General features: G+C 29.7%; 46 protein-coding genes. 5 read left to right on the forward strand and 41 right to left on the reverse strand.

Annotated elements, in window-relative coordinates; genetic code table 11:
- Positions 1-191: 191 nt before the first annotated feature.
- The 32 genes from ychF to K324_RS0111580 form a co-directional block, all read right to left on the reverse strand.
- Positions 192-1,295 carry a redox-regulated ATPase YchF gene (gene ychF, locus K324_RS0111405; RefSeq protein WP_026749241.1) on the reverse strand — a complete coding sequence of 368 codons (1,104 nt, stop codon included), beginning with the start codon at positions 1,293-1,295 and terminating at the stop codon, positions 192-194.
- A 24-nt stretch (positions 1,296-1,319) separates the two neighbouring features.
- On the reverse strand, positions 1,320-1,853 hold the full coding sequence (locus tag K324_RS0111410) for a uracil-DNA glycosylase (RefSeq protein ID WP_026749242.1): 534 nt from the start codon (positions 1,851-1,853) through the stop codon (positions 1,320-1,322).
- A gap of 30 nt (positions 1,854-1,883) precedes the next feature.
- Entirely contained in the window at positions 1,884-2,708 is an 825-nt protein-coding gene (locus K324_RS0111415) for an MBL fold metallo-hydrolase (protein ID WP_248615398.1), read from the reverse strand.
- A 17-nt stretch (positions 2,709-2,725) separates the two neighbouring features.
- Positions 2,726-3,163 carry a hypothetical protein gene (locus K324_RS0111420; RefSeq protein ID WP_026749244.1) on the reverse strand — a complete coding sequence of 146 codons (438 nt, stop codon included), beginning with the start codon at positions 3,161-3,163 and terminating at the stop codon, positions 2,726-2,728.
- Positions 3,164-3,330: 167 nt separating this feature from the next.
- Positions 3,331-4,452, reverse strand: a complete 1,122-nt coding sequence (yqeH, locus tag K324_RS0111425) for a ribosome biogenesis GTPase YqeH (RefSeq protein WP_036095726.1) — start codon at positions 4,450-4,452, stop codon at positions 3,331-3,333.
- Positions 4,453-4,508: 56 nt separating this feature from the next.
- Complete coding sequence (locus K324_RS0111430) at positions 4,509-5,621, reverse strand: tyrosine-type recombinase/integrase (protein WP_026749246.1); 1,113 nt, start codon at positions 5,619-5,621, stop codon at positions 4,509-4,511.
- Positions 5,622-5,810: 189 nt separating this feature from the next.
- Entirely contained in the window at positions 5,811-8,204 is a 2,394-nt protein-coding gene (gene topA, locus K324_RS0111435; RefSeq protein ID WP_026749247.1) for a type I DNA topoisomerase, read from the reverse strand.
- Between the two features lie 492 nt (positions 8,205-8,696).
- Complete coding sequence (gene dprA / locus K324_RS0111440) at positions 8,697-9,788, reverse strand: DNA-processing protein DprA (RefSeq protein WP_026749248.1); 1,092 nt, start codon at positions 9,786-9,788, stop codon at positions 8,697-8,699.
- Between the two features lie 18 nt (positions 9,789-9,806).
- Complete coding sequence (locus K324_RS0111445; protein WP_026749249.1) at positions 9,807-10,496, reverse strand: tetratricopeptide repeat protein; 690 nt, start codon at positions 10,494-10,496, stop codon at positions 9,807-9,809.
- 198 nt (positions 10,497-10,694) lie between these two features.
- Positions 10,695-12,083, reverse strand: a complete 1,389-nt coding sequence (gene asnS, locus K324_RS0111450; protein WP_026749250.1) for an asparagine--tRNA ligase — start codon at positions 12,081-12,083, stop codon at positions 10,695-10,697.
- A gap of 425 nt (positions 12,084-12,508) precedes the next feature.
- Positions 12,509-13,132, reverse strand: a complete 624-nt coding sequence (locus tag K324_RS0111455; protein ID WP_026749251.1) for a Dna2/Cas4 domain-containing protein — start codon at positions 13,130-13,132, stop codon at positions 12,509-12,511.
- Positions 13,133-13,146: 14 nt separating this feature from the next.
- Entirely contained in the window at positions 13,147-13,437 is a 291-nt protein-coding gene (cas2, locus tag K324_RS0111460) for a CRISPR-associated endonuclease Cas2 (protein WP_026749252.1), read from the reverse strand.
- A 57-nt stretch (positions 13,438-13,494) separates the two neighbouring features.
- Positions 13,495-14,466: a CRISPR-associated endonuclease Cas1 gene (gene cas1, locus K324_RS0111465; protein ID WP_026749253.1), complete on the reverse strand. Its 972-nt coding sequence runs from the start codon at positions 14,464-14,466 to the stop codon at positions 13,495-13,497.
- 123 nt (positions 14,467-14,589) lie between these two features.
- Positions 14,590-15,198, reverse strand: coding sequence for an EcsC family protein (locus K324_RS0111470; protein WP_036095730.1), 609 nt, complete (start codon positions 15,196-15,198; stop codon positions 14,590-14,592).
- Positions 15,199-15,754: 556 nt separating this feature from the next.
- Entirely contained in the window at positions 15,755-16,138 is a 384-nt protein-coding gene (csx20, locus tag K324_RS0111475; RefSeq protein WP_026749255.1) for a CRISPR-associated protein Csx20, read from the reverse strand.
- A gap of 20 nt (positions 16,139-16,158) precedes the next feature.
- Positions 16,159-18,060, reverse strand: a complete 1,902-nt coding sequence (locus tag K324_RS0111480) for a hypothetical protein (RefSeq protein WP_169720585.1) — start codon at positions 18,058-18,060, stop codon at positions 16,159-16,161.
- Between the two features lie 192 nt (positions 18,061-18,252).
- Positions 18,253-19,602 (reverse strand): TIGR02221 family CRISPR-associated protein, encoded by a 1,350-nt coding sequence (gene csx2, locus K324_RS0111485; RefSeq protein ID WP_026749257.1) that lies wholly within the window; start codon positions 19,600-19,602, stop codon positions 18,253-18,255.
- 227 nt (positions 19,603-19,829) lie between these two features.
- Entirely contained in the window at positions 19,830-19,997 is a 168-nt protein-coding gene (locus tag K324_RS15875) for a hypothetical protein (protein ID WP_156906999.1), read from the reverse strand.
- A 169-nt stretch (positions 19,998-20,166) separates the two neighbouring features.
- Positions 20,167-20,424 (reverse strand): hypothetical protein, encoded by a 258-nt coding sequence (locus tag K324_RS0111500; RefSeq protein ID WP_146998720.1) that lies wholly within the window; start codon positions 20,422-20,424, stop codon positions 20,167-20,169.
- Between the two features lie 247 nt (positions 20,425-20,671).
- Positions 20,672-21,364 carry a GTPase family protein gene (locus tag K324_RS0111510; RefSeq protein WP_026749259.1) on the reverse strand — a complete coding sequence of 231 codons (693 nt, stop codon included), beginning with the start codon at positions 21,362-21,364 and terminating at the stop codon, positions 20,672-20,674.
- Between the two features lie 155 nt (positions 21,365-21,519).
- Complete coding sequence (locus tag K324_RS14900) at positions 21,520-21,816, reverse strand: 4Fe-4S cluster-binding domain-containing protein (RefSeq protein ID WP_036095739.1); 297 nt, start codon at positions 21,814-21,816, stop codon at positions 21,520-21,522.
- A 1-nt stretch (position 21,817) separates the two neighbouring features.
- Positions 21,818-22,660, reverse strand: coding sequence for a GTPase family protein (locus tag K324_RS14905; RefSeq protein ID WP_051354461.1), 843 nt, complete (start codon positions 22,658-22,660; stop codon positions 21,818-21,820).
- 203 nt (positions 22,661-22,863) lie between these two features.
- A complete protein-coding gene (locus K324_RS0111525; protein WP_155282859.1) occupies positions 22,864-23,025 on the reverse strand; it encodes a hypothetical protein in 162 nt (53 codons plus the stop codon).
- 113 nt (positions 23,026-23,138) lie between these two features.
- Positions 23,139-23,423, reverse strand: a complete 285-nt coding sequence (locus K324_RS0111530) for a hypothetical protein (protein ID WP_026749261.1) — start codon at positions 23,421-23,423, stop codon at positions 23,139-23,141.
- 1,078 nt (positions 23,424-24,501) lie between these two features.
- Positions 24,502-25,509, reverse strand: coding sequence for a class 1b ribonucleoside-diphosphate reductase subunit beta (nrdF, locus tag K324_RS0111545; RefSeq protein WP_036095732.1), 1,008 nt, complete (start codon positions 25,507-25,509; stop codon positions 24,502-24,504).
- 78 nt (positions 25,510-25,587) lie between these two features.
- Positions 25,588-25,884 (reverse strand): type II toxin-antitoxin system YafQ family toxin, encoded by a 297-nt coding sequence (locus K324_RS0111550; RefSeq protein WP_021770172.1) that lies wholly within the window; start codon positions 25,882-25,884, stop codon positions 25,588-25,590.
- Entirely contained in the window at positions 25,874-26,164 is a 291-nt protein-coding gene (locus K324_RS0111555; protein ID WP_026749263.1) for a type II toxin-antitoxin system RelB/DinJ family antitoxin, read from the reverse strand. Before K324_RS0111555 ends, K324_RS0111550 begins: the two co-directional genes overlap by 11 nt.
- A gap of 74 nt (positions 26,165-26,238) precedes the next feature.
- On the reverse strand, positions 26,239-27,180 hold the full coding sequence (locus K324_RS0111560) for an Abi family protein (RefSeq protein WP_026749264.1): 942 nt from the start codon (positions 27,178-27,180) through the stop codon (positions 26,239-26,241).
- Positions 27,181-27,373: 193 nt separating this feature from the next.
- On the reverse strand, positions 27,374-29,086 hold the full coding sequence (locus tag K324_RS0111565; protein WP_026749265.1) for a hypothetical protein: 1,713 nt from the start codon (positions 29,084-29,086) through the stop codon (positions 27,374-27,376).
- Entirely contained in the window at positions 29,074-31,173 is a 2,100-nt protein-coding gene (gene nrdE / locus K324_RS0111570; protein WP_026749266.1) for a class 1b ribonucleoside-diphosphate reductase subunit alpha, read from the reverse strand. Before nrdE ends, K324_RS0111565 begins: the two co-directional genes overlap by 13 nt.
- Positions 31,174-31,867: 694 nt before the next feature.
- A complete protein-coding gene (nrdI, locus tag K324_RS0111575; RefSeq protein ID WP_026749267.1) occupies positions 31,868-32,239 on the reverse strand; it encodes a class Ib ribonucleoside-diphosphate reductase assembly flavoprotein NrdI in 372 nt (123 codons plus the stop codon).
- A 176-nt stretch (positions 32,240-32,415) separates the two neighbouring features.
- Positions 32,416-32,655, reverse strand: coding sequence for a thioredoxin domain-containing protein (locus K324_RS0111580; RefSeq protein ID WP_026749268.1), 240 nt, complete (start codon positions 32,653-32,655; stop codon positions 32,416-32,418).
- A 366-nt stretch (positions 32,656-33,021) separates the two neighbouring features.
- Between K324_RS0111580 and metH the strand changes: the two genes are divergently transcribed.
- Together metH and K324_RS0111590 are read left to right on the forward strand one after the other, a co-directional pair.
- Positions 33,022-36,531 carry a methionine synthase gene (gene metH, locus K324_RS0111585; protein WP_051354466.1) on the forward strand — a complete coding sequence of 1,170 codons (3,510 nt, stop codon included), beginning with the start codon at positions 33,022-33,024 and terminating at the stop codon, positions 36,529-36,531.
- A 52-nt stretch (positions 36,532-36,583) separates the two neighbouring features.
- On the forward strand, positions 36,584-37,123 hold the full coding sequence (locus K324_RS0111590) for a hypothetical protein (RefSeq protein WP_026749270.1): 540 nt from the start codon (positions 36,584-36,586) through the stop codon (positions 37,121-37,123).
- 705 nt (positions 37,124-37,828) lie between these two features.
- On the opposite strand, the gene K324_RS0111595 is transcribed toward K324_RS0111590, so the two are convergent.
- Complete coding sequence (locus K324_RS0111595; RefSeq protein WP_026749271.1) at positions 37,829-45,133, reverse strand: autotransporter-associated N-terminal domain-containing protein; 7,305 nt, start codon at positions 45,131-45,133, stop codon at positions 37,829-37,831.
- Positions 45,134-45,828: 695 nt separating this feature from the next.
- Here K324_RS0111595 and K324_RS0111600 point away from each other — a divergent pair.
- Complete coding sequence (locus K324_RS0111600; protein WP_026749272.1) at positions 45,829-46,977, forward strand: AAA family ATPase; 1,149 nt, start codon at positions 45,829-45,831, stop codon at positions 46,975-46,977.
- Entirely contained in the window at positions 46,974-47,468 is a 495-nt protein-coding gene (locus tag K324_RS0111605; protein WP_026749273.1) for a hypothetical protein, read from the forward strand. Before K324_RS0111600 ends, K324_RS0111605 begins: the two co-directional genes overlap by 4 nt.
- Before the next feature lie 77 nt (positions 47,469-47,545).
- Here K324_RS0111605 and K324_RS0111610 read toward each other — a convergent pair whose 3' ends face one another.
- The 7 genes from K324_RS0111610 to K324_RS0111640 all read right to left on the reverse strand — a co-directional run bounded on the left by K324_RS0111610 (position 47,546) and on the right by K324_RS0111640 (position 54,052).
- Complete coding sequence (locus K324_RS0111610; RefSeq protein WP_026749274.1) at positions 47,546-48,367, reverse strand: hypothetical protein; 822 nt, start codon at positions 48,365-48,367, stop codon at positions 47,546-47,548.
- 126 nt (positions 48,368-48,493) lie between these two features.
- A complete protein-coding gene (locus tag K324_RS0111615; protein WP_026749275.1) occupies positions 48,494-48,850 on the reverse strand; it encodes a cupin domain-containing protein in 357 nt (118 codons plus the stop codon).
- A gap of 133 nt (positions 48,851-48,983) precedes the next feature.
- Positions 48,984-49,667: a DUF1003 domain-containing protein gene (locus K324_RS0111620; protein ID WP_026749276.1), complete on the reverse strand. Its 684-nt coding sequence runs from the start codon at positions 49,665-49,667 to the stop codon at positions 48,984-48,986.
- 175 nt (positions 49,668-49,842) lie between these two features.
- On the reverse strand, positions 49,843-50,310 hold the full coding sequence (locus tag K324_RS0111625; protein ID WP_026749277.1) for a hypothetical protein: 468 nt from the start codon (positions 50,308-50,310) through the stop codon (positions 49,843-49,845).
- Between the two features lie 21 nt (positions 50,311-50,331).
- Complete coding sequence (locus K324_RS0111630) at positions 50,332-50,793, reverse strand: hypothetical protein (protein ID WP_026749278.1); 462 nt, start codon at positions 50,791-50,793, stop codon at positions 50,332-50,334.
- A 161-nt stretch (positions 50,794-50,954) separates the two neighbouring features.
- Positions 50,955-52,499, reverse strand: coding sequence for a hypothetical protein (locus K324_RS0111635; RefSeq protein ID WP_026749279.1), 1,545 nt, complete (start codon positions 52,497-52,499; stop codon positions 50,955-50,957).
- Between the two features lie 176 nt (positions 52,500-52,675).
- Entirely contained in the window at positions 52,676-54,052 is a 1,377-nt protein-coding gene (locus K324_RS0111640) for a tetratricopeptide repeat protein (protein WP_026749280.1), read from the reverse strand.
- A 178-nt stretch (positions 54,053-54,230) separates the two neighbouring features.
- On the opposite strand from K324_RS0111640, the gene thrC reads away from it, so the two are divergent.
- Positions 54,231-55,724: a threonine synthase gene (thrC, locus tag K324_RS0111645; protein WP_026749281.1), complete on the forward strand. Its 1,494-nt coding sequence runs from the start codon at positions 54,231-54,233 to the stop codon at positions 55,722-55,724.
- A 108-nt stretch (positions 55,725-55,832) separates the two neighbouring features.
- On the opposite strand, the gene K324_RS0111650 is transcribed toward thrC, so the two are convergent.
- A complete protein-coding gene (locus K324_RS0111650; RefSeq protein WP_026749282.1) occupies positions 55,833-57,521 on the reverse strand; it encodes an AAA family ATPase in 1,689 nt (562 codons plus the stop codon).
- Positions 57,522-57,671: the final 150 nt, after the last annotated feature.

The raw sequence follows: 57,671 nt of genomic DNA on the forward strand, positions 1-57,671 counted from the left end.
AAGGGCTATTTAAGGGAAAAAATCAAAAAAAGAATTTTTGAAAGTTAATTTTACTGCTTTTTCTTAAACAAGTATTATATTTTACAAAAATATTACAGTGCAAAAAAGAGAATTTTTAAAACAAAAAAATGCTCAAAAATTTAATCTAATTTTAGATAACCTATTTCTGAACACTTTCTCTATTTCAATTTTTATACATTAAATCTAAAGAACATTACATCCCCATCCTGCACAATGTACTCTTTCCCTTCCAGTCTCATTGCACCTTTCTCTTTTGAACCATTCCATCCATTTAGTTCGATAAATTTGTCAAAAGATACAACTTCAGCTCTGATAAATCCTTTTTCAATGTCTGTGTGAATTTCACTGGCTGATTTTTGGGCGTTTGTTCCTTGTTTTATTGTCCAAGCTCTTACTTCTTTTACTCCAGCGGTAAAGTATGTGATTAGTCCTAATAATTTGAATCCTGCCCTAATTAGTCTGTTTAGGCTTGGTTCTTTTATCCCTAATTCGTCAATGAACATTTGTCTTTCTTCTTCATCTTCGATTTCAATTAGTTCCGCTTCCACTTTTGCTGAAAAAGTTACTACTTCGCTATCGTATTGTTTTGCAAATTCACGCACTTTTTTTACATAGTCATTTTCAATTCCAGCTGTCAAGTCCTCTTCTGAAATGTTTGCAGCAAACATCATCGGTTTTACTGTCAAGAATTGATAAACTTTTATTAATTCCTCTTCCCTTTGAGTAAATTCCAATGTTTTTAACAATTTAAATTCTTCCAGATGAACTTTACATCTTTCAAGAACTGCCACTAATTCTTTCCCTTCTGCGTTTCCTCCACGAGCCAGCTTCTGATTCTTCTGAATTGCCCTTTCAACTGTGTCTAAGTCAGCAAAAATCAATTCTGCATTAATCGTTTCAATATCTCTTATAGGATCAACGCTTCCTTCCACGTGAATAATATTGTCATCGTCAAAACATCTTACGACTTGACAAATTGCAGCTGTATTTCTGATATTGGATAAAAACTGGTTTCCTAGCCCTTCTCCTTTTGACGCACCTTTTACAAGCCCTGCGATGTCTACGAACTCAACTGTTGCTCCAACTGTTCTTTCTGGATTAACAACTTTCTCCAAGTCCTTTAGTCTTGGATCAGGAACACTTACAAGTCCTACATTTGGCTCAATTGTTGCAAATGGGTAATTTGCAGCCTCTGCATTTTGTGTTTTTGTTATTGCGTTAAACAATGTTGATTTTCCTACGTTTGGTAATCCTACAATTCCTATTCCTATCATTCTTTTTTTATTTCCTTTCTTCTTTTATAATTTTTCCAAAATTTTTATCAATTTCCATTTTTCCTTATCTGTCGCTTTAAACAAATAGGAAATATCGTAAATCGGTACAACCTTAATTTCTCCATAAAAATCGAACACTTTCCCAACCAAATCCTTTATATCCTCTTTTTCTACATCCTCCAAAAGTGATTTAGTTGCCCTTTCACCTACTGTTACAATGTACTTTGGATTAATTAAGGCAATTTGTGCGACAAGAAACTCGTGGCATTTTGAAATACTATCCTTTTCAATTAAATTACTATGTGAGCTGCATTTTGTAAGAGTCGTAAAATAACACTTCTTCAAATCCAGTTTTGAATATTCCAAAAATTTTTTAAAATATTTTCCATTTCTGTTGATCAAAAGTTTCTGCTTTACATCCTCTTCCTCGCTTATGTTATCCAGCACAAACAAAATTTCCGCCTTTTTATTCCCTTCCCCGACAATTGGATTAATCCGAGTTTTTTCCAAAATACATCTAGCACAAATGTCGATTTCCAATTTCAAGTCATTCCACATAACTTTTTCCTTATTCTTTATTCTAATATTCTATATTTTATAAATTTCCGTTCCTTCTTCATTAATAATTTCGATTTCCAGATGGCTTTTATTTTCCCGCTCCAAAATTTGATACAGCGAATTATAAGCCAATTCTGGAGTATTGTTATCCTTGCTTATGTGCATTAGATAAATTTTTTTCAATTTTTCATTAAGCACCTGCCCAATTAACTTTGATGCTTCTGAATTTGACAAATGTCCATTTCTTCCCTTTACACGATTTTTCAATTCCCAGTGATAAGGGCCTGTCATCAGCATATTATAGTCGTAATTGCTTTCCAATACAATTACATCGCTATTTTTCAAATTTTCCTTAATAATATTGTTCACACAGCCAACATCACTAGCATATGACAATTTTTTCCCTTCATATTCAAATGTATAACCCAAACATTTTTCAGCATCGTGCATTACTTCAAAATTATTTATCACACAGTTATCAATTACAGTTTTTTCATCCCTTATAAAATTCAAATTCTTTTTCTCAATTTTTCCAATTTTGTCTTTAATTACATTATAAGTTACTTCGTGAAGATAAATCGGAATATCGTATTTTCGCGAAACAACACCCAGCCCCTGAATATGATCAGAATGCTCATGTGTCACAAATATTCCCATTATATCCTCAATTCTTTTTTCAATATTATTCAATTTTTCTACAATTTTTTTGCCACTAAATCCTGCATCTATAAGAAATTTCTTATTTCCCATCTCAATATAGCTTGAATTTCCGCTACTTCCACTTCCCAAACTTGAAAATTTCATTTTTTTTACTAATCTTCTTTCTAATCGAGTTTCTTTGTTTAACTCCCCCATTTTTTTACTTCATAATTTTAAATATTTGGTGAAATTGTCCCCTTTAACTGATCGTAAACCCATCCACCCTTTTTATCCTTTTTCGTTACAATTCTGTTGCTTCTCTCCCTCGAATCCTTTATACTTTCAGGAATTTCATAGATTTTATCACTTCCATAAAAAGTCCCAAAATTATATACTCCATCCGAACTTTTTACATTTTGCAAACTATCTTCAAATCCTGCCAAATTTGGATTAGTGCCTGTCTTTTCACTAAATCTTTTCACTGCGTTCTGCAATTTTACTGTTTCTACCTGAATATCAGCAGTTATAAGTTTATCCACTTTTCTTGAAAATAAAATCATAACATTAAATATTGCAATAAATACAATCACAAGAAAAGTTATAACACGAAGAGCAATTTTTCTAGTCATTCTTGCCCCGTTATTTCCATAATAATCGTTATCAAAAGCCATTTCCTCGCATGAAATTTACAAAATTCTTAATTTTATAATTATAATAATGTAAAAAATCACGCTCTCCTTCCTTCAGATTCTTTTTATTTCAAATTTTATATTTTTTCTATTTTACTTTTTCAAAATCAAACTTTCAATAAATTCAAGTTTCCAATAACTTCTTAAATCTATTTTTTATTTCTAAAAATTGACGGCCTAACAATTACTTTCACATTTTTAGGAACTTCCAACTGTACCTTTAACGGCCCTCTTTTAACATTTATCCATCCCAGCCCTGCAATTACAAGTTCCTCATTTTCTTCAATTTCCACTTCGTGAGTTACAAATTCATTTTGAAAATATTTTTCTTTTTCATCTTCTTGTAAAATTTCAAAGTAATCTCCACTTAACAGGGCTTCCACTCTTTCCTCACGAGCCACGTGAAACTTCACACTTTTTGAAGCATACGCAGAAAAAATAGGCTTGCTTCCACTTTCTAAAAGTTCATTTCCAAGTATTTTAAATCTGCAGAAAACATCAAACATAAATACCTGATTTTCTTCAAGTTTAAAAGTTTTTCGGGAAATTTCTCCAGCTGGCACTAGCTTTAATCCATTTTCTACACTAATTAAATCAGAAATTCTCCCATCTGGAATAAGTCCAGGTGTGTCAATTATCGTAATTTCACTATTTGGAATTTTATTGTTAATTGATTTTAAAGTAGTTCCAGAATATTTAGAAGTTGTTATTTTGTTGTTTCCAAGAAGTAAATTTATAACTGATGATTTTCCAACATTTGAAACTCCAAGCACAGTTGCCTTTACTTTTTTGTTATGAAAAATATTTTTAATTTTTCTGATTATTCCATTTACTCCGTATTTATTTTTAGCACTAATAAAGGCAATATCATCAGGTACAATGTCCTCTTCTGCAAGCCTGTCCTTTACCCAGTTGGAAATTTCAGTTGGATGTATGAAGTCAGGCAGCAAATCTATTTTGTTAATTAAAATTATAGATCTGTAATCTCTTAGATAATCCAAGATTTCCTCAGTAAATGAACCTTCAAAGTCAATAATATCAAAAATTGGAAGTATTATATCAGATTTTTTTACACATTCATTTACTTCCTTCAAATAATCTTCCCTGCTAAAATTATTTACAAGATTTTCCCCATAATTTTTAATTTTAAAACATCTCTGACAAAGTAAATTATCCTCTGTTATAAATTTCTCTTCAGGAACATATCCTTCCTTATTTTTATCTTCAAACTGCAGTTCAATTCCGCAACCGCTACATTTTTTTATAATCAAAATTTCCTCCTATTTTCTCATTCCTTTTACATTAAAATTCAATCCAATCAAATCCATTATTCCTTAGCCAACGGGTGAGTGTTCATATAAATATCCCGCAAGAACGCCTTGCTCACGTGTGTGTAAACCTGTGTTGTAGCAATACTGCTATGCCCAAGCAATTCCTGTAAATATCGGATATCCACGCCGTTATTCAAAAGTTCCGTTGCAAATGAATGCCTAAATACATGCGGTGTTATTTCCTTTTGTATCCCAGCTTCGTGTGCATGTGCCGAAATAAGCCTTCTTAGCGAACGTGTCGTCAATTTTTTCCCTTTACTGTTTACAATCAGCACTTCCCTGGTGTAATTCTCATATTGCCTTTTCTTTTCCTCAATGTACTTTATCAGCCATTTCTTAGCATTTTCACTAAAAAAAGTTATCCGCTCCTTATCCCCTTTTCCAATAACCCTAATTTCCCGCTCTTCAATATCAATCATAAATTCACTCAAATTAATGAGTTCCATTGAACGAAGTCCACTAGAATAAAGCAGTTCAATAATCAACCTATCTCTAATCCCAGTAATTTTCTCCGTACTTATAACATGCCTCAAACTATTCAAATCATCCCTGTTCAATACATTCGGCAATTCCTTCTCAAATTTTGGAACATTTATATAAGCCGCCTTGTTCGTTTCAATTACCTTTATTTCCTGAAGATATTTGAAAAATGTCCTAAGTGCTGAAATTTTCCTGTTTATAGTTCTTTTAGACACAGGCTTAACACTTATTTTTTTATTTATTTCTTCCATATCTTCAATGCTTTTTATATTGTCAATCTTTGATTCTGTATCATCAATTTCGGTATTTTCAAGGTTTTTCCGTGAATCCTTTTTTTTCTTATCTTCCTCTTTAGCTAGTCTTTGCGGAGAATTTAAATACGCAATAAAGGATCTGAATGTCATCATTTCAATTTCTTCAAAATTATGAATTTCTTCATATTCATCCAGATATTCCATAAACTGCAGTAAATCCCGCCGATAACTTCTAATCGTATTAAAGCTCTTCCCAAGAATAACCTCTTCGTAATACAAGAATTTATCCACATACATCACAAGATTTTCATTTCTTATATTGTCTTTATTTCCAATGTCCTTTTCTTTCTCAACGTCTTTGTCACTATTATTCATTAAAACTTCTCCATTTATTATAACACATATCATTCACAGCAATACAAATTAATTCACTTTTTTATTTAAAAAAATATCTAAAATCATACTTAAAATCTATGACAATCTGTATTATTCAATTTATTAGTCCGATAATAAAAAATGAAATAACTTTAAACTTATATTTTAATAAATTAATTATTTTTTCTGCTATTTAGATTTCTTCACTGTAGATTTTTTAGTTGTCGTTGTCTTTTTAGCCTTTCTAGATGTAGATTTTGCTTTAGTTGCTGTTTTTGCTGTTTTTTTAGTCGCTTTTTTTGTAGTTTTCTTAGTTTTTTCCTCTTTTTCAGTCACTCTTGTAACTTTCCCGGTTTTTATATTTTTTATCGTTTTACACTCTGGATAGCCTGTACAAGCCAAAAATTTTCCAAATCTTCCAGTTTTTATTTCATACGGTTTTCCGCAAAATTCACATGTTCCTGCTTCTTCTATTATTTTTCTGTCAATTTCGTAAAGCCGCTTCATTTCATCGCTTATTTGCAATACTCCATCCAGCTCTATTACAGCACCTTTTTTATATTTTTGCTTCAATTCAACTGGCAACGACATTCTTTTTTCATCTTTTTCGTAATTTTCACTTTCAAGATATTCTCCAAATCGCCCAACTTTCAGTACATATCTATTTCCAGCTTCATCAAAATAATCAGTCAAAATTCCTTTTTTATTATTTTGAAGTTTCTCAACTTCCTCTTTTACAAAAATTTCTCCCTTTTTAATAGCCTCAGGCGATACTGCGATTCCCTTTAACGAAATTTTTTCCTTCTCATTTGATTCACTAATCAAGTATTTTCCATAAAGTCCAGTTTTTAAAACCATAGGATTGCCCTCAGAATCCAGTACATCCGACACAATTCTACGATTTTTTATTTTGTCAATTTCCTTCTCAAACTTGTCAATATCCTTTTCCAGCGAATCATAAAAAGTTCTCAAAAGCTGTATCCACTCAACTGTCCCTTCCTCAACCTTATCCAGCTCCTTTTCCATATTCGCCGTAAATTTCACGTTCATAATGTCCTTAAAGTTCTTGACAAGCTCATCCTTTACTTCATATCCCAAATAAGTTGGATAAAAACGTTTTTCAATAAGTTCCACATATTCCCTTGCTTTCAGCGTTTCAACAATTGAAGCATAAGTTGATGGACGCCCAATCCCCTCTGATTCCAGTTTTTTTACAAGTGTTGCTTCTGAAAATCTTGTAGGTGCTTTTGTTATTCCTTCTTCTATATTCAATTTATCTATCGGATGAACATTGCCTTCCTTTAATTCTGGAAAATCCCCAGTCTTAATTTCATCCTCATCTTTAAAAATCTTGTAATACCCATCAAAAATTACCTTGTTAATCGTCCCACGGAAACTGTAATCTCCATTCACGGCATTAATCTGCATCTGTTCATACTGCATTGCCGCAAACTGTGAAACCAGAAATCTGTCCCAAATCAATTTATACAATCTGTACTGTTCATTTGTCAAATAAACCTTTATATCATCTGGAACTAAATTAATATCAGACGGACGGATTCCTTCGTGGGCATCCTGAACATTTGATTTTGAATTTTTTACAATATATTTTCCTACATATTTTTCACCATAGTTCTTTGTAATATAATCTTTTGCCATATTTAAGGCGTCAACGGAAATTCTTGTAGAATCTGTTCTCATATATGTTATAAGCCCTTTGTTTTCACCATTAATGGCAAGCCCTTCATACAGCTGTTGTGCTATTCTCATCGTTTTACTCGCACCATACCCAAGATATGATGAAGCAAGCTGCTGCAAGGTACTTGTCTTAAATACAAGCGGCGGCCTTTGAGATTTTTTCTTAATTTCTATTTTCTCAAGCGTCAACGATTCATTTTTTAAGTCTTTTTCCAATTTTTTTACAACTTTTTCATCAAATATTTTATCTACTTTGTCGTTTGCAATTTTTACTAAATTAAGATTAATATTTTTTTCAATTAATGCACTTACTTCCCAATATTTCTGTGGCACAAACGCATTTATCTCATCTTCCAAGTCACAAATCAATTTTAACGCAACTGACTGAACACGTCCAGCACTGGCATTACGATTAATTATTTTCCACAAAAGCGGACTTATCTTATACCCCACAATTCTATCAAGCAATCTTCTAGCCTGCTGTGCATTCACAAGATTGTCATTAATATCCCTCGGATTCTTAATCGCATTATTTACAGCCGTCTTCGTTATTTCATTAAACTCAATCCTTTTTACTTTATCAGGCTGCTTAATATAATTAGAAATGTGCCAAGCTATCGCTTCCCCTTCCCTATCCTGATCCGATGCCAGGTAAACAGCGTTTGCGCTTTTCGCTTTTTCCTTTAATTTCTTTAAAACCTCACCTTTCCCTTTTATAACCTTATATTGAGGCTCAAAATTATTTTCTACATCTATTCCAATTTTTGTTTTTGGTAAATCTATCACATGTCCGTAAGATGCAACAACTTCATAATTTCTACCAAGTATCTTTTCAATGGTTTTTGCTTTTGACGGTGACTCAACAATAACTAACTTTTTAGCCAACTCTATTTTCTCCTTATTTCTTTCTCTATTTATATATTGTATTTATTTATTTTTGAATTATTTTGATTAATGATTATCATTTCTATAATTTCTATTTTTCTTCTTTTTACAAAGCAAGGGAAATCAATCGCCATTTCCCTTTATTTCGCAGTAACAGTTATTTTAACATATTTAACTGACTACTACTTAAAGATAATAGCGAAAGTGCTACGCACTATCCCTGGCTTGTCTAAGCATTTTTATTTTTTAAACAGAATCTGACATGAATTAATATCCGTCGGAGCATTTTTCTGTGCTGGCAAAACTGTCTGAGCATAGCGAGTTTTTTGCCAGTGCAGGAAAATGTCGTAGACTAGCCATAGGTTGTAGGATTTGCGGCAATGAGCAATCCTACGAAAATAAAAAATAAAAAAATTGAATGATTATGAATTAACTATTGAAAACTCCATTATAAAAATTTATTCTCGTTTTTAAACGGGGTTTAGTATTGAATTACACTATCCTTATATACTTTGCCCCATTTGTTTCTGTAATTAATCCTCTAATTTTTAAACTCATAATTATTGAAAATAATTTATTTTTCTCTATTTTTTCTTTTACATTTTGTAGTATTTGCTCAAAACTTACTTCTTCCATTATTGTTTCAAATACAATTTTTTCTTCTTCTGTCAGTTTTTGTAATTTACTTTTTTCTTTTTTTATATCCCACAAAAATTCTTCGGCAATGTCATTTCCACAGGTTGCCAATTTTGCTTTACTATTTTTTATTAAATTATTACAACCTTCAAAAGATGGATAATTTATGAATCCTGGCACGGCAAAAACTTCACGGTTCATGCTAAAAGCCAATTCCGCTGTGATTAATGCACCGCCTTTTTTAAAACTTTCGGCTACTAGGACTCCATCTGACATTCCTGCTATAATTCGGTTTCTTCTGGGAAAAGTCCATCTTGTAGGCTGTGTTCCTAGCGGATACTCACTTATAAGCGTTCCAATTTCACCTATTCTTTCCCATAAATCCCGATTTTCATATGGATAAACTACATCCAGCCCTGTTCCTACCACTGATACAACTTCTATTTCCTTGTCCAGTGCAGTTTTTAGTGCGATTGTATCTATTCCATCAGCAAGTCCACTAATTACTGTTACATCATAATTTGCAAGTTCGTTCACGATTTTTTCACAGGCTGTTTTTCCAAATTTTGTGGCTCGCCGTGTTCCTACAACTCCGATATTTCGTTTATTGTCTACTGAAATTTTACCTTTATCAATTTTTATTTTATCATAGTCCTGTAACTTTTTTCCCTTTAAATACAAAAAGACTGGAAAATCCTTTATTTCCTTTAGTTTTTTTGGATATTCCTTATCATTTGCACTAATTATTCTTACTCTGTTTCGTTCATAAAGCTCTAATCTTGCTTTCAAATCAATTTTCATTGCTTCTTCCAGCTGGCTTTTTAACTCATCATTAAACAATTTAAAATTTTCTTCATAAAATAATTCTTCAAAATCTTGAAAAATTAACATAAGTTTTTTTATATGGGCATTTTTCATCCCATATTCCTTTAATCTAAGCCATTCCACAATAATCCCCCCTATTTTTTATCTTGAACCAGCTAATATTTCATTTAATACTGCGATTTCCTTTTTTACTTCGTCATTAGAATATTTTGAATTATAATCTCGTAAGTATCCTAATGCTTTTGAAAAATCCCCTTTTGATTTATAGGCAATGCCTATCCCAAGTTTTGCTTCCGCCTGATTTTCATCCTGTGATAAAATTCTAGTGTAATAGTCGATTGACTTCTCGTTATCCCCCATTAGTCGTGAACCAATCGCAATTACATACATTACAGGAATATCAGGTGCTTCATCTTTTAATGCCAGATTTACTGCTTTTTCGTAAAGTCCATCACGAAAGTAAAGCTGTGCCATTCTGAATGTAGCTGATGAGCTTTTTTTGGCAAGTGTGGCATTTTCGTAATTTGCATAGGAATTGTATTTTGCCTCAGTTGATATGTCCTCAGTCTGTGTTGCGGGCATAGTTCCTGTGTCAACTGTCTTTTTTTCCTCTTTAGGCTTGCTTTTTTCGCTTCCCTGCTCAAGTGCCTTTCTTGTATTGTCATCAGCTTCGGTTGTTGGCGGTACTGCCGGTGTTCTTTCCTCTTCAACAGTTGTCGCATCTCCACCATTATTAGTCCCTATGTTTTCTGCAATATAGTAGTTTGCCTTTACTACAGTTGTAAAGGAAAGTAGTAACATCCCCATTATTATTCGTCTTAATTTCTCCATTTTTCCCTCCTGACTACATAATTTTAATATTATATAACATCTAAAATCAAATAAATTTATTTAATCAAAAATTTTAATTTCAGATTTCAAAGTGTTCTCCTTAAATTATACACAAAAAACACACCTCTTATATTTGTCTTTTCTTTGAATATAATTTTAATATTTTGTCAAGCTGAATTTGAGGAATCAAAGATTAAATTAGAATTCCAAATTTTTAGTTGTTCTCGGGAACGGAATTACGTCTCTTATATTAGTCATTCCAGTAATATACATAAGCATTCTGTCAAACCCAAGTCCAAATCCTGAATGTGGCACACTTCCATATTTTCTCAAGTCCAAGTACCACCAGTAATCTTCTTCTTTTAATCCCATTTCGTGAATTTTTCCTAAAAGAACATCATAGTCATCTTCCCTTTGGCTTCCACCTACAATTTCTCCAATTCCTGGTGCTAGTAAGTCAACCGCTCTTACAGTTTTTCCATCTTCATTTAATTTCATATAAAATGCTTTTATATCTTTTGGATAGTCTGTTACAAATACTGGCTTTTTAAAGTGTTTTTCTGCCAAGTATCTCTCATGTTCAGTCTGCAAGTCAATTCCCCATTCAACTTCATACTCAAATTTCTGATCAGCCTTTTTCAAAATTTCGATAGCTTCTGTATAAGTGATTCTACCAAATTCATTATTTACCAAAGTGTCGAGTCTGTTAAACAAATCCTTGTCTACAAACTGGTTAAAAAATTCCATTTCTTCCTTAGCATTTTCCCTTACATAAGTTACAATGTATTTTATCATTTCCTCAATAATATCCATATTTACATCCAAATCTGCAAATGCAATTTCAGGCTCCATCATCCAAAATTCTGCAGCGTGTTTTGGAGTATTAGATTTCTCAGCCCTGAATGTAGGCCCAAAAGTATATGTATTTTTAAACGCTGTCGCAAATGTTTCAACATTTAACTGCCCACTTACCGTAAGATTTGCCTCTTTTCCAAAGAAATCCTGCTTAAAGTCAATGCTTCCATTTTCTGTTTTTGGAACATTATTTATATCAAGTGTCGTAAGCCTAAACATTTCTCCAGCACCTTCCGCATCACTTCCAGTAATTATTGGAGTTTGAACATACACAAAGTTCTTTTCCTGAAAAAATTTATGAATTGCATAAGACAAAATTGAACGCACTCTGAAAGTTGCAAAAAACGCATTAGTTCTAGGACGTAAATGTGCAATTGTTCTCAAAAATTCAAAGCTGTGTCTTTTATTTTGCAACGGATAATCTGAATCAGCTTTTTGATATACAGAAATTTTTGTTGCCTTAATTTCATAATCCTGCCCTTTCCCCAATGATTCCACTGCAATTCCTGTAACTTTAATAGAAGTCGAAATTGTAAGTTTAGAAATTTCCTCAAAATTTTCCAGCCCTTCTTCAAACACAACTTGTATCCCCGTAAAAAAAGTTCCGTCATTCAGCTCAATAAACCCAAAGTTCTTCTGACTTCTAATCTTTTTCACCCATCCATTAATTTCAATTTCTTTTCCTAAATACTCTTTTGTATTTTTTTGAAGTTCTCTTAATTCTAATAACATATATTTCTGTATGAAAAATTATAACAATTTTTACAAAATTCACACAGCTCCTTTCTTTAATTTTTATTCTATAAATTTTTATTTATTCTTCTATATTTTCATATTATAACACAAATTCCTATATATTTTAATATTAAATTTGAAAATTTGTTTCATAGTAAATTTTGGTATATTGTATAATTAAGTGCAACATCTAAAATATATTAAAAAAACATAGTAAAAATAATATACTAATATCTTCCACAAAATTTAGAAAGAATCATTCTTACTATGCTTAATAATAATAACACGACTTTAAAGAAATATCGCTATAAATATTTAATTCCTTCTGATAAATGAAGAAGAAAAAATCAACTATAATTCAATTGCACAATTTTATTGAAATACTCTCCATTCTTTTTGTATTTTTTCCACTTTTTCAGTTATTATCTTCCACATATTTTTTTATAATAACAATCTCTGCATTTTGTCCCACCTTCTACTTCCAACGGATATCGTTCTGTTTTTATCAATTCCAATATTTGAGCAATTTGTCGTTTTATTATTTCAAAATCTTTAGTTGCATATTCTATTTTTTTCAATGACAATCCATCCAAAAATAATATATAGCCTCTTTGAGATTCAATTTTATAATTCTCTTCAATCAACATAGAAAACATTGCCATTAGATATTTGTATTTTTTGTCTTCTCTTGCGGTATATTTTGAATTGTAATAATAAAGCGGAACTATTGTTTCATCTTGTAAATAAAGTATTTCATCTATTTTTCCATAAAAATGATATTTTTCTGAATACAGTTCCTTGTAAAATTCTTTATTTTCCCACTGTGACAAGTTATTTATGTCCTTTTTTCTTAACTTTAATCTTTCCCAAATCCACTTTCTATTTATACTTCCTTTTCCTTCCATCCGTTTTTCTTCTTTCCTTTTAAAATCATCCATTTTATTCCCAAACACCTTCAACACTTCTTCGTAATATATTATTCTAGGACAATAAACGTAATCTATAACTTGAAAAATTGATATTCCTTGATTTTTACTGATATCCATTTACTTTCACCTCTTTAAAAAAATAGCACTGGTTTTTCATCTTGAACAATATCTTTCTCAAAGGCAAGTCCCAGTAATGTCGCTTTTTTATAATCTGCATCACACACTGGAAAAATATATACCGAATCTTCCCTCAAATCAATAACTTTTTTACTTTCTTTTATAATCTGATCTATTTCATCCTTTTCTATATTTCCCAGAAATACTGATTTCTGAACTCTGTATAATCCATGCTTTTGTGCTATCTTAATTAATCTGCTTCTATTTCTGTCATCTGTTATATCATATATGAACCACGTCATCATTTTTAATCACCTGCTTAACGTATTTTTAAATTTACGCAATTTAATTTATTAACAATTTTATTTTGATATTAAACGATTTGCCAATTCGTGACATTCAAACTGTAATTTATCCAAATTTGATATATTTCTATTGTTATACCGCACCTTTTTTTCCAATCTGTTATAAAAACTTTCCACCAAAACTTTTTTCCCATCGCCTGCTAATGTAACACCGTCCCCTTCTCTTTTGAAAAAATATTTTTGGACTCTCTTTTGGGTAAAAAGCGAAAATACTGTTCTGCTAGCTAAATGTCTGTAACCTTCAATAATATCAAAAACAAGCGATTTTTTCCCGTAATTATCTGTATGGATTATTCCAATGTAAGGATCTAATCCTGCGATTATGCAGGCTTTTTCAACTTTACTATACAATATTCCAAAAGCGTAATTTAACATTGCATTAAATTCATCTTCGGCTGGATGCATACTTCTTTTTTCAAATTTAAATTCTTTTGGCATCAATTCTGACAATGTTTGATAGTATATTTTCGCCGCATTTCCTTCATATCCCATCAAAGTCCCTCTTTTTGCACTCACATCGCCTTCCACCAATTTTATTTGATAAATATATTTTTTCATTTCCTTTATTTTTTCATCTAAAAATTGCTTTTTTGCTTCTCTTTTTATTTTCAAATCTTCCAAATGCTCTGCACAATTTTTAATATTTTGTATTAATATCTGTTTTGCTATCTCAATCCCTTTTTGAGTCCCAAATATTTCCAGCTGTTTTCTTCTTATGTTAGCAGTCGAACCAAATTTACTTTGCCAAAATCTCCCATAAGGATTTCCAAAATCATCAACAATCACTATATCTATATTATTTTCAACTGCCAATCTTATCACATCTGTCGTCAAAAAAATCCCTTTCGCCAGCACTAATGACTTTATTTTTTGCGGAGCCACCGCCACCTTTTTCTCACTCGTTGTTATCTCAAACAAATCATCCCTCTTTTTCACCATTGTCCCTAAATCTGTTATATATAGTTCCATAGCCTTTTATCCTTTCTTAGATAAGTTTTCAATTTTAAATTTATTTCCAAATTTGATTCCTATCCCTTTAAAGACTCTTTTTAAGAGTCTGAGTTACATTTGTCATTAATTTTTGCGATTACTTTACTTTTCTGAAAATACTTTTTTTGCTATATTCCCTATCGTTAATGTCATCCCTGTGTCAAATGCTCCACCAATTAATCCTCCTACAAATGGCATCATTTTCCCAATATTCACTAAACCTTTTTGCCCAAATTTTGTAACTAATCTGAATCCCACTTGCTGATTTATTTTTACTAATACTGCTACCGGAATCTTTTTTACTACTGCATTAACTGCCATTTTTTCGCCAATTTTTATTCCTACATTTTTTAATATATTTGTTGCGGAGCTTCCTGTTAAACATGTATAAGCTATTGTTCTTACTTGATCGCTGTAAATATCATACCCATTTATATATGCTATTGCGGCTATCATTCTCAATTGTACATAAATCACACTTGTTATATTTGCTGGTATTGCTACTGGTAACACTAATAATCCACCTAAGCCTGCTATAAATCCGTTTGTTCCACACAATACTGTTTGATATCCTATTAAATTGTCTATTGCTTTTTCTCTACTGCAACTTTGTCCTAAATAATCTTCTGCTAACTCCATAACTGTTCTTTCTCCTGGTAATACACCTTCTAACGAGCTGTCTAATAAGTTCATCATTTCTCTTTCTAACATAGGTAATCCTCCTGATATTTTATTTTTACAAGTTATATTACCATTTTCTTTTAACTCATTTTCTCGATTTAATAACTTATTTTTATTCACATTTAAAATGAGATTTTCTAACTTTTTCTTCTGAAATTTCCTTCACAAACTCTGCCAAATCGCTATCAATATTAATAAATCCTATTCCACCTGACTGATCATTCGTTAAATTTACAATCTCTCCTTTTCTATTGAATAAAATTTTTGATTATTTAAATTATATTTTCTAAAATCTAATCCTTATTTTTTACATTAATATCTTACCACTTCCATATAACCTATTTTTCTTTGTTTTTATCCCAAATTTTTCCTCTTTATTTTAATTTTACTTCTCAATTTAAAAAAATCTACTTTTTTGTTTAACTGTTTTTTATAAATAACTTATTCTTGTTTCTTTCATCTCTTTTTTACATCATAATTATAATTTATTTTTATAACTTATTTTTTTACAATATTAACCTTTTTTTCAAAAAAAGAAATTGCTCCAAAAAATTTGAAACAATTCTTTCACATTTCTTTAAATATTTTATTCATATTCAATAAATTTTACATGCTTAAAATAACTTATTTTCTTTACGTTTTCGCCATCTTTTATTTCTTCAACATTTCTTTCAGTATAACTATATACAGGAATTAATCCGTTTTCTATTGACCATTTTACAAGATTATAAGTATACCCCCAGTTGCCTTGTATCAAAATTATATCTTTCTTGCCGAAATTTTCTTTAACAAATTTTTTTATTTTTTCCAAATTTTCTTTGTAATCTTTTTTTATTGAAACATTTGACCACATATTTTGCAATTCTTCTGGCAAACTTTCGATTTGTTTTACTCCATATTCTTCAATTAATTCTTTTTCCTGATTTTCTGTTAATTGGTGTGAAAATACTAATAATACCTTTTTCTCCATAGTCCATCTCCTTTTGTTTTCTAAATTTTCCATTTATCTGAAATTCTTACTGAATAATCTTTTTTTGCATTATTCATTTCAATAAAATCTGGAATTTTAATTTCGATTTTTTTATTTTCATTTTTTGCTTCTTTTTTTAATTTTTCCTTTATCACTTCATTTATATTTTTAATTACATCTTTAAATTTAGTAATACTTTGATTTGGATTTTCAACTTTTTTAAAAATTTTTTCTATTTTATCACTTGTTACTGTACTATCATATCCTTTTATTTCTATTTCTCTCAATAATTCGTGTACTGGTTCATATTTAATAGGAACTTCAAAATTTCTTAATTTTAATATATTTTTCAAGCCTTTTTCTTCATTAAAATTTATTTTTAGAGTAAATGCTTCCAAATTATATTCAGATTTTATCGGTATTATTAAAATTCCATTTTTATAACTTAGACTATTTTCTAATATTTCTAACAATGTACTTTCCATATCATATTTTTTAATTTCTTCATAAAAATTATATTTCTTTGAGAACATCAATTTATAAATTTTTTCTAAAGAAATTTTTTTACTTTCTTTTTCTGATTCTTCTATATATTTTCTAATTTTTTCTTGTATATTGTCATCTATCTGGCTTTTTTTCATATCATTTACAATTCTTTCAAAATAAAAATACGGCTTATTCGTTAAAATTACATATTTAAATTTCAAATATATCATTATTTCTTCTAAAGAATCATCCCATTCTTCTCTGTCTTCTAAATCTATTCCATTTTCTTCACCCCTTCTAAAATCAGAGAAATTATTTTCAACGAAATCACTTTCTGATAATTTAAATTTGCTATCCTTTCCTTTTTTTCGACTAGAAAAAATCCAAACTAAATTTGCTAAATAAGCAACTCCCTTTTTAACTTTTGATATTTCCATATTACTAAACTCTCTGCTTTTTGCTAAAATTATATCCAAAAGTTTTTCAACATCTTCATAAAAATATTCAAAATTATTATATTTAATAATTTTATCTGCATTAAAAATTGTGTCCAATTCTTTATAAAAAAATGCCATATCATTATTTCCATTGATTTCATACAAATTTCCAACTGCTTCAAAATTTCCTCTTCGTATGCTATCATTAATTCTTGAATAAATTCTCGCCGATTCTTTTATCGGTTCCTTCATCAAACTCAACTTTGCTGATAATGCTATTCTTGGAGTTCCTCCGTTCTTATTCTCAACAAATTCATTTTCATTTATCATTGTATAACTGCTTAAAAATTTTTCATTCCAGTTTACTGCCTTTAATTGTCTTTCCACAGCAATTCTATAAAATGCAATTGAAATGGTTTTCATTCCCAAAGTCATATCCAAAATTGTACTGTCTTTATTTATTTTATTTTTTAAAACTAATTCTCTTAACTTTTTATAAGTTTCATCAACTGTCCTTCCATCAATTTCTACACCTTCTATTTTTTCATTAAATTTACAATTATTTTTGTAGCTTTCAAATTTATATTCAGTTTCTTTCGTATAAAATAAATAAATTTTTTCTATATTATCAAATATTCTCAAATCTTTTTCAAAAGGATATTCTTCCAACAAACTATTTTTTGGCGATAAACTAAATGCTGAAACTATAACCTTCACTTTATTTATATCTATTTCACCGCTTATTTTTTCTCTTTCTTTTTTTATTAAATCCTCGTAACCCCTCTCTAAAAATTTTTCTTCTTCAGGAATTACTTTTTGTTTTTTAGGTATCCATTTCTCTTCTCCGTTAATTATATTTTTTTCCTGTTTCGGAAAGTAATACTTTATCACTGTATCAAGCAAATTATCCGATACTTTTTCTTCTTCATTAAGTAATGTTCCTACCAATATTTTTCTCACTCTTTCTCTTAATTCATTTCTAGTAACTGTATTTCCCATTTTTCTTCTTGTCCTTTCCATTCTTTAATATTTTTCTTTTATAACAACCATATTGTATTTAAGTAAAACTAAAAAAATATCTCTTTAAATTTCCTTCTTTATCTTCAACAAGGGGCCAAGGCCCCTTGTAACTAATATTTATTTCATTATATTTTCAAACTTACATAATTATCCAGAAGATTTAATGTATCGTTAAACATTATACTTCAATTTTAAATACTTTATAAATCCTTTATCACTTATAATTGTATCAATATCTTTAACATAATTTTTTAAACTTTCAACATCGTTTATTGCGGTATCTTTTTCACCTTTTGAATGTGCTATCTCATTTCTTATTTTTCTTGTATGTTCAAATATTTTATATATTTTTTCTTCTTTTTTATCAAATGTTCCTTTTGTATTGTTAGGCTTATATTCAATTGATTGTCTTATTTTTTTAAAATATTTAAATATTCCGCTATTTTCATCATTAAAATCTGACACTCTATCTTTTATTTCTAAAATACCCGCTACAAACTCTCTTAATCCTTCATTTATATTTATTGCTACCATTGCATATCTTTTTTGATTAAAATTCCATTCTGCTATTTTAAATAAAAACTCATATTCCTTTTCTATATTTCCAAATATTTCAATAAAATCTTTTACTATGTTAGGAATTATCAATTTCCCAGGTCCTTCTATTGAGTCTATCTTATCCATAATTCTTTTTATTGATTCTAAATTTCTCTTTATAGTTCCTAAATAATTTAAGTTTAATGAATCTGAAAAAGTTCTTATTTTTTTATTTACATCTTTATCGTCAATCATCTCAAGAATTGTGTAGCTGTTTCCATAATTTTTCAATTCATTTGCACCTTTTATCCATTTCATTAAATCAAAAAATGCCTTTAAATTAACTACTGGACTAATTTCTATTTCTTTTGTTTCTCCATTTTCAATAACTTCTTTTTTATATTTCGCTTCAAACATTCCATAGGAAATCATTTTTACTTCGACATTTTTATCTAATACATTTGTAATATAATTTATAACCAAAAACATCCACATCGCATTTGACCTGAAAGAATGAGTTATATCAAGATAAATCTCATCTCCATCATTAAGCATATTTCCTATTTCCATTATTAAATTAAAATTTTCAAATATTTCATTTGTATTCATTCCAAATTTTGTGAGTATTATTCTAGCTTTTCCTTCAAAAATATCATTAAATTTTTTTATATTTATTTCAGAAAATTCAGAATCCTGTGTCGCATTACTTGAAGCCTCTAATAATTCAAAAGTATAATCTTCATCTTCCTTCAAATTATATTTATTACAATAATAACTGTACAAATTATCCCACATTGAACCAACCGTTCCTATATAAATTGTTTTATCTATTTCAAAATGTTTTTCTAATGCTGAAGTTATAAAACTTTCATTTTTATAAATTATATTCTCTTTGTCTATTTTTTCTATACTATAATTTGTTTCTCTATACTTCCCATCTTTTTTTATTCCTTTTCCTAATCCTGCTATCAATATCTTAGCCATATTTCTTCTCCTCTTCATTCTAAATTTTTATTTCCCTATCATTTTACCTCATTAATTTTAAAAATCAATTTTTTTCTTATCAAAATTACAGCTACTTTACAGATTATAGCAATCCCACTTTAAATTTAGAAAAATATTACACTTTCTTTAAAGCAGGATTACTACATCTTCTAAAACCTACCAACTTAAACTGTCAAAAAAACTCGATACTTCATTACAAAAATCATTTACGCTGTTACCAAAATCTTCTGCCTTCCCATTGTTGTAAACATATCATCTGCTGTATTAACTGTTTCGTTCATCAATTTTACTGTCTGATTTATACCTTCTGCTACTGCTACTACTCCTGCTGTCACCACTACCGCTGTTCCTACTACTTTTTCAATTCCTGTCATTGTCATCACATCCTTTTATTTATTATAAATTTATTATACACTAATTTAGTAATCTATTTTTTCAAAATCTTTATCACTTTTTCTTTACTTTTTGATAAAATATCTTGAACCTCTGCTGTTATTGTTGAACTCTTATACCTTCTACTTTTATAATTACCTAATTTATTTATCAAAATATTCCGCCTAAAAAATCAACAACCCCACTAACCAAACTTCCAGCTATTCCCAATCCTACTCCAACTACTGAACCTACTATTCTTCCAATTCCTCCTAATCCTGCAAAACTTCCTAATATCTCGCCTATAGCTCCACCTAACATTGCTCCCTTTGCCACCGATTCCACAAATTTTTCCAAAATACCTTTTCTATAATCCTTCAAATCATCGTTATCTGTCCACATTACTTCTTCCTTATTCATATTTTTCATTATTATAGCATTTCAAACATAATCCATTTTTCAAAAATTTAACTTATTTTCTATTTTCTACTTGAACACATTAATTTATTACCTAAAATTTGTTTACTTCTTTTTATTTTTACTTCATAATATTTCATTACGTTTTCTTTAATTAATCTTCCCATTTTTCATCCCTCCATAAATTAATTTTTTATCATAATCTATTATTGCATTTTTTCATAACTCATTTTTTTACTCTTATAACCTATTTTTCAAATTATGCTTTTATTAACGGCCTTCTTTCCAGAATCATATTATCTATTATGAAATCTAGCAATTTTTCTATGTTGTACCCATATTCTGCTGAATAATACACTGGTTTTCTTATTGTTATCCCTGTTGCTTCTTTTACTCTATCTTGTATTGAACTCGCTTGCTTTTCCAAAAATTCTACTAATGTTTCATCTGGTTTATTTGTTTCTTTATTCCAATGTCTGCCTTTCATTGCCATATCCGCCTGATTAATTACTACCAATATTCTGTCTGCCTGTATATTTGGAACTATCACTTCATTTAACAATGTATATGTACTTCCCATATCTCTGTTCAATCCTTCCAGTACCACAATCGCCAAATCTACCCATCCATAAACATTTCCATCTAATGAATAAGTTTTATACAATAAATTTACCAATCTTCTTTTATGAATCTCATCATTTTTAATACCATCTCCCAATCCTGGAGTATCCCACAATCTAAATACATCATTTAACGAATAAAATTCTAAATCTATTGTTTCTGGATCCACTCCATTACCCACTGTTGCTACATTTTTCTTAAAAATTGTATTCAATGTTGTTGATTTTCCTGCTCCTGTTACTCCTGTTATCATGACGTCCAAAGGCATAAATCTTGCTTTTTCTAATTTTTTTTCTATATCTGTTTTTCTATAATGTTTAAAATTTTCCACAACCCATCACACTCCATTTTTTATTCTCTTTATTTTCTTTCTCTCTCATTTACAAAAATATTATATCTTTTTTTCTAACTTATTTTTTTCTACAAATGACTCATTTTTTATTTTACATTTGCTTGACTAACTTTCATTTACAATTTCTCCATTTTTCAATGAATAAAATTTTTGATTGCTTTATCCGAAAAATTTTCCTTTTCTTCCAAGGCTTCCTCTTGCATTAAAGGTTCTCCACCTGAAACAGTAATTTTTTTTACTGGCAAATTATATGACAATATCTCTTCACATAATTCTTTTACTTCATATTCTTTACCATTTCGTATATCCTGTATCTCACTATTATGACAGCCTTTACATTTCACATTGCAACCTTGAAAAAATACTGTTAATCTAATTCCCGGCCCATCTTCATATCTGTTTCTTTGGATTGATGCAATTTTTACTTTCATTTTATACCTCCAAAACACTTTCTAAAATGCCTTTTCTGTAATCCTTCAAATCATCACTATCTTTCCACATTACTTCTTCTTTGTTCAAATTTTGTGCATAAATTACTCTTTTTTCTTCTGGTGTATATTGCAATATGTAGTATAATAATTTTGATAAGTTATATGGTTTTTGTTGTAATTCTCCTTCTTCCTTGTATCCTGCACTGTAATAAATTGGTTTCACTTCTATTCCTGTTGCTTCTTTTATTCTTCTTTTTACCGATATCACCTTATTATTCAAAAATTCTTTTAAAATACTTTCAGGACGATTCTCTTGTTCATTCCAATATTTTCCCTTCATTGCTACATCCGCCTGATTTATTGCCACTAATATCCTATTTTTTTTATTCTCACCTAAATTTGGTATTATTACATTATTTATCAATTCATACGCTGTTCCCAAATCTCTACTTCCACTATCCAGTATCACTAAAACCAAATCAATTAACAAATTACCATTTTCATCTTTTTCATAAAGTTTATCAATCATTTTTTTACTATGTTTATTATCTATTTCTTTTCCGTCACCTAATCCTGGAGTGTCCCATATTACCAAATTATCTAGTTCATATTTTTCAATTTCCATTGTTTCTGTATCTGCACTTGTTCCTATTCTTGCTACTTCCATTCCAAACAATGCGTTTATTGTGCTACTCTTTCCACATCCTGTTGCACCTGTAACCATCAAATTAATTTTTTGTTTCTTCAATTTCAATAAATTTCCCAATAATTTTTCTCTTACTTTTTCATCCATTTTTTGACCCATAATAATATTCTCAATATCTTTCAACAAATTTTGTTTCATAATCAATCCCTTCTTTCTATTTTATATTCTAATAGTATCACTTCTAAATAACCTATTTTTTATTAAAATAACTCAATTATTATCTTATTTTCCAGTAATCTGTTTCTTCACTTTAGTATTCTAATTTTTCAATCCTTTAAATTAAAGAAAAGAGTTATATAATTTTTATCCTTGCTATTTTTAAACTTTAATATAAATGTTCCTTACCCTTCCCAATACAAATCACTTTCTAAATCAATCTCCTCAATATCTGTTTCCAAAACATTTCTAACATAATCAAACATTCTAAAAAAATCTTTTTCAAATTGTTCTCTTGTTATTTTCGCAAGATAAATTTCAGAATCTATTTTTTTATTTTTCTTCATACTCTCAGCAATAGGATACAAGTTTTCTTTGCTCTTCTCATTTACAAAACCATTATACTCTTTTCCTCAAACTTAATTTTTTTCATTATTAACCTATTTTTTTCAAAAAAAAATCACAGCCAAATAACTGTGATTAAAATATTTTTATTTTCTCCTGATTTTTGTGCATTAAGTACTTTAAATAAAAAATCATATATGCCATTGGATCCTATTCTTCCAATTTCCACAAATCGCTCTTCTTCAGTCAATTTTTCTAAATAAGTATATGTTGACTGTAATTGCAGGTTTTTAGATTTCAGAATTTTATTTGTATATTCCCTCTTAAATATTTCTCTCAATTTTTGTAAATTTTCTGGAATTTTTGAAATAATTTCCTGAATTTCCGCCTTATCTTCCAATGTATGTGATATGTTATTTCTAATATCTTTAAAACTTTTAAAAATTTTGCTTAATTCTATTCTATTTTCTACTATTTTTCTATCAACTTTTTATTTTTTATAAAAAAATAATCATTGCTTTTTACACAACGACTATTATTGCTTGCCTTATTTTAATGGATATACTACTTTTACGTTATTACTGGTATAGGTAATATGTTAGGATATGGGTTGTTTCAATCCTTGTTTTAATGGATATACTACTTTTACTACAAGAAAATGGCATAAAAAGATCAATTTTCATACGTTTCAATCCTTGTTTTAATGGATATACTACTTTTACTTCGGTTGTGTTGGAAGCCATTATCTTTTTTAGGTTGTTTCAATCCTTGTTTTAATGGATATACTACTTTTACTGTCGAAGAAAAAGTGTTAGAGATAAACCATACATTTGTTTCAATCCTTATTTTAATGGATATACTACTTTTACCTTTGTTGAATTCAAAGCATCCTTAAGGGTATATTACAAGTTTCAATCCTTATTTTAATGGATATACTACTTTTACTACAGAGTTACTAAGAATATCACAAGATTTGCGATGTCGTTTCAATCCTTATTTTAATGGATATACTACTTTTACCGGTTTCCCTTCGGCTTCATCTTATTAACCTTGCCACCGGTTTCAATCCTTATTTTAATGGATATACTACTTTTACCTGTTAAAAAATACGCTAATGGTCTATTTAATTTAGCAGTTTCAATCCTTATTTTAATGGATATACTACTTTTACCCGTACTTTTGCGAAAATCCTTTATTTATAAGTGTTACAGCAATTTTTTCAGACATTAAAATTGAAATTATTTGACTGATTTTTATCATTTTTTGACGTCTTTTTAGTATTTTCCGTAACTCCTAACGTGCATTTTTATTGGCTTTGAGTGGATTTTCTTTCCTTTTTTTCATTTCTTATAATGGCAGGAATTTTTTCTACAAACTTATTTTACCACATTTTTCTCTTTTTTCAAAATCTTTTTGGATATTTTTTCAAAAAAATGAGAACCAGTAATTAAAGCTCTCATTTTCGTACGTTTCCAAACTTAAATCAAATCATCTGCATTCACTTCTTCATCAAACTTAAAGTCATCATCATGCAAATGCACCACTTCCAACGCCTTTTCATAATTCGTAGATTTTTTCGAGAAGAAATCGTGCTGTGTTGTTTCCACATTTAAACCATTTAACACAATTGGATTTACATTCTTCACTTCAAATTCTTCTTCAAATCCTAGATTCATCAAGGCTTTGTTCGCATTGTAACGGATGTACTCCTTCACATCGCCCGTAAGCCCAATATCCCCATAAATTTCATCAGTATATCTTGCTTCATTTTCGTACAAGTCGTACATCAATTTTTTCAGTTCAGCCCTCATATCAGCTTTTTCCTCTTCGCTGAAAGAATTGTATAATTCTTGGAACAATAATCCGACAAAAACTCCGTGAATCGACTCATCAGCTATGATTTTCTTGATTATATCGCAACTTGCAACCATTTCTCCCTGTCCTGCAAGCCAAAGCGGTAAAAAGAAGCCGCTGTAAAACAAATATGTTTCCAAATAAACCGAAGCCGCCAGAGCCATCGCTATTTCCCTTTTTGAAGCCTCAGGATTATTCATTTTCTGATAATATCCATCAATTTTATTGGCTTTATACTGCAAATGCGGATTTTCCTGAACCCATCTGAATGTTTCGTTAATCTCCCTTGTAGACGCAACTGTTGTAAATATTGTCGAATAAGACTTCGCATGAATCGTTTCCATCATACACATATATGAAAGTACCGAACGATTTTGCAATGACTCAATATGATCAATAATCTTCGGCATCCCCGTATGACTCTGCAACGTATCCAAAAGCGTTAATCCTCCCAACACGTGCAAATACGCCAATTTCATCGCAGGCTCAAGCGAATTCCAGCTATCAATATCCTTTGACGGAATATACTCCGTATCAATCCAAAACTGCTTCAAATTCTGCTCCCAAAACATCTCCACATAATCATTTTCTGGTGTGTTCCAGTTTACTGCCTCATATATTTTTTTCTCCATTTTTTTGTTTTCCTTTCTTGATAAAATTGTTTTACCAATTTATATTATTTCAATCAACTCCCATATTTTATATAAAATTTAGAATAGTTCACTATGACTACCTGATGCTAATAAAATCAATATTAATTTATCTTCAACTATCTCGTAGATTAATAACCAATCTGGAGTTATATGACATTCTCTTGCCCCATCATAATTATTGACTAATTTATGATCCTTGTTTTTAGGAGGAAGTTTTTCTCCTTTTGCTAATATTGAGATTATACTTTCTAATAATTTTAAATCTTTTTTCTGTTTTTTTAGATTTTTTAAATGTTTTTTAAATTTCCCAGTAAGAATAATAGAATATTTATACTCTTCTTTTTTACCCTTCATAATCTTCTCCCAAGACATCTTTAAACATTTCTTCTGGACTACTGTAGGATTTATAATTTGAAGGATTTTTCTTAATTTGTTTAACTTCTTCAAATGCTTGAGCCAATTCTGAATTTTCAGGTAAAGAATTTATATAAAATGGTATGCCTTTTTCTCTTATAGCCTGTTTTAAAAATATATTAATTGCTGTACTAAGGCTTAATCCTAAATCTTTAAATAATTTCTGTGCTTCTTTTTTAGTTTCCTCATCTATCTTTATACTTGTATTAACTGTTGCCATAAAATATCACTTCCTTTTATATATTATACATACAAAGTATATCTTTTGTCAATCAAATTAGTTTATCGTAATGTCTATTTATGCCAATCTTTTGGAAAATCCATTTTATATAAAATATCATTTATATCAATATCTTTTAGTTTAAGTTCAAGTAAACTTAATAATTCTCGTAACTTTTTTGTTAGACTTTCATATTCTTCTTTTGATAAAAATAATTTAAGTCCTTCGTATATCGTAAATAATTTTTGTTTCTTATTATTTGTTATACCTATAATATTATTTATATTTACAATATTTTTTGATGAAAAATCGTACATTCTTTCATTATGTGCTGCTATGTTTCTAAATAATGAACTTGCCCGTAAAAAAGTTTTTATAAAATTATTATTTAATTTAGGTAAATTTGTGTACTCATTTTTATACAAATTTCTAAAATGACTTATTATTTTATTTTGTACTCTATTTTCCAAAATCAAATAAAATCTGCTCATTTCTCCAAATGTAAAAAAATTAATTACTATCCAAAATGGTATATTGTCTTTTGTTGTACTATAATGCTTTATTATACTATTGCTTTTGTTATTTCTTAAAAAATTTAGTTTTTTTACTAAATGTGAAATAAGATGTATATTTTCATTTCTAACTCCAACGTAATAATTATTAAGTTCCAAATAACTTTCTTTATTTGTATAACATTCTGAATAATAATATGCAATTGCCGTTTTAAAAGCTCTTTCCAATTGTGTCAAAACATCAAAAAACAACATTCTCAAACTTTTATCAAAATCATACAATGCTTTCAAATGATTAAAATGAACTCCCAATTTATAAATATCATTTCCGTTTAAATCTTTCCCTTTTAAAAAAGGTTCTTTATAAAAATTTATAATGGAATAATAATTATACCTCATTAAACAATAAATTGTTTCATCATCAGTTTTTACCCGTAATTTACCTCCGTTTTCTCCATTTAAAATCTCAACTTGTTCCTTAAAAGTTTTAAATGGCTTATCCATTCCTTTTCCCCCTTTTATCTCAAAAATGCAAAAAAGCCCTATCAAAATTGAAAGAGCTTTTTCTACAGTCTACAACAACGCACAGTTAAGTGGGTTATTCTTGTAGTACGATCACTAAAATTATTATACTCTATATTTTGATTTTTGTCAAATGTTGATATTTGTCATTGTATATAAATGATACCTGTCATTTTTAATAATAAGATTTTTCACATTTATCACTGTCAATAAAAGTAACTATTCCACCTTTTGAATTAAATTCAACATTTAATTTACAATTTTTAGTTAAATTATATTTTCCTTCTTTAAAAGTTACTTTTCTTAAAGTATTTGGTTCTAATTTATAGAACTTCTCCTTATCCAAGTATAAATCTATACTTATTTCTCTGTCTGATAGATTAGTTAAAATATAATCATACTCTTTAGGAAAAGATTTAAATTGACTTTGCTGATTAACAACACCACAACTCTTTAAATCAATTATTCCAATTTCTGAATCAGGATTAATAGTAAATTGACATTTAGTACCATCATTTTTTTCTATACTATGTTCACCTGCTTTTAATGTTATTTTTTTTGAAGAATATGATTCTAATATGTAATTGTAATCTGCTGTTGTATCTAATTTTATTTTTATTTCTTTATCAGTTGAATTATTTAAAGTATATTTTTTTAAACCTTTGTCTAATACATCATTCTGTCTTATTCCATCTTTATTAATCCATATTACAACTAATGATATTATTGAAGCAAACAACACAATTAAAAAAGAGGATACTTTAGGATTCTTCCTTTTATTTTCTACTAAATACTCTGATTTGTATTTTTGGATAAATTTCTTTTCGTTTATTAAATTCCAACCATTTTCATTTTTTAACACAAAGAAAAAATCAAACGAATACACATCACCAATTCTAATATTAATATTATTTTCAAAATTTTCTTTTTTTAATTTTAGTTTTATAGGAAAAATTACAAAACTTTCTTCATTATTATTTTTATACTCATGTAAATTAAAATAATCAAATTCTATATTAAAAGTTATGCCGTTAATTCTTTCATTTGATTCATTTTGATTTATTCTAAAAAAACTTAATATTTTTTCTTTATCTTCTTCTAACAAATATTCTGAAATATTTTCATATCTATAGTCTGTTTTAAGTATCTCATTCAAGATATTATTTATTTTTAGTTCCAAAATATTTTTCTTAATTAATAAAAATTCTTTGATTTCAATTAATTCTACAATTCCTATATCTATAACTTCTTTTAAAAATTTTTTTCTTAAAAAATTACTACCTACTAATATACAGTATCCAAAAAAATAATAACCTGCTATAAAAATTATAAAATTAATCCATTCAAATTTTTCATTTATTTTAAAATATTGACTTGCTACAACAGATAATATTGGAGTAACCAAAGAAAAGTTGATTGTAGTAATAGTAGTAATTTTTTTCCATTTATTAATTTCGTCATTTATTTCGTTTTCTAATTCCTTTAACAACTCATCTATATTTTCTAGTTTAATTATATAATTTGAATCAATATACTCTTTAAATAAATTGTTGATTCTATTATTAATTAGAACTCTATCATCATAAAAATCTACAATCTCATTTTTCCCAAGTTTTAATTTTGACTTTAAACGTTTAGAATAACACCAATATACCCAAAATATTGATAAATTCATTACTAAAAATACAGTACTAATCCATGTTTTAAAAAAATCTACATTACTAAAAAAATACTTTATAATTCCCGTTGAAGTAATTGGAATTATTAAAATAATAATTATGAATGTTGTTGGAAATCTCTTTTTATAAAAATAATTGGAATTATACTTCTTTTTCTCTTCTATTATAGTTTTAATATGACTAATTTTAGGCTTATTTACACCGAACAACTTATACACTCCTCAATCGTAGCCTTTCTCGTTCTAGTATAATAAAGCGACTTCAACCCCAGCCTATGTGCATAAATATAAAGTCTAGCCAAATCTCTTGTGCTGTCCGTACTCTTTGTATACAAGATAGTCGAAATTCCTTGATCCACGTGTCTTTGAATTACAGAAATTAGTTTCAAGATATTTTTTTGATCCATATCGTATGCTGACTTATAGAAGAAGTAGTTGTCGTTTGTCAGGTACGGCATTGGGTAGAATGTTGTACTGTCTCCGTATTCTCTTACTTCGATTGTGTCAACTACTGGCATTACTGAGGCTGTCGAGTTCATTATGTAGGATGTTGACTGGTTTGGGGCGATTGCCATTCGGTAGGCGTTGTAGACTCCGTGTTTCATTACTTGCTCTTTTAGGTTTGCCCAGTCTTCTTTTGTTGGGATGTAGATTCCTTCAAATAGCTGTTTTATTTTTTCTGTTTGTGGCATGTATTCTTTTGTGATATATTTGTCAAAGTAGTTTCCGTTGGCATATTCAGATTTTTCAAAGTCCTTGAAAGTTTCACCTTTTTCCTTTGCAATTTCCATCGAACGTTCCAATGAATAGAAGTTTACCATCATGAAGAATACGTTACAGAAGTCAAGTGCTTCCTTGCTTTCATACATAATAAAGTTTTTAGCCAAGTATCCGTGCAGGTTCATTGCTCCCAACCCTACTGAGTGCAGCTCATCGTTTGCTTTTTTTATTGACGGAACAATATCAATGTTTGTTAAGTCTGATACCATTGTAAGTGAGTCAATCGCTGCTTTTGTAGCTTCTTTTATTCTCTTATTTTCCATTACAGTTGCAATATTTAATGAACCCAGATTACATGAAATTCCACGTCTTATTGTATCTTTCTCATAATATGCGTTAATGTCTGAAACTTCTGATAATTGGCATATTTCGGTGCAAAGATTTGAGAATTTAACCGTCCCAATTTCTTTCAATGCATGCTCCCTATTCGCATTATCTTTAAAGAATAAATATGGATATCCGCTTTCCTTTTGCGTTTGAGAAATTTTTACAAGAAGTTCCCTTGCGTTTATTTTTTTCTTTTTAACATTTGGATTATCAACCAGTTTTTCATACATTTCGTTCATATCCATTTCATCCAGATATTGCCCATATTCAAGGAATACTGTGTGTGGATTGAACGTGTAGCAAACTTCATCTTCCATTGCCAACTGCATAAACTTGTCTGGAACAATAACTCCGATTGATAATGATTTTATTCTGATTTTTTCATCTACATTTATCTTTTTACTATCCAAAAATTCATTAATGTCAGAATGAAAAACATTCAAATAAACCGCTCCAGCTCCAGCTCTTTGTCCTAACTGATTTGCATACGAAAAAATATCTTCTAGAATCTTCATAATCGGTAAGACTCCAGAAGCTCTACCTTCCACACCTTTTATTGACTCTCCTCTTGCCCTGATTTTAGAGAGGTTAATCGCAACTCCTCCACCAATTGAAGAAAGTTTCATTGAAGAATCAAAAACATATCCAATTCCGCTCAAATTATCTCCCATTTCATCAAGGAAGCAAGAAACAAGCTCCCCAGAACGTTTTTTTCCAGAATTTAAGAAAGTAGGCGTAGCAGGCTGATATTCTTGATTTATCAACATCAAAGCGTACTCTTTTGCCTTTTCAACATTTCCCTGTGCCAAATAAAGCGAAACTGTCGCAACCCTGTCTTCATATCTTTCCAAAAACTTCTCCCCAGAATCATCCATCAAAGCATAACTTTGATAAAATTTCGATGCACTCATAAACGAAGCAAACCTGAACTTTTTATCATAAACCAGCTTAAATACTTCCTTTATTTCATCGTGGCTATACATCTCATAAAAATCAATATAATAATCATTCTTTATCAAATATCTCATCTTTTCCTCAAGATTGTGAAAAAACACCGTATTCTTATTCACATAATCCACAAAATACGAATAAACAGCCTCCTTATCTTTCTCAAGCTGAAAATCCTCCCCTTTTTTTACCATTATCTCGTTATTTAAGTATATCCATTTTTTTGCTCTTTTATCTACCATAATCTTCTCCTATTTTTTTATTTTATATTTTTTACATAACTTTTACTAATCCAATTAAATTATTTTGATTAATAATTATTATTTCTTTTTATATTATTTTTAGTTTTTTTAACGTAAGGGCATCAGACACCATGCCCTTTTTCGCAATAACAGTTACTTTAACATATTTAACTGATTACTACTTAGAGATAATAGCGAAATGTTCTACGAACCACCCCGCTCAACACAAAACTTTCTTATAAAGAAAAAAGAAAACTCGCTTTTAAAGATTATCTTAATTCCAATAAATTAATTAATTTTAAAACTTTTTCCAAAAGCTCAAACAGTTCTTTTTCCTTTAATGAAATTTTGCTTATTAATTTTTCATCAAAACAGTTTTTATACTAAAATCCCATTTAATTAACGAATTTATTACAAACTTTTTTAATAAAGGATATAAACCTAATATTTTCAAGTAATTATAAGATATAATTTTTATTTTTCAAACATAGTCTACCATAAACTAATCCGTCGGAGCATTTTTTTGTGCTGGCAAAACTGTCTGAGCATAGCGAGTTTTTTGTCAGTGCAGAAAAATGTCGTAGACTAGCCATAGGTTATTGCGTAGCAATCTTGCCAAATATTTTGATTATCAGGATAAACCTTTACTGCAAGATAAGGTTTTGCGGCAATGAGCAATCCTACGAAAATAAAGTTAATTATTTTCCAAATAATCTATATAATTTTCCACTTCCGTACTTGTTCCCGACAGCTCAAATTTCATCAATACTGGAATTCCGTATTTTTGCTGAATTTTATCAGCTGCTAGTGCGAAAAATTGTCCCCAGTTTCTGTTTCCGCTGGAACTTACTGATTTTAATAGTTTACTGTTGTTTTCATTTTGTAGAAATTCATCTGTTGTTGCTGGAATTTCTCCGATTTTTGTTGTGAAAGTTAGGAAATGTCCTTCGTTTTCGATTGTCATTGTCGGTTCTATTTTGATAAAATGCCAGTCTGGGCGTTGTACTTGCATTTTTTTTATAAATCTTTCTACATTTCCTGTTTTTGAATCGTAATATATATACATTTATTTCACCTTGCTTTTTGTCATTTATTCTATTTTTTGCTGAATAAATGACTGAAATTTTGTTTTATTTTCCAAATTTTAGGCATAAAATATACCCAAAACTGAATATTTTAATAAAAAATAGTTTTGAGTAGTATTATTTATTATTTTGAAATTGTATTTTAAATTGTTCTTTATTACATCATCGAGATGATTTCATTGATTTCTTCTGGCTTGAAACCGATTGTTCTTTTTATTTCTTCATTTTCTTCAAATAGAATTACTGTTGGTACGCTTCTTACTTTATATTTTACAGCTATTTCTGGATTATCGAAAGGGTTTATTCTTTCGTATTCCACACCTTTTTTATCTAATAAGTCTGACACCATTGCACATGGATTGCAGTCATTTTTTTCAAATTTTATTATTTTTTTCATTATTCTTTTCTCCTCCTGTTTTTACGCACAAAACACAATATGTTGTGTTTCATCTGAATTTTTTATCGTATATGTAGTGTATCTTATTTTCAGAATTTTTTCAATAAGATTATATTTAATTTTTCATTAAAGTATTTTCTAAGCGGATGGATAAAGGAATTTTATAAATTATATATTTTATATATCAAAATTGGGTTATTTATTATGATTCAAAAGAATTGTGTTTTTATTTTTTCTTTTTATTGAACTTGACGTGATAATACGCCTCTTTGTACATATTTTCCAAATAATCTATATTTCTATATACACATACACCTTTTTATGATAAAATAATAGGATAAAATTTACTAAATGGGAGTTGATGAAATGCTGACAAATCAATACAAAAATTCTTACAATTTATTACAAAATGATTTGAAAAATAGAATATTACTGCTGGATGGAGCGATGGGGACGATGATTCAGCAGGAAAATCTAACTGCCGATGACTTTGGCGGGGAAAAATATGAGGGGTGCAACGACTATCTTGTGTTGCAGAAACCTGAGATTATTAAAAATATTCATAAAAGATATCTAGAGGCCGGGAGTGATATTATTGAAACTAACAGTTTCGGGGCTTTGGATATTGTGCTGAAAGATTATGATTTGGAAGATAAGGTTTTTGAGATGAATAAGGCGGCGGCAGAACTTGCAAATGAAGCGATTGCAGAATACAAAAACGAACATCCAGAAGTTACTCGAAATCTTTATGTTGCAGGGGCTTTGGGGCCTTCCAACAAATCCATCAGCGTTACTGGGGGAGTGACTTTTGAAGAGCTTATTCACACCTATTATACAGCTGTTTCAGGGCTTCTGTCTGGTGGAGTTGACTTAATTCTGTTTGAAACAATTCAGGACACGAGAAACTTGAAGGCGGCTTATCTAGGGCTTAAAAAGGCTATGGAAGAAAATTATACTGTGCCGCTAATGCTGTCGTTTACAATTGAAAGTACAGGAACTACACTTGCAGGACAGACTGCGGATGCCTTTTATTACGCTGTAAACCACATGAATCCATTTTCCGTGGGACTGAACTGTGCGACTGGGCCTGAATTTATGACACAGTTTTTAAAAACATTGAATAATATTTCAAATACGTATATTTCGGTTTACCCAAATGCGGGATTACCTAATGAAGATGGAGAATACGAGGAAACTCCAGACACATTGTCAGCAAAAATTGAGCCGTTTTTCCAAAATAATTATTTAAATATTGTTGGAGGGTGCTGTGGAACTACGCCTGAACATATTCAGAAAATTAAGGAAAAAAGTGCAAACTATTCTCCAAGAGTTATTGATGAAAATAAAAATTTTAATGATGTATCAGGGCTAATTGCTCTAGAAATGCCAAAAGATCGTCCAATTTACGTGGGGGAACGTACAAACGTAATCGGTTCACGTATTTTTAAGAACTTAATTGCCAGCGAGAAATTTGACGAGGCGACAGAAGTTGCTAGACTTCAGATTAAGGGACGAGCGGATGTAATTGATATTTGTCTTGCTAATCCTGATAGAAATGAAATTGCCGATATGAAGGCATTTTTAGATAAAGTGGCAAAATTTGCGAAAGTTCCGCTTATGATCGATTCGACTGATATAAATGTTGTTAAAGAAGGACTTACTTACTTGCAGGGGAAAGGAATTATAAATTCAATTAACCTTGAAGACGGGGAAAAGAAATTTGCTGATATGGCAAAAGTTATCAAGGACTTTGGGGCTTCTGTCGTTGTGGGGCTGATTGATGAGGAAGGAATGGCTGTTTCAGTTGAGAAAAAATTGAAAGTTGCCAGAAGAAGTTACGAACTTCTTACGAAAAAATACGGAATTGATGAAAGAGACATAATTTTTGACACATTAGTTTTTCCAGTTGCTACAGGAGATCAGAAGTACATCGGCTCTGCCACAGCAACAATTGAGGCAATTAGACAAATTAAAACTGAAATGCCAAATGTAAAGACAATTTTAGGAGTAAGTAACATTTCATTTGGACTGCCAATTGCTGGAAGGGAAGTTTTAAACACTTACTATATGCAAAAGGCTTATGAAGCTGGACTTGACTATGCGATTGTAAACACTGAAAAAGTTATTCCAATGAGTGAAATTTCAGACGAGGAAAAGGAATTATCAGAAAATATTTTATTTCACACAGATGATGAAAATGTATCAAAATTTGCAAACTTCTACCGTGAGAAAAAAGCCGTTCAAAAAGTTGTCGATACAAGCAATCTAACCACCGAAGAAAAAGTTTCCAATCTAGTTGTCGAAGGAAGTAAAAAAGATTTAACAACGCATCTTGATGAATTACTGCAAAAATATTCTCCAATCGACATCATAAATGGCCCTCTGATGACTGGAATGGACGAAGTCGGAAAATTGTTTAACAATAACGACTTAATCGTTGCCGAAGTTTTGCAAAGTGCGGAAGTTATGAAAGCATCAGTTTCCCATCTGGAACAGTTTATGGAAAAAGACGAATCTTCTATAAAAGGGAAAGTAATTATGGCAACTGTAAAAGGGGATGTTCACGACATTGGAAAAAATCTGGTTGGGATAATCATTGGAAATAACGGTTACGAAGTAATTGACTTGGGAATAAATACGCCTGCTGAAAAAATCCGTGAAGCAATTATTGAGCATAAGGCTGATTTCCTGGGACTTTCTGGACTTCTTGTAAAATCTGCTACAGAAATGGTGAATACTATGGAAGTTCTACATGAAGCCGGTATTGATATTCCAATATTTGTGGGAGGTGCGGCACTTACAGAGAAATTCACTGTAAATAAAATTGAGCCTGCCTACAAAAATAATATCGTAATTTACTCAAGAGATGCAATGACAGCTCTTGCTGACTTGAACAAAATGATTGATGAGAAAAAATTTGAAGAATTTAAGCAATATTTGCAAAAACGTAGAGATCTTGTAACGATTAAAGATGCCAAAAAACTTGAACAGCTAAAAGTTAAGCCAACGGTAAGTGATATTAAGGATGCTGATGGAACATTTGACTTTTCAAAAGTTGAGCTGCCAAAATATAATTTTGAAAAAATTTACAAGCCTGAAACATTAAATAAACAAATTATAACAAATATAAAAGCAAAGGATGTATTTCCATTTGTAAACTTACAAATGCTAATTGGAAAACATCTGGGAATGAAATGGATTGTAAATAATCTAATTGAAAAGCAGGATCCTAGAACAATAAAATTGTACAATGAAATTTTGGATATTATTGAAAATGGTGATGAATACTTTGATATAAAGGCTATTTACAAATTTTTCCCTGTACGCCGAAAAGTTGGTGAAAGAAAAGATGACTTCAAAATTGAAGTTTTATCAGATGACTTGTCAACTGTTCTGGAAACATTTGATTTCCCAAGACAAAAATATGGACAGTATTTATCATTAAATGATTACGTAAGTCCAGATGGAATCGACTACATCGGATTCTTTGTCGCAACCGCAGGAGAAAAATCAAGACTTGTTTCAAATGAATTAAAGGAAAAAGGTGAATTTTACAGAGGACATATTGTAAATTCCATAGGACTGGAACTTGCCGAAGCAACATCTGAATACATTCACAAAATGATGCGTCAGGATGTAGGAATTATCGACAAGGACATTACCTTAAACGAAATTCTAAATGCCCAGTATCAAGGAAACCGTTACTCTTTTGGCTACCCAGCCTGCCCAGACTTGAGCGATCAAAGGAAACTATTCAATTTGTTAAAACCTGAAAGATATGGAATCTCATTAACGGAAGAATTTATGATGTACCCAGAAGCCACAGTAAGTGCAATTGTGTTTTCACAGCCATTCTGTAAATATTTTAATATGTAGTTTTTTGAAATTTTTGTAAAAATATACTTTGCTTATGAAAGGAGAAAATAAAATGTATCAAATAATAAAAATGATTTTACTAAGTTCAGTTTTTATTGATTATATTGATATTCAAAAGTTGGATAAAAGCGGATTTACAACACATATTATCGAGATAATGCTTGTTTTATCATTAATTAACAGCATTGTAAATTTGTATGATGAAAAAAAATTCCTTATAATTGAATTTCTTATAATTATTTTATTTCATCTGGCTGGAAACAAGATTATTCTAGAAAATTTTTCATTTTTTTGGCAATCAATAAAATTAATCGGTGTTTATATCCTTCACCTTCTCATTACAACTGATGTCGGAATGGATGACAATAATATCAATCCCTTTTCTAAAGTTGAATGGACAATAGTTTTAGTTACTGTTTTAATATTTTTACTGCTAATGTTAATTTTTAAGATTGAAATTAACAGTTTAAGCATTCTATCACTCTATTGCATTACATTATTTGAATTAAAAGGAATTTTTAGAAACCTTACAGAATATATTGAAACTCAGAAGAAAATCGAAAAGGAGAATAAAGACAAATGGCAAAAATAATAATTCGTGATAAATTAACACTAAACCCCATTTAAAAAAGAGAAATAAAATCTAATTTTTAAGTATCCACCTTAAGGACTTTTATAATTTTAGTTTATAAATATTATGATTAATAATAGTTTTTTCTATTTTTTATTGAATTTTTTTTAACGTAAGGGCATCATACGCCATGCCCTTACAACCCCGCTTTACACAAAACTTTCTTATAAAGAAAAAATAAAACTCGCTTCGTAAAACTACGCTCAGACAGTTATTTTTCCTTTAACGAAATTTTGCTTATTTAGTATTTTTAAATGTTAAAGCCTAAAACTTAAATATGATAATCTTTATAATTTAATATAGAATGTCGTGATTTTTTTGGAATGAAAACGATTGTCTGAGCGTCAGCGAGTTTCGTTTTTATTTCAAAGAAATGCTTAGACGAGCCAGGGTTGCAAGGGAAATGGCGACTGATTTCCCTTGCTTATATAAAAGAAAAAACATAGAATTAAGAAAAATATTTATTAACAATAAGCAATTTTTCAAATTCTGAATAAAAATCCCTTATGTGGATACTTAATGATAAAATTTAATTAAAGGATATTTTAATAGTTCCATAGTTTGTAAATAGTATAACAAAAAAATTGGAAGAAAATCTAAATTAATAGATAACTTCCAATTTTTTATAACTTTATTAATTAAAACGATAACTCAAAATATTAAGAATTAGTAAATAGCTCTAAATCCAATTCCACCTCTGAAGTTTTCTCCAGTTGTGTCATACCCAGCATTTACCGTTACTCCGAATCTTGTGTTGTCCCATCCGAAGTTTAAGTCAAACTTACCATTTCCTCTATGATTTTCCTTATCTCCACGAAGTTTATAATAAGATGATTTTGCTCCTTTCAGTTTGGCTCTATTTTGAACATCATATAATTCACCCAGTTCATTTTCATAAGCCGCTGTTAAACTAGCTGTCAAGCTGCTTCTTACTCCTAAATCCTGTTTATAGTTAAATGATATTCCTGCTTCAGGTTTTGCTGAGAAGTAGTCGTTTCCTTTTACTTTCAATGCCATAGGCCCTGTTTCCCTGAAATCTGAATATTTTCCATATTCCAAGTTCAAAGCTCCATATGGACGGATACTTGTGTTTTCACTTGTTCTGAATTCTTTTCCAATTTCATTTTTAAGTGCGACACCGTAAGTAGTATATTTTCCTTTTGCCTCAAATACTTCATTCACTATCCAGTATCTACGTTTCATATCTCCACGTCCTGCAAAAGCCTCTCCAGCAATTTTCCAAGTTAATGAACCATTGTAATCTCTCTTAGGCGACATTGTCTTGAACACTCCAGCTTTAATCATTGTTTGCTCTTCTTGTGATTTTCCAATATCCTTGAACTTGAATTTGTTGTAAACAGATCCTGCATACCATCCAGATTTATTTCCAAGTTTTATTTTTTCATTTTCGTGAACATACGCTACACCATAGGCATTGCTTGTATAATCAACAACTCCTGCTGTATCAGTCTTAAATTCACCTCTTTGTCCAAATACTTTAATTTTGTTGCTGTTTTTAGACGGATTTCTCCATTCATCTTGCAAATAGTCAAATTCCTTGCTTAATACGCTTCCTGTTTCAAACATTCTTTGTTGGATATTTGAATATTGATGTCCTTTCATTTCATCAATTGCTTGAGCCAGAATGTGTCCTTCTCCACCTGTCAGGCTATTCAGCTTATCAAATATTGATTTTTCTTTCGTTCCCAAGCCTTCTACCCCGTATCTTTCTTCAAGTCCTGCCAGGAAGTTATAAGTTTGGGCATCTCCAGCTTTGGCAAAAGTTGTATAAGGAATTTTTACCAGATATACTTTATCCAAAAGTCCAGTCGCAGCATTTTTTGTAGGCTGTGCCATCCAAGTAAGGCTGGCTGCAGTTGAGTTTAATGTTGTTCCAGCTGTTACTACTGAAGCTAGTGCATCATTATATGGTTTTAAAATATTATCCCCTATCTGTATTGCTTTTGCGGTAGTGTATTTTGCCGCTTCACTTCCAAAATATAAATTAATGTCTGTCAATCCTGTCAAGTTATTAATTCCTTGAATAGGATTTGTATAATTCACTCCGGAAGTGTCTACATACATTCCAAGACTTGTTGCCTTTGATGCAGATGGTATACTTCCTAATCCTATTTTAGACAAGTCCAATGTTGTTATTCCTGATGGTGATGTTACTGTTACCAATGTTGCTGTCGGTGATGGAACATTTGTATCTACATTTGCTATTGGGATTGCATTTCCATTTGCGTCTGTAACTGTTACTGTTGTTGATCTAGGTGGAACTTTTATTGTAACTCCTCCCATTTCCTTCATATCATCAGCTGTAACTACTTTCATTGGTAAATTTGAAGTTCCTGTCTGCTGTATTCCTGAAGAATTTGTACCAGTTGCATTTTCCACAGCTTTATCTACTGACTGTGTATCTGTCCATATTCCCGCACTTTTAGGATCTGAGGCATTTATAGTTATTGTTCCGTAGTTTTTAATATAACTTCCATTTGCCAGATAAATTCCTTTTACTGCTGTAAATCCTCCTGCCGTAGTCTTGATTGTACCCCAGTTTTCTCCAACTGCTCCTCTGTCAAGATACATTCCAATTGTATTACTTCCAGAAAGATTAATATCTCCGTAGTTTATCGCCTTGGAACCTGAACCAACTGCATACATTCCCATTGTATTCGGTTTGCTTACTTCAATAGTTCCTCTGTTTATGACAGTCCCTTGATTAGAGATTGCATGTGTCGCCTCATCATAATACCCTGTTGCCATTCCTACTCCAAATTCTTTATTTGCAGTATTTGAAGCCCCTACTTTAATTAGGTTAAAGTTTGTAGCTGTTCCGCCAGTAGAATAAATTGCTACGTTTCCAGCTCCTATCGAAAAATCAATATCTGCACGATTTTCCATTGTCCCATTACCATAAAGTCCATAATTTTTATTTCCTGTTGATGTTACAGAAGTATAGTTAAATACTTTTCCCGTATTATCATTTTGATATACATAAATTGAATCATTTCCTAATGATACATTTCCTATTTTAGAAGTTACAGTATTTCCTGTCCCTGCATCAACAAATCCAAATGAATTATCTCCAATATTCATTGTTGCACCAGAATTTGCATTAAGATTTTGGTTAGTTCCTACTGCATAAACCCCGACAGCCTGATTTCCACCCAATGTGATTGTAGAGCCTGAATTTAAGTTTACATTAGTTCCTGTATCATGAGTGTAAATTGCAACACCGTTATCTCCAGCTTTTATCAAGGCACCATTTTCATTGTCAACATCATATCCATAAATTCCTATTGCGTTATCTCCAACAGTAATAGCACCTTTATTGACTGTTTTATTTTTAGCTTTTGAATAAATTCCGACATTGGCATTTGCCTGTGCTGTTGCATTTCCAAGTTTTATTTTATGCCCGGCATCATTAATTACATCCGCTCCATTTGAAACGATCCCAAACTCAAGTGCTGATGACGTTCCAGTTATATCCCCCTGATTAATAAATGTATTACCAGTTCCTGCTGTCGTATATAACCCAATCATTCCACCAGTAGTATTAGTGGCATTATTAAGTTTTACATTCGCTTTATTTGTCTTAGTTGGCTGTCCATCCTGATTATAAACAATCCCCATTCCAGTTCCTGTCGTACTTCCATTGTATTTATATTCAAGGGTTCCATTTACATTCGTATCTCCAGAAGCAAATATTCCTATACCTTTTTCCTTAGTTTCAATTACATAATCTCCACCAGTCAAATTAATATCAGAATCTTCCGCATAGATACCTTTACCATTTACACCAGTTATAATATCAGAACCAGCTCCAGATGCAGTTACCGTAATTGTTCCACCTTGATCTGAACCTGCACCATGATTTACTCCTGCTACTGATACAAGAGGTGTTCCTTGTTTTTGTCCTGTTTCTATTGGACTTGAAAGTACAGCAATTCCTACACCGTTATTTCCAACAGTTAATTGACTGTCATTTTTTACAATTACCTTATCTCTTGCTGCCCGTGTATTATTTTCAGCATAAATTCCAACTGGATTATTTCCTGCAACATTAATCGCACCATGATTTTCTATATTTATTGTATATTGAGTATGTGTAAAGTTAGCATCATCTGTACCATAATATTGTTTTGTATTCTTATCAGTTCCTCTCGCCGCTATCCCAGCTCCAGAACCTGTTACATTAATCGTTCCAAAATTTTCCAGTTTACTTCCATTAGTTCCATAAATTCCTGCACCATTATCAATTGTTACTGTTGCAGTTGAACCTTTAGATGTTCCATTTTTAATTGTTCCATAACTTACATTCATTCCTGCAATACCATTTGCAGTTGTTCCTCCTGTAACATTTACAGTCCCTTCATTTTTAAATCCAGAAGTTGCATTAGATGGTGTTATACCAGCAGCAGTTTGAGTGGCTGTAGAAAGATTTCCCATTGAAAGTCCTTGTGCCTTTCCTTGAGAAACTAAACTTCCAGCACCTATATTTCCAGTTACTGATGTCGCATTACTTATTGTTATCAGCTCGTTAGCCATTGATATACCATTATATCTATCATTTGAACTATTTAAATCAACAGAAGAAGCTGTTACGCTTAAATCTCCATTTGTAAGTGTTGTTTTATATGCTCCTAAAATATTAACTTTTCCAAATTTAGCTATTCCAGGCAACGCATTTAAAAAAGTTCCACTTTTATCTAAAGAATCATCCCAAACTAATCCTGTCAACTTATCAAACGATCCAATTGTAACACCATCATGCACATTTACTGTAACATTACCTACACCACGATATTTTCCTGTCGTAGCAGTATCTGAATTTTCATAGTCACTATCTTTTCCTGTAATAAATACTCCATCATACATATCTATTGTTGTTTGTGATTTACCATTACTTCCTGATTTAAATACAATTTTACTTGTTGCATCAGCATAAAAAGGTGTTACATTTTCATGATCATTATCTGAAAGTCCTCTTGCCACATGATTGTCTTTATTTTTTATCGTTCCACCAGAATAATTTACTGTTCCACCTGCTAATGCTGCTAATCCTCCACTTGTACCAGTTTCTATATTAGTTGTTCCCTCAAGGTTTACTGTCCCTCCATTTGCAATTGCACCTATTCCACGTATCGTTGAAGTTGTTGCACCAACAGTTATTGTTGCAGTTTTTACCTTCGAAGCTTGTGAACCATCAGGACTAGTTAAATTAAATGTTTCTCCTTTACTTCCAATAGTAACTTCACCACCCGCTTTAGCATATCCACCTATATTTTCATATAACATTTTTTTTGTATCGGCATCGTTTGTATCTGCCCACTCATCTTTTTCTTCTACACCACCATAAGCATAAATTTGACTCCCAGCCCCAGTTGCATATCCAATTATTGATTTATAACCTTTAGCTGTTGTTTTTCCATACGATTTTACAATTCCACCATCTTCAGCTACATAAGCTATAGGATGCGAACCTTGTTTTTTGGGTAATCCTGTAGAAGGATCTATAACCAATGCTCCTGTAGAAGGATTTATAAGAGGTAATTCTTTATATCTTGCAGACATTACAACATTAGGGGCTATATTAATCTGACTTCCCAAATCTTTTAATGTATTAATTGTATTTTCTGAAAATGCACCCGCTCTATTATTTTCTGCTGAATCTTTCCATTTCCCTTTAGCATATGCCAAAATTGTTCCAGTTGCAACTTGATTATCAGTATCATTATTTGAGGCCTTTAATGTTGTAGCATTACCATAATCTGTTATATCATTTGTTCTTATCTTCGTATTTACCAATGAAGGATCTGTCGCATCATTTCCATGGCTATTTGTTGGCATAGCTATATCTACTACTGTTCCATTTTTTGAAACTACCATTACATTATCTTTTGAATATTTTCCAAAAGTCACTTCTATATTATTTATCTGTAATGAATGTATAGGATCTTTACTAAAATCACTACCCACTGTTGTTCCATTAAGAGCTGTAGATGTAGCTGTCGGTTTGTATACTGCTCCCAAATCATCTGTTTTAATACCATCTCTTTGTCCAGACTGTGCCAGTATTACTACATTTCTTTCAACATATTTATTATCTCCATTGATGTATTTAGCGTGTCCACCACTATCTTTTGTATAAACAGTATTCCCGCTAGCTCCTTGAACAGCGTTGGCATCTGCTCCATTTGCATTATTATTTTTCTTATTTCCAATAATTGCTTTAGCTAATATTTCACCTTGATAAATACCTATTACTGACTTATTCCAATTATTCCTATTAAGAGTTGGTGTTAAATCTGAATTTGGTTCAGGCCAGACTGTTGTACTTTGGGCTTGAGATAAGGGCAATAAATCATTGAAAAATAACACAACATTATTATCACCATATGATTCTGGTGGTGTTGTCATTTTTATTGATGGTGTCATCCCTTTAACTGAACTGATTCTATACATTGTATCTGTATCAGATACACGTGAAGTGCTATGAGCAGATATATTATCAAAATTCGCACTATATCCTAGTCCTGAGTAAACGACATTACTTCCACCTTCCAAAATATATTTCCCCGTACTGTCCATGTTAAAACTTCCTTGTACCCCCATCGCTGAATATATCGTATTTCTTTGAGAAGTAATAGTTGCTTGTACATCTCCAGTAAATCCACCTCTTTTTCTATCGGAACCTAATCCACGAAATTGGATTGAATTATAATGTGTATTTTTTACTGGTAATCCTGTTAATGCTTCATAATATGCAGGATAGATATAAAATAAAGTGTTTTCATCTTCTTTTACATTGACTTTAGTATTTTCAAATTTTACATTTCCAGCTTGCCATGTTTCTATAGAAACAAAATTAGCACGTCCCATAAGATGGCCAGTTACATTTTTTATAGTTCCATCGTTCACTGTATGAATTGCAATTTGTCCGTTCTTTTTTATTTCTCCAGGGCCAGGTGCCGGATAATTATTTCTTCCAACTAAACCAGAACTTTGTGAATTTACAGTCATATTCCCAGCAGCATAAACTGTTATACCATCAAGAGTGAAAGGTTGATCTCCTGAAAAGTCATGGCCATCTCCACTAAAATAAAATAATGAGCCATCTCTATCAGTATTTCTAACAATTGTACTATTTTTTCCAAACCCTTGTTGATACCCTCCACCTGGATTTGGGTTATATCCTGTCCAATAAACATCATTTGAAACTAAAGTTCTTGTTGTCCCTCCATGATAACCATATGTATTGTCTTCAAATCTAAAATCATTAAAAGGATTTGTACTTGGAGTTGGTAAAGAAACATTAACACTTGGAGTAGTTATGTTAATACTTCCTATTTCTTTAGGTGCCCTAACACTAATATTCAAATTAGGCGTACTAGGTGCCCCGATTGTTGGCAAATTAATATTTAAAGCTGTTTTTTGAATATTTTTAGGCTTAACCGCCGCATCCACCGGAATCGCCGAAATAGGCTCTATTACTCTTTTTAAAAAAGTTCGCCCATAGTCTGCACCTGCATAATTGCCAAATTTATTATTTGGATCTCTTTGGTAAATTACATTTTTTTCTTTATCTCCACGTCCTTTATAAGTTCCTCCCCAGTTGCTATGAAAATAATTAATTCCAAATTGCCAACTTGAAAACGGTTCTTTTACAACTTGATCTCCTTGTTCCATTAATTGGATTAATTCAAGGTTTGTACCTTTTATCAATTTGTTGTTCTCAATTTTTGCACGCTTGAAATCTGTCCGTATCTGACTTATTGAAGTGTTAATCTGATGAACTTGATTTTGAATACTCGAATCAGTTGTAGCAGCTGAAAATAAATTAACAGATAATAACATTCCGCATAATAAAAATGTAAACAATGCAGAATCAGTGTATTTAAAGTCTTTACATCTTTTGGCAAAGGCTTTTAAATCTTTTTTTACTTGTAACAAACTTTTTGTCATAAATTTCTCCTCTTTCCTTATTTTTTAGAATTTTTAAGTTTCATTTGAATCCCTTTGAATTTAATAAAAAATTAAATCAACTTGGAATTCTAACAACACAGCTTTAATTTTAAATAAATATTGCCATATTATAAAAAAACTTAAAATTTTTACAAAAATAATGAAATAACCTAAAATTAAGTGATATTTAGTTTTAGTGATTTTATAGTGATTTTAACAAAATAAGTGATTTTTCATATTCAGATTATCATTATCTTTGTAAAAAATTATTCTTGAACTAAGTCTACCAAAAAAAAAAAAAAAAAGCAAGGGTTTTTTCAAAAAAATTAAAAATTTTTCATTTTCCCAAAATTATTACAAATCCCTTTTAAAATAGTACAAAATCAAAAAAATAACTATTTTTTTATATCAAACTTTTAACAAAATTCAATTTTATTTTAATTTTATCTAAGATTAATAAAATTTATTTGACATAAAAATCAAAAAATATATGTTTAAACTTTCTATTCCCCAGTTTTTAATATCTATCATTTTTTTTATTTTCTAAATTTTTAGCATACTTTCCATAAAAATTAACTCCTATATAATAATTGAGAATTAAAAAAATATTAAATCGTTTGATGGTATTTTTTACCAAAATTGACGAAAATATGATATAATATATTATAATTATATTGTCAAAGGAGTTAAAATTTATGATTATAATGAGATTGAAAATAGATAATTTTTATTCATTTAAAGATTTTGAGATAAATTTTTCATATCCTAGGAAAGTAAAAAATTCTCTTATTGAACATGAGTTCATTGAAAAAATCCCTAATTTCAGATTTAAAAAACTAAATATAATAATGGGAGCAAATTCAGCAGGAAAAACCACATTTGGAAAAATGTTGAGAAATATTTTTAATTTTATAGCAAAACAAAGAGTAGATTTATTACTTGAAGCAGTTAATAAAGAAGGCACAGAAGCAATGTTTGAATTGGATATTGTACTCAAGGAAGAAAATAAATATAATTTGTATAGATTAAATGTTGTGGTTGAGAAAATAATGTTAAATGAAGATGATGAACATCTGAATATAAAGAAAATGAAGTTAAGTAAAGCAACTTTAAACAAAAATGACTCTTACGAAAGGGCAATCGAAAGATTAGATGTTGTTAAAAAGTATTCACAAGAGGAAAATGAAAAAAATGAAACTGAAAAAATATTAGATGAAATAAATGGTTTTGGATGGTTTTTTAACTTTCCACAATCAAATAACTTAACTAAAAAAATTAAAAACTTAAATGTAGCTAGCAATATCTTAAAAACGTTTGATAATACTATACAAAATATAAAAGAAATTGAAAACACAGAAAATGGCTATCAAATAATTTTTAAGAATAGGGATAGTGTACTGTTGCAAAACGGAAAAATTGTAGATAGAGATATTTTATCAAGCGGAACAGAGGAAGCTCTGGGGATTATATTTGCAATAGATCAGATGATTCAAGAACCTGACAGGCCTTTTTACATTGATGAAAAATTTTCACATGCTCATTCAGAACTTGAAAAATCTATTCTTTCAATAATGATAGATATAATGGGAAATGAATCTCAATTATTTTTTACGACACATAATAGCGACATATTGACTATGAATTTCCCAACACATTCATTTACATTTCTATCTAAACGTGAAGATGGGAAAATAAAAGTTACATATCCTGAAGATATGATAAAAAGAAATGACAGAAACTTAATAAATTATGTAAAAAACAATGTATTTGATACAATTCCTGATGATGAATTAATATACGACATTATTGATATTATAAACAACAAAAGGAAAGGGGTAATATGAGGAATATAATACATTACTTTGTTGAAGGGGAATGTGAAAAAAAGTTAATAAATGCTATAAAAAATAAATATATCCAGTCAGGTAAGATAAGAATAAAAAATATATCACAAGAGGTTATTCATAAAGCAGTTTTAAGAACATTGGAAAAGAATGCAGTTTGTGTTATGGTAGTTGATACAGATGTTCTATACAGTAACGAAAAATGTTTCCAAAAAATTCTAGAAAACAAAAGAAATTTAGAAAAAAATAATGTAAATTATATATTCATTTATCAAAATAAAAATTTAGAGGATGAAATTGTAAAATCTACTAATCTGAAAAAAATATCAGAAATGTTTGGAGTAAACTCTGTAGGAGAACATAAAACGATTTTTATAGAACATAAAAATTTGATTCAGAAATTAGAAAGTATTGGATTTGATGTGAATAAAATTTGGCTTTATAACGATAACAAATTACCTGAAAATAAATCTAAAAAAATAAAATTATAAATAAAGAAAAAACATATACTTCAGACTTTTCATCAACCGTCTTAGTATATGTTTTTATTTTCTAAATTTCAAAATTCCTATTTCTTTTGAGTCTCATCCACTTTCTTCATAAGACTATCCCACAATTTACCGCCTTCTTCCATAGCCTGTTGCCCTATTTCGCTATTTTTAACGTTATTTATGCCTTTTTCAATTTCTTTTAACATACCTAGCATTTTTTCAACGTCAATTTGTTTTGATGAATAGAGTTCTTTTCCTTTTTCAAGCAGTTTTGGACATTCCTTGTCAAAAGTGGCATCTCCAGTTGGATTACATTTTGCCTTTTTAAATAAATCGTTGGATTTTTTTACATTTTCCAATGCTTTTTCACCATTTTTGATTCCAGAGCCAGTATCCTTCTTATCTAAACTTTTTTTCAGTGATTCAAATAAACTTTCTGTATTTTTTTGGCTATCAGCAAACATTTTATCAATTCTGGCCTGTTCTTTTTTAACCTTTTCCTGAATCTGTGCGTCGTTGGAATCAGTAATTATGTTATTTTGAATAGTTGGTGTGCCTTGATTTTGCTGGTTTTGGGCATTTTGATTCTGATCCGTTGTAATTTCTGCCATTGTTTTTTCTGACTGCTGCTGAGCACCCATATTGTCAGAATTTTCATTTTCATATAAATATAAATTATAAAATCCACCACCAAGCAAAGCTACAAAGGACAGATAAAACAACCCTTCAATAACTTTATCATTTGCAGTCTTGGCATCTTTTATTTTCCCAATTGCCTCGTGCTTTCCAAGCCCCTGTTCGACATATTCCTTCATTAAATTTTTATTTTCAATCCCCTTTTTCACAAATGGTATCCCTGTTGCAATAACTACAACCAATGCAAATATTACAAATAACATTATATTCACCTCTTCTTTTATTTTTTTAATTTATTAAATATGTCCGATAATTTAATGCTTTTTTGACAAAAATTTTGATAATATTACATTAACATAATTCCCAATCCATATAGTTATCGAACAAGTTTATTCAAAAAAGATACAAATCCATATACAGCAAGGATTTTTACTCGTGTAACTAACTCTATGCCTTTCCCCCTTGTTGATTAACACTGTATCCCCTTTTGCCAATTGTAGTTTCTTATTATTAGTATTCCTTTGGTTTTCTATTATATTTTCATTTTTTTCGAGATTTTTATTTCCAAAATATTCAATTTCAGCCTCACCTTGAATCAGAATAACAAATTCATTTTGTTCCGATTCCTGCCAATCCGTCGTTTGTCCAGTCGAAATAATCTTCTCAATCTTGACATTCTCATTCCCCGTCAAAATCTCAACAATTTCCTCTTTTTCAGACAAATCCTTCAAATCAAAAATATTCATTTTTCCCTTTTCTTTCCCAATTAATTAGCTATTTATAAAATCATGTTGGCATAAAATTTTCAATCTTAATTTTTTCACTTTTGCAACTCTTTATTTTAAAAAAAAATTATTTCTAAAAAATTAAAAATATTTTTTATTTTCTTTTTGTATCGTGTTCTGAAATATCAATAAACTTATATGCCCGCTTTTCTTTAACTGGTGGCACTTTTTTCTTAGTTTCCAGCTCTGATACCCGTTTTGCAATTTCATTTTGTTTTTCAATTAAATCGTCCAGTTTGTAATGTAAATCTTCAATTATAATTTCATTTTTTAAATTCACCTTGTAATCATTTTCAGATTTTTTTTCATCAATTTTTTTCTTTTTATTCTGGTTAAAAACTATAAGCGAACAAAAAATAAGCATAAAACAGGATAAAACAACATTTAATATTACAAATGAGTACGGATTAAACTGTTTAATCACAAGAAATAGAATATTTATCCCAATCCACAATGCCACAAACATTATCGTTAAAACGACAAATTCTCTGCTTCCAACAAAATTTGAAAATTTATACGATAACTTTTTTTTATCAATTTCCTCCTCCTTTATAACCTTTGAAACCTTCTGTTCCAGTAACATATGGATAATTTCTTCCCTTTTTGCCTCATCATCCACATCTTTTAACATTTTCTTCAATATTTCCTCTTTTTGCCCATTCATATTTTCTGTTTTCACATTTTTTTTATCTAATTCAATATTCTCTCTTTTTAAATTACCCGAGTTTATGTTTTCCATCCTTAATCCGCCATTTTTTTCTTCAACCCTGCTTTTCAATTTCGTATTTCCCTCCTCGCATATTTTCCACCAGTATGATACCATTTTCAGAAAAAAAATACAAGTAAATAAATTCTTTTTATTATTGTAATTACTTAAAAAAATAGCTACTTCCAATCGGAAATAGCCAATTCAATAAATATATTTTTCCAAAAACTCCTTTTTATTTTTCAGATTATTTTCTCAAATAACTTTCTGCTTCATTTAAAAGTACATTTGCTTCATTTGCTATCTGTTTTTCATTAAGATTTAAATCTGTAAGATAAACAAGTGAAATGTAGCAATCTTTTACCTTAGTTTTTTTCCCTGTTATCTGGTAAATATATTTTTTTTCAGTTGAATCATAATATTTGCTAACAGAATATCTGCTATTTTCAAAGTTATCTTGATATTCAACTCCCATTTTATCTATAACTTCTTTACCAAACAAATTGGAAATAACTTTTGCACTAACACCGTCATAAAAATACATTACTATTACTACTCTATTATTGTCAAGTGCCCCATAATAAGTAAGTGCTACATCTTCATCAAGAATAATATTATAATTTTTTCTTTTTATTTTCTTTACATCCACAAAGCCAGGTGCTGAAAACGCTACCATTCCAAATACCAAACACAAACCTAATATTAACTTTTTCATAACAACTCCTCCTAATTTTTATTATTTTTCCAAATAACGTTCAACATCTGTTATTACGGTATCAGTAATTCTACCCAACTTTTTTTCTGAAATTTCTCCATTAACTGTCAACATTGCTGTGACAAAACAACCTTTTACTTTTTCCCTTTTAGCTATGATATTATACATATATTTCTTTGACGAACTTTCATAAAATTTTTGAATGTAGGCTCTGCTATTTTCCATTTCATCTAGTAATCTCAAATTGCTTGGTGCCACTCTTTTAAATATATTCTTTACAGCCTTGGCACTTCCTTTATCTGAAAAGTAAAGTGTTATCGCCACTTTCAGTTCATCTGTTTCCTTTGTAAAAGCAAATGTGGTATTTATATCCTGATATATTGTATAACCATCTTTACGTATCCTGTTCACATCCACATACTTTGGTGCTGAAAATGCAGCTATTGCCGTCATCATAAATAATCCTAATGCTATTTTTTTCATAACAGTTCCTCCTAAAATTTATTTTATTTTTATATTTTAATTAACCTAATCTTTTTACAGTAAATATTATACCATATTTTTATAAGAAGTCAATATATAATTTAAAAATATTTTTAAATAAATTTGTTTACCGTCATATTTTAATTTTTATAAATAAAAAATTATAATCTCGATATTTTATATACAATATCATCAATTTCTGAACTAATCTTGGAAATAAAAGAATTGTAAGCCTTATTATACATTTTTTTCTCTCCCAGTATCTCTTCTTTTTGAGCCTTATATTTACTCGGAACATTTCCAGTATACTGTAAAGTTTTAACTTTATTTTCCAACTCTATTTTATTATTATTACTGTAATTTATTAATCCATTCACAGTAATTTTGTATCTTATTTTTATTTTTTCGATTGAAATATTTTTTACTTCTTCAAAAATATATTCCCTTGTAATAGTATTCCCGTCAGCATCCTTAGTTTCTATATTTTCACGCTTGTTAGTTATATCTGGAGGAAAAGTTGAAATGTTATAATCATAATCAGTTTGATAAGAAATTACAACATCAGCTTTCCCTGAAACTCTTTTACCAATGCCTTGCATTCTATTGTCTATCTTCTGATTAATACTTGATATATTTCCATTGATGGAATATCGAATATATCCCATTTCATAATATTTGTCAGCCAATTTTCTGCTATCCTTAAAGCCCGAAATATATTTATCTGCATTTCTAAATTCGCTGGCCGCATTTCTGTAATTTAATTTTGATGTCCCATTTTTTAAATACGCCATTCCTCTGTCGTAACTTTTATTCGCTGCTATTAAATCTGCCTTATGTGTTGCTTCCTTTTCCAATTCAACACTGTCTTTATAGCCAGAAACATATTTTCTGCTATTTGCAAAATAAGAAGCTGCATTCCTGTAATCCGTTTCATCAGCTGCATTTTTTAATTTTTCAACACCCCTTTTATAATTTTCCTCAGCCTCAATTTTGTTGGCAGTATCTTGACTTTGTTTAAATTTGTTTCGTGAATTTTTATAATTATCCTCATATCTCGAAAATGAACTATCCGCTGCATGATAAGCCTTTTCAGCATTTCTAAACCATTTCAGCTCTTCAAATTTTTTTCCGAGAATTATGAATTTATCGGCAACCAGTTGTGATAATTTTTTATGCAATTCTAAATATTCATATTTATTTTTTCCCGAAGAATTAATTTCCTTCACCAATGTATCCAAAGGTTCATCCTGACAGTATGTAAGAATATCATACGCAGCAGTAAAGTTTTTCCGTCCAAAATCACTTTCAAATTGCCTAGACACCAACTCTTCATACTTCTTATAAATTACCTCCGTATTATAAGCCTTTCTGAAATCTGTAAATTGCTCAGAAAATTCATATCTACCTAGTAATATATTAATTTTCAGTAAATTATGTGCCGCTTCAAGTTTTTCTTCGATAGAATTTCCATTCAAATAAATATCATCATAATAATTAACAATATTAGAAAATTTCTCTGAAATTTCATTTCTAACTTTTGGACGTATTTTTCCTAATTTTTCAGGATTTTTCTCAAAATATCCCAGCACAATTTCCATACTCTCAATATATTTCTTATCATTATAAGCCTGTTCAGCCCTTTTTAACTCATAATCACAAGAAACCACACAAAATACCAATAGCAACATCAAAAATATTTTTTTCATAACTTTCTCCAACCTTTCTGTATTTATATATATTTCTTAAATTTCAAACAAAAATATCCTATTCTACTTAACATTATATATAATATTTATTAAAGAAAAATGAGAAATCTTACTAATTTTAAAATTTTTTAAAAATAAAAAACAAGGAGAATACAAAACCTCCCTGCTAATTTTATTTATAAATTTTTTATAACTCTTACAAGTTCTTCTAACTCCATATGTGTTTTTTGCTCCATTGTATTGTAAGCCTTGTTCTTCATTTCGTTTCTTCCTAATGGGACTTCTCTTACTGATTTATAGTTTTCAGGAACATCTCCTGTATAGATTGTTTCGCTGTATTCATTTTTTAATGAGAAATTTCCACTAAAATTTCTATTTGTCATTCCACTTAAATTTATTCTATATCTCACATCCATCGTTTCAGTTGAAATTTTCTTAATTTCTTCAAATATATACTGTTTTGAAACATATGTGCCACTTGCATCTCGTGCTTGTCTTGTTTCAGTATGCCTCTGTGTTCTTGGAGATTCAGTGTAAACTCTATAATTAGTATCAATATTGCAGGAAATAACCACATCAGCAGAACTGCTTGACATTTTTCTTCTTCCTATTTTTGATAAGCTGCTGCTTATTGAATTTTCAACTGAATTGGGGCAATCTGAAATATAATAATCTATATTCCCCATTTCTTCATATTTTCTTGCCAATTCTTTACTATTTTTATAATTAGGAATAAATCGTTCTGCTTTTTCAAAATACTCTGTAGCCTTTCTATAACTTGCTTTAGTACCTTCCCTTGCCTTTGAAAGCCCTAAATTATAGTTTTTTTCCGCATCAATCAAATCAGCTTTTCGTTTAATTTCAAAATGTTTGTCCTTTGCCTGTCTATAATTTTCATCATAACGTGAATAAGTTTTGCTCGCTTCTAAATACAATTTTTCTGCTTCCCTGTATTTATCTGAATATTCATATTTTTGTGCAAGTTCTATTAATTTATCAGCTTTTGATTTTGTCATTTTTTTATTTACTTCCCTATAAATTGCCATTTTCCCGCTCGAAATATTACTGGCCATTAATTCTTCTGTAAATTCTATATGTTTATTATAATCTTTCTTTATCATTTTATAAATATTTTCATAGCTCATTCTGTCTACATTGCTTCTTATTCTTTGTGAAATCATATTTTCATAATTTTCATAAATTGAACTTAAATTATGTTTTTGAGTAAAATCCGTAAATTGTTGCGAAATTGAGTATTTGTCCATTAACATATAAATTTGTCCCAAACTGGAATACCCCTCTATTTTTTCATCGAAATTTCCGTTATAAGCCTTTCCTTCATAAATATTTACAATATTGGAAAATTTCCCCATAAGATCATTTTTTACTTCCGGCTTTATTTTTTCCAATTTATTAGGATATTTTTCAAAATATTTTAAAACGATTCTCATACTTTCCAAATATTCCTTTTTATCATACGCCTCCTGAGCCTTTTTTAACTCACAGGAAACAACACAAAATACCAATAGCAACATTAAAAATATTTTTTTCATAGTTTTTACCAACCTTTCTATAAATAATTATTTTTAACAAAGCCTACTTTTCTCTCGACTATATTATACAAAATAATTGTTAAAGAAAAATGAGAAAAATGCTCTATTCCAATTGATTGGGCTATTTTTTTATGTTATAATATTTTATAAATAAAATAATCAAAGAAGAGGTGTAGTTATGAATTATAAAAGTACAAGAGGCGGCGAGTTACAAAGCTCGACTTTTGCCACATTACATGGACTTGCAAATGGTGGGGGGCTTTATATTCCTGAAAAATTGCCAGAAGTGAAATTGACTTACGATAAACTGAAAAACTTGTCTTATCAGGAGCTTTCAGAAAAAATTATAAAATTGTTCTTTACAGAATTTTCAGATGAGGAAATAAAAAAAGCTGTGAATAATGCCTATAACAGTTCCACTTTCAATGACGAAAATATTGTTCCTGTGTATAAATTAAATGAAAAAGTAAGTTTTGGAGAGCTGTTCCATGGAAGAACATTGGCATTTAAAGATTTAGCTCTTTCATTATTTCCATATTTACTGCTTTTGAGTAAGGAAAAACAAAAAGAAAACAAAAAAATATTGATTCTGGCTGCAACTTCTGGAGATACTGGAAAGGCTGCTCTTGAAGGGTTTAAAGATGTTGACGGAATTAACATTGTCGTATTTTATCCTAAAAACGGAGTTAGCCCAATGCAAGAGGAACAAATGCGAAAACAACTTGGAAACAATGTAGAAATAGTCGCAATAAATGGAAACTTTGACGACGCTCAAAGTGCCATAAAAGTAATTTTCTCAAGCGAAGAATTTAAAAAATACACAAATGACTACAATGTAATGTTTTCAAGTGCAAACTCAATTAACATTGGAAGATTATTTCCACAAATTATTTATTATGTATCAACTTACATAAATTTGGTAAAAGCTGGAACAATCAAGCCTGATGAAGAATTTAATGTGGTAGTTCCTACTGGAAACTTTGGAAATATTCTAGCTGGATTTATTGCTAAAAAACTTGGAATACCAATCAGAAAATTTATCTCAGCTTCAAATAAAAATAAAGTTCTGGCTGATTTCTTCCAAACTGGAACATACAACAAAAATAGAGACTTTTACGCAACAAACTCACCATCAATGGATATTTTACTTTCATCAAACTTTGAGAGATACCTATATTACGCACTAAATGAAAACTCTGAAAGAGTAAACGAGTTAATCACAAACTTGCTTTCAGGCGGAGAATTATCAGTAAATGAGGAAGAATTGAAAAATATTCAAAATGAATTTTATGGAGAATTTGCAAATGACGATGAAACTGTAAACGCAATTAAGAATGTGTATGAAAATTATCATTATTTAATGGATCCACACACAGCAGTCGCCTATTCAGTTTATGAAAAATTAGATAACAATAATCTAGATAAAAATATTCACACCGTAATAATGTCAACAGCACACCCATTCAAGTTCCCAACTCCAATTGCAAAAGCATTGGGAATTGATGAAACAAAAGAGCCTTACGCAATTTTGGATGAAGTATCAGAAATCACTGGTGTAAAATTCCCGGGAAAATTGACAGAAGTGAGAAATTCAGAAATAAGATTTTCAAATGTGATTGATAAAACTGATATTCAGGACTTTGTGAAAAAATATATAAAAAATTTGAAGTAGAAATTATTGAAATTTTAGGAATTAAACTAACTGTAATAAAAAATACTCAGGCAATGGTTATTTTATCCGACTGCTTGAGTATTTATTTTTTATATTTTATATTTTTCTTTATCTTTCAAATTTAACTTCCATTTCTTTTCCTAAAAATGCTACTCCAATTTTTAAAATATTTTCAACTCCTGCATTTTTAAGTGCTGAAATATATTCTTTCTCAGTAATTTGCTTCAACGCAATTGCACATTCCTCTTGCAATTTTTCCTGAACTTCATTTTGATTTATACCATCTTTTGCATTTATAACTTTAAATTCAAGTATAATTCCCTCTTTCCTCTTCTCAAGATTCTTAGGCTTTAACATTAAATCATAACGTCCTTTTCCTGAAAAATTATTAGACGTTATCTCATATTCATTTTTAAGACTCAAAACCATTCCAAGCATAAGCCCATGATAAAACTGCTCTTTATAATTTCCACTTACATCAAATACTCCAACATTTTCCAATAGTATTTTTCTCAATTCCTTTTTAAATATTTCAATTTCTCCATTTTTTAAAGCGTATGTCATATTAAAAAATGTATTATGATTTTCAAAATACACATCAATGAACATTGTTGAAAACATTTTTAATATTTCTTCATTGGGAATTTTCAAATATACTTCCTCATTCTTTACTTCCTCAGCCAATGTTAAATAACCGCTATGAAAAAATAGATTCCATATATTCTCCTCATAATTTAATTCTAAATTTGAAAAAGTCATATTGTCATTTATCCTTTTGGAAATAGCCCCCTTATTCAGAAGTTTAGAAAAATCATCAAAAATTTCATTTCTTAATCTTATTAAATAGACTTTTATTAAATCATTTCCGCTTGTGTTTACCCAGTATGGTTTTAATTTTTTGTGATCCAGAAAACTATTAATTGACCAAGGATTGTAAACTTTTAAATTTCCAAACAAATATCCATTATACCATTTTTGGACATCTTTTAATTCATATTCTAAATTAAAATCTTTTACAGCATTATCAACTTCATCTTCCATAATCCCAAAATATTCTGTAAACCTGTTATCAAGTATTGTATAAACTTGTAAATTATTTAATCCAGAAAATATATTTTCCTTCGCAATACGCAAAATCCCTGTCATAATTCCCATTTCCAAATAGTTGTTATCCTTTAGAACGGAACCATAAAAAGACTTGAAAAATTCAATTGCTTCCTCATAATAACCATGTACATAGGAATTAATTATTGGTTGATCATATTCATCAATTAATAAAACCACTTTCTTTCCATATTCCTGATAAAGAAACTTCGTTAATTCCAGCAATGAATTTTCAATATTTGTATTCGTTGTATCAGGCTCTTCCATCCATATTTTTTCAAAAAAACGCTTATTTTTTGGATTCAGCTTTTCACATAATTCATAAAACTCATCATATAAACTGGCAATCAAACTTCGGATGTACTCCATCCCACCTTCCCAGTTACTTTTATTATAATTCTTAAAACTGATAAAAATTACAGGACTTTCCCCCTGTAAATCAAAATATTTACTTTTGGAAATCTTTAAATTTTTAAATAATTTCCTATTTTCATCTTTATTTTTAACATCAAAAAAATATTTTATCATTGACATATTCAATGTTTTCCCAAATCGCCGAGGCCTTGTAAAAAGTTTTACCTCCCCAGCCTCTTCCATAATCTTGCTAATTAATTCCGTCTTATCAAAATAATAGTAATCCCCTTCAATCACTTTTTTAAAATCAGATATTCCGATTGGCAGCTTCTTTCTCATTCCAATTTCCTCCCTTTTTATTTTTTAACCCCTATATTTAAATTATACTGAAATGATAGATAAAATGCAAGTAATTTAAATTTTTATTCTCTAAAATATTTTAAATGCCTATTTTTTTTAATTTTTAAACTATATTTTCAATTTATCCCT

The organism is Leptotrichia trevisanii DSM 22070 (assembly GCF_000482505.1).
Lineage (GTDB): Bacteria > Fusobacteriota > Fusobacteriia > Fusobacteriales > Leptotrichiaceae > Leptotrichia > Leptotrichia trevisanii.

Bases quoted from the DNA above. Each gene is read 5' to 3' on its own strand.
- ychF (WP_026749241.1), bottom strand. From the start codon at position 1,295: ATGATAGGAATAGGAATTGTAGGATTACCAAACGTAGGAAAATCAACA.
- K324_RS0111410 (WP_026749242.1), bottom strand. From the start codon at position 1,853: ATGTGGAATGACTTGAAATTGGAAATCGACATTTGTGCTAGATGTATT.
- K324_RS0111415 (WP_248615398.1), bottom strand. From the start codon at position 2,708: ATGGGGGAGTTAAACAAAGAAACTCGATTAGAAAGAAGATTAGTAAAA.
- K324_RS0111420 (WP_026749244.1), bottom strand. From the start codon at position 3,163: ATGGCTTTTGATAACGATTATTATGGAAATAACGGGGCAAGAATGACT.
- K324_RS0111430 (WP_026749246.1), bottom strand. From the start codon at position 5,621: ATGAATAATAGTGACAAAGACGTTGAGAAAGAAAAGGACATTGGAAAT.
- K324_RS0111445 (WP_026749249.1), bottom strand. From the start codon at position 10,496: ATGGAGAAATTAAGACGAATAATAATGGGGATGTTACTACTTTCCTTT.
- asnS (WP_026749250.1), bottom strand. From the start codon at position 12,083: ATGTTATTAGAATTAAGAGAACTTCAAAAAAATACAAAAGAGTATTTA.
- K324_RS0111455 (WP_026749251.1), bottom strand. From the start codon at position 13,132: ATGGATATCAGTAAAAATCAAGGAATATCAATTTTTCAAGTTATAGAT.
- cas2 (WP_026749252.1), bottom strand. From the start codon at position 13,437: ATGATGACGTGGTTCATATATGATATAACAGATGACAGAAATAGAAGC.
- cas1 (WP_026749253.1), bottom strand. From the start codon at position 14,466: ATGGAACTATATATAACAGATTTAGGGACAATGGTGAAAAAGAGGGAT.
- K324_RS0111470 (WP_036095730.1), bottom strand. From the start codon at position 15,198: ATGTTAGAAAGAGAAATGATGAACTTATTAGACAGCTCGTTAGAAGGT.
- csx20 (WP_026749255.1), bottom strand. From the start codon at position 16,138: ATGGAGAAAAAGGTATTATTAGTATTTTCACACCAATTAACAGAAAAT.
- K324_RS0111480 (WP_169720585.1), bottom strand. From the start codon at position 18,060: ATGGGAAATACAGTTACTAGAAATGAATTAAGAGAAAGAGTGAGAAAA.
- csx2 (WP_026749257.1), bottom strand. From the start codon at position 19,602: ATGGCTAAGATATTGATAGCAGGATTAGGAAAAGGAATAAAAAAAGAT.
- K324_RS15875 (WP_156906999.1), bottom strand. From the start codon at position 19,997: ATGACAGGAATTGAAAAAGTAGTAGGAACAGCGGTAGTGGTGACAGCA.
- K324_RS0111500 (WP_146998720.1), bottom strand. From the start codon at position 20,424: ATGAAAAATATGAATAAGGAAGAAGTAATGTGGACAGATAACGATGAT.
- K324_RS14900 (WP_036095739.1), bottom strand. From the start codon at position 21,816: ATGAAAGTAAAAATTGCATCAATCCAAAGAAACAGATATGAAGATGGG.
- K324_RS14905 (WP_051354461.1), bottom strand. From the start codon at position 22,660: ATGAAACAAAATTTGTTGAAAGATATTGAGAATATTATTATGGGTCAA.
- K324_RS0111525 (WP_155282859.1), bottom strand. From the start codon at position 23,025: ATGAAGAAAAATAAAAAAATAGATTCTGAAATTTATCTTGCGAAAATA.
- nrdF (WP_036095732.1), bottom strand. From the start codon at position 25,509: ATGGAGAAAAAAATATATGAGGCAGTAAACTGGAACACACCAGAAAAT.
- K324_RS0111550 (WP_021770172.1), bottom strand. From the start codon at position 25,884: ATGAAGGGTAAAAAAGAAGAGTATAAATATTCTATTATTCTTACTGGG.
- K324_RS0111555 (WP_026749263.1), bottom strand. From the start codon at position 26,164: ATGGCAACAGTTAATACAAGTATAAAGATAGATGAGGAAACTAAAAAA.
- K324_RS0111560 (WP_026749264.1), bottom strand. From the start codon at position 27,180: ATGGATAAGCCATTTAAAACTTTTAAGGAACAAGTTGAGATTTTAAAT.
- nrdE (WP_026749266.1), bottom strand. From the start codon at position 31,173: ATGGTAGATAAAAGAGCAAAAAAATGGATATACTTAAATAACGAGATA.
- nrdI (WP_026749267.1), bottom strand. From the start codon at position 32,239: ATGTATATATATTACGATTCAAAAACAGGAAATGTAGAAAGATTTATA.
- K324_RS0111580 (WP_026749268.1), bottom strand. From the start codon at position 32,655: ATGAAAAAAATAATAAAATTTGAAAAAAATGACTGCAATCCATGTGCA.
- metH (WP_051354466.1), top strand. From the start codon at position 33,022: ATGCTGACAAATCAATACAAAAATTCTTACAATTTATTACAAAATGAT.
- K324_RS0111590 (WP_026749270.1), top strand. From the start codon at position 36,584: ATGTATCAAATAATAAAAATGATTTTACTAAGTTCAGTTTTTATTGAT.
- K324_RS0111595 (WP_026749271.1), bottom strand. From the start codon at position 45,133: ATGACAAAAAGTTTGTTACAAGTAAAAAAAGATTTAAAAGCCTTTGCC.
- K324_RS0111600 (WP_026749272.1), top strand. From the start codon at position 45,829: ATGATTATAATGAGATTGAAAATAGATAATTTTTATTCATTTAAAGAT.
- K324_RS0111605 (WP_026749273.1), top strand. From the start codon at position 46,974: ATGAGGAATATAATACATTACTTTGTTGAAGGGGAATGTGAAAAAAAG.
- K324_RS0111610 (WP_026749274.1), bottom strand. From the start codon at position 48,367: ATGTTATTTGTAATATTTGCATTGGTTGTAGTTATTGCAACAGGGATA.
- K324_RS0111615 (WP_026749275.1), bottom strand. From the start codon at position 48,850: ATGAATATTTTTGATTTGAAGGATTTGTCTGAAAAAGAGGAAATTGTT.
- K324_RS0111625 (WP_026749277.1), bottom strand. From the start codon at position 50,310: ATGAAAAAGTTAATATTAGGTTTGTGTTTGGTATTTGGAATGGTAGCG.
- K324_RS0111630 (WP_026749278.1), bottom strand. From the start codon at position 50,793: ATGAAAAAAATAGCATTAGGATTATTTATGATGACGGCAATAGCTGCA.
- K324_RS0111635 (WP_026749279.1), bottom strand. From the start codon at position 52,499: ATGAAAAAAATATTTTTGATGTTGCTATTGGTATTTTGTGTGGTTTCT.
- K324_RS0111640 (WP_026749280.1), bottom strand. From the start codon at position 54,052: ATGAAAAAAATATTTTTAATGTTGCTATTGGTATTTTGTGTTGTTTCC.
- thrC (WP_026749281.1), top strand. From the start codon at position 54,231: ATGAATTATAAAAGTACAAGAGGCGGCGAGTTACAAAGCTCGACTTTT.
- K324_RS0111650 (WP_026749282.1), bottom strand. From the start codon at position 57,521: ATGAGAAAGAAGCTGCCAATCGGAATATCTGATTTTAAAAAAGTGATT.